Here is a 56,269-nt window from a genome sequence, read left to right on the forward strand (position 1 = left end):
CCTCGGAGGGCCGCCGCATCGCCACCCGCGTGATGCGCAAGCACCGGCTGGCCGAGTGCCTGCTGGTCGACGTGATCGGCCTGGAGTGGGAGCACGTGCACGCGGAGGCCTGCCGCTGGGAGCACGTGATGAGCGAGGCCGTCGAGCGCCGCGTCCTGGAGCTGCTGCGGCACCCGACGGAGTCGCCGTACGGGAACCCGATCCCGGGCCTGGAGGAGCTGGGCGACAAGGACGGCGCGGACCCGTTCCTGGACGAGGGCATGGTCAGCCTGAGCGAGCTGGAGAGCGGGCTCTCCGAGGCGAGTGTGGTCGTGCGGCGGATCGGCGAGCCCATCCAGAACGACGCGCAGTTGATGTACACGCTGCGGCGGGCCGGCGTGCAGCCCGGCGCGGTGGTGTCCGTGACCCCCTCGGCGGGCGGTGTGCTGGTCGGCAGCGGCGGCGAGGCCGCGGAGCTGAGCAGCGAGACCGCCTCGCACGTGTTCGTCGCCAAGCGGTAGGCGTCGCGTCCGGCGCTCCGGCGGGCGGGCGCTTCGCCGGGCCCTCGTGGTGGGAGGGACTCCGGCGCCTCCCCGTGCGCCGGAATCCCGTCCTCCCCCCCGGTTCCCCCGTTCCCCCCCGTTCCCCCTGGTCCCCGTGGAGGCCACCTGGATCCCCGAGCTGTCCGGGTGGCTCCCCGCTGCCCGTCTTCCCCGCCGGGCCGGGTCCCGCTGAAGTCCTCCCCTCGGCACGCGCCGACAATCCTTGAGCGCTGTCACTCGAAAGAGCGGTGTTGCGCGTGTGAAGAGGCTTCTCGAACAGAAATTCGATAGCGTGGGGTCCTGAGAACGTCACGCACCAGGGGGCGCCACATGGCCAGGCGTAGGGAAATCACCGGAGCGGACGGCCTTCCGCTCACCGCGTGGGAGCACGCCGGTGGGCCGGGAGCGGCCTCCGGCCCCGCCGTACTGCTGCTGCACGGGCTGATGGGCCGTGCCTCGCAGTGGGCCGGCACCGCCCGGCGGCTCGTCGGCCGCCACCGCGTCGTCGCGCTGGACCAGCGCGGGCACGGCGGCAGCCCCAAGCCCGAGGGGCCGTACACGCGGGAGGCGTACGTCGGCGACGCCGCCGCCGCGATCGAGCAGCTGGGGCTCGGCCCGGCCGTCGTCATCGGGCATTCGATGGGCGCCCTGACCGCGTGGCAGCTCGCCGCCCGCCGGCCGTCCCTGGTGGGCGCCGTGGTGCTGTGCGACATGCGCGCGGCGGCCGTCGGGGAGGCCGATCAGCGCTCCTGGGAGGACTGGTTCCGTGCCTGGCCGGTGCCCTTCGCCAGCCTGGACGCGGTGCGCCGGTGGTTCGGCGAGGAGGATCCCTGGACGGAGGGCCGCCGTCCGGCCCGCGGGGAGTTCTTCGCCGAGGTGATGGAGCAGGCCGCCGACGGCTGGCGCCCGGTGTTCGACCGGCGTCACATGCTGCGCTCCCGTGAGCCCTGGGTGCACGACGCCCACTGGGACGAACTGGCCCAGGTCGCGTGCCCCGCCCTCGTGGTGCGCGGCCTGGACGGCGACCTCGGCCGCGCGGAGGCCCAGGAGATGGTCCGTGTCCTGCCCCGGGGCGCGTACGCGGAGGTTCCCGACGCCGGGCACCTGGTCCCCTGGGACCAGCCCGAGGCCTGGTACACGGCGATCGAGGGCTTCCTCGCGGACGTCGCGGAGGCGCCGGTGTGCCGCGCGGGCTGACGCCGCGCGGCAGGGTTCAGGCGAAGACGACCGTGCGGTGTCCGTTGAGCAGCACGCGGTGCTCGCTGTGCCACTTCACGGCCCGCGCCAGGGCCTGGCACTCCACGTCCCGGCCGACGGCGACCAGTTGATCGGGCGTCAGGTCGTGGCCGACGCGTTCGACCTCCTGCTCGATGATCGGCCCCTCGTCGAGGTCCGCCGTCACGTAGTGCGCCGTGGCGCCGATGAGTTTCACGCCGCGGGCGTGGGCCTGGTGGTAGGGGCGGGCGCCCTTGAAGCTCGGCAGGAAGGAGTGGTGGATGTTGATGATCCGCCCGGACAGCTCCTTGCAGAGGTGGTCCGAGAGGACCTGCATGTAGCGGGCGAGGACGACCAGCTCCACGCCCTCCTTCTCCACCAGCGCCAGCAACTGGGTCTCGGCCTCGGCCTTGGTCTCCTTGGTCACCGGGATGTGGTGGAAGGGGATGCCGTAGGAGCCGACCAGCTCCGCGAAGTCGGTGTGGTTGGACACGACGGCGGCGATCTCGACCGGCAGCGCGCCGATGCTGGTGCGGAAGAGCAGATCGTTGAGGCAGTGGCCGTACTTGCTGACCAGCAGGACGATCCGCATCCGCTCACCGGACGGCGTGATCTGCCAGTCCATGCCGTAGGCGTCCGCGACGGCCGCGAAGCTGGCCCGCAGCTTCTCCGCTCCCACCGGGTGGTCCGACGTGAAGTGCACCCTCATGAAGAACAGTCCCGTGTCCCGGTCACCGAACTGCTGGCTGTCCTCGATGTTGCACCCGGTCATGAAGAGGTAGCTCGACACGGCGTGCACGATGCCCGGCTTGTCGGGGCAGGACAGCGTGAGGATGTACTGCTCGGACGGCTGCTGCGACTCGTCGACGGCGTTCACGGGCCTAGCCTCGCACACGCGGTGCCGGCTGATCCAAGACGTCCACGGGCCGGTCGCCGGGCAGTCCCGTCAGGCGGTGCGCATGTAGATCTTGAGCACGTCCAGGGAACGCGGCGGCGTGTCCGGGTCCTCGCCGTCCGCGGTCGCCAGGCGCACGTGCGCCTCGCGGGCCGCGCGGACCGCCTCGGCCCAGGCGTGGTGCTCCAGATACGCCGAGATCGGCGCGTCGGCGCCCACCTGGTGCAGGATCTTCAGGACCCGCAGCACGGCCACGTCGACGAGCGCGGCCTCCTGCGAGTCGCGGAAGACCGTTCCGACGTACTTCTCGGCGGACCAGTTGTCGAGCCAGGTGTCCTCGACCAGGCGGTAGACGGCGTCCGTCACGTCCCCGTAGCCGGGCCGGCCGGCCAGCCAGGTCTCCTGGTGGAAGACCGGGTCGCTGATCATGTGCAGCGCGGAGCGCACATTGGCGCGCCAGCGCCACCACGGCATGTCGTTGAGCGGCATGTCTCCCATCGTGGAGGAGCGGACACGCCGGCGGGAAGACTTCTCGGCACTCTGCACAGTGCACGATCGTACGTGCTCCAGATAGGAGCACATTATTTTCACCCTCCCGTGGCTCTGCGTTCCCTTGCGTTCACCCTGGAGTTGCGGAAGGAGCGGAATCGTCCCGTTCCATGAGTGATTGGCGTTCGCGAACGGCCGTCCCCCTCGTCAGCGCGGCGGCCGGCGTCGCTCTGCTGGTCGGCTGCGGCGTGCTCCCGGGGGGGACTGGGGGTTCGACCGGACCCATTGTCGTGATGACGTGGGCCCCACAGGGAACCAATGCGACCAACATGCCGGGTATGCCGGCCATGGCGAGTACCTTCGCCAAGTACGTCAACGCCAAGGGCGGTATCGGCGGACGTGAGCTGAAGGTCGTCAACTGCAACGAGCACAACACCTCGCTGGGCGCGCAGGATTGCGCGCAGCGTGCCGCGGACGAGGGCGCTGTCGCGGTCGTCGGTTCGTACAGCCAGTACGGCGCGGCGTTCACCTCCACGCTGGAGGCCGAGGGCATCCCCTACATCGGCGGCTACGGCGTCACGCAGGACGAGTTCGAGAGCCCGCTGTCGTACCCGATCAACGGTGGCCTGACCACGCTCATGGCCGGCAACGGCCGTCAACTGGCGGGCAAGTGCGACAAGGTGAGCCTGGTCCGCCCCGACACGGCGGCCGGCGACCTGTTCGCCCGTTTCCTCGACACGGGCCTGCAGGACGCCGGGCGCACGAAGGCGACGGACCTGCGCGCCAAGGAGGACTCCACCGACTACAACGCGATCGCCCGGCAGGCGGTCGGCGAGAACAAGGCCGGCGAGTGCGTCAGCGCGGCCCTCGGCGACAAGACCGCCGGCTTCTTCGACGCGTTCCGCCGCACCACCACCCATGACGCGCTGACCGGCAAGGACGAGAAGCCGAAGGCCCTGATCGCCTCCGTGCTCGGCAGCGTGCAGCAGTCCACGCTCGACAGCACCGGCGGCGCGAGCAGCCCGCTGGAGGGCGCGTACGTCACCGGCTGGTACCCCCCGGCCTCCGACGCGCGCTGGGCGACGATGCGCGAGGCGATCAGCAAGTACGCCTTCGGCAACAACGACATCGACCCCGACGACCCCGGCGTGCAGACCACGTGGATCGCCTACACGGCCTTCGCCGAGGTCGTCGACGAGATCGGCCGGGACGCGCCGATCACCGCCGCCACGGTGAAGCAGGCGTTCGACCAGGCGCACGGGATCTCCACCGGCGGGCTCACCCCGCCGCTGGGATGGCGCGAGCAGGACGCCGCCTCGATCATCGACCAGCCGCGCATGGTCAACGGCAAGGTGACCTACCAGAAGGTCGTCAAGGGCCAGTTGGTCGCCGTGAGCAGCGGCTTCGTCGACATGACGAAGACGCTGGAGAACGCCCCCCGCGACTGAGCGCGGGCGCCCGGACCCGGACGGCGCCGGTACCGCATCGCGAAAGCCCCGGAGCCGTGTGCTCCGGGGCTTTCGCGCGGGCCGCCGCGCCCGGTCAGATCTGGGTGTACTGGTGCTCGGTGAGGTTGTACTTCTTGGCGATGGAGTTCCACAGGCCGACGGCCGTCTTCTTGGCGTGCGTCGCGTTGCCGCTCTCGTTGTTGCCGGCGGCGGTCTGCGGAGTGTTGCGGGCCTTGCCGTGCTTGCACAGGTGCTTGCCCTGCTTCACCTGGTCGGCCCAGGCCGCGTAGTGGTTGTCGGCGGCGGCCGAGGCCGTCCACGCCTTGTTGAGGGCGTCCACCAGCTCCTGGTGACGGGGCAGCTGGTCCACGGAAAGGGTCTTCAGCCGCGCCATGAGCTCGCCGCGCTGCTTGGCCGCCGCCCGCAGGTCTGCGGCCGCCTGGTCGAGGTCGTCGCACTTGGTGATGTTCGCCACCGCGTTGATGACGGAGGTGCGGCTGCCGCCGCTCTGCCTCAGCAGCTGGTCCAGCTGCTTGGCCTGGTTCTCCGCCGCGTCCGCGCCGCCCCCGGAACCGTCGGGCGCCGTGGAGGAGGAGGGGACCTGGCTCGAGCTCGCCGCAGGGGTGCCGTCGTCGCCGCCGCTCATGAGCGCGCCGGCGGCGAGGCCGGCTATCGCGCAGCCGCCCACCACGATGCCTATGAGGGCCATCGGGGACAGCTTGCGGCTCCGCCGGGGCTCCTCGTAGCCGTCGTACGCGTCGTACGACGGGGCCGGGGGCTGCTGCTGGTACACCGGCGGCTGGTAGGCGGGCTGCGGCTGGAGGTGCTGCGGCTGTGCCGGGCTGTCCTGGCGGTACAGGTGGCCGAAGTCGTCCTGCGGCTCCGGCTGGGCCTCCTGCGGGTAGCCGTACGCCGGTGCCGCCGGGGACTGGGGTTGCGGCAGGTACTGCGCCTGCTGCGGGGACAGCTCCTCGTAGCGGGGCAGATGCTGCGTCGCGTCCGCGGCACCCGGGGCGCCGGGCCGGACGTCGAACGCCGACTGGGGCGCCGCCGGGAACGGGGGCAGCAGCTGGGTGGCGTCGGCCTGGCCCTGGAACTGCGGCAGGGGCTGTCCGGCGTCCTGCGCGGCCGGGGGCTGGGCCTGCGGGTAGGGCGGGAACATCTGCGTCGCGTCGCTGTCCGGTACGGGCGCCTGGTGCCCGTAGTAAGGGTCCTGCTGCGCCGGCTGCCGGCCCCAGGGCTGCCCGCCGGCCGGCCCGCCGCTCCACGTCGGGGGCAGCTCGGGCTCAGGTGCGCGCCCCTGCGCGGGCAGCACCACGCCCTCGTGCACCTCCGGATACGCCTCGTCACCGCGTCCGCCGTGCATCACCGCTACCTCTGCCTTCTCCGTCGACACGGAATCGTCGGCTCACGCTACCGGGTCGGCTTCGCAAGGCACCACGCCGCGGGGGGTCCACGAAGTCCCCGCCGGGTGCCTCGGCGCAGAACAAGGTGCCCGCGGTGGTGGGTTGATGTCGTTCGCATAACAATTCGGGTTCGCCCTCCGGTCGTCCGGAGGGCGAGTCCCGGTCAGGCCGCCGCCTCCTGCTCCTCCAGGCGGGCGTCGAACTCCCGGACCGCGGATTCCGCCGCGTACGGCTGGAGACGCGTCCGCAGGTCCTCCAAGTACTCCGCCCCGCGGTTGGAACGCAGCGTGGACAGCAGTTCCACGGCCTGCGCCCCGGTGTGGCAGGCCTGTTCGACCTCGCGCTGCTGCACCTGCGCCTGGGCCAGCACCAGGAGCCCGATCGCGCGTCGGCGGGCCTTCTCCGGACCCAGGGCGGACAGCGCCTCCTCGGCGCGGCGCGCGGCCTGCGGCGCCTGGTTGAGGTCGCGGTGGCAGTGCGCCAGTTCGTCGGCGAGGTAGGCCTGGTTGAAGTGGGCGATCCAGTCCGGGTCGTCCTCCGGGGCCGAGCGCTCCAGTGCCTCCACGGCCTGCCCGGCCACCGCGCCGCAGGCCCGTGCGTCGCCCATCAGGGCGTGGCCGCGTGCCTCCGCGGCGTAGAACATGGCCTGCGCGGTCGCGGTGACCTGGCCCCGGGCGCCCTCCTGTGCGGCGCGGGCGAGTTGGGCGATCTCGCGCGGATTGCCGAGCTGCGCGGCGAGGTGGCTCATCCCGGCCGCGAGCACGTAGCCCCCGTACGCCCGGTCGCCGGCCGCCTGGGCCAGCCGCAGCGCCTGGATGTAGTAGCGCTGGGCGAGTCCGGGCTGCCCGGTGTCGACCGCCATGTAGCCGGCGAGCTCCGTCAACCGCGCGACGGCGGAGAAGAGCTGACGTCCCGTCGCCTCGCGGTAGGAGCCCGCGAGGAGCCCGGAGACCACGCTGTTGAGGTAGTGCACCACCACCGGGCGCACGTGGCCGCTGCCGAACCGGTGGTCGAGCTCGTTCAGCGCCCGGGTGGTGGCCCGGACGGCCTCCACGTCGGACATGCCGACCCGCGGGCCGCCGGTGCGCGCGACCTGCGTGTCGGCGCGGGTGATCAGCCAGTCACGGCTCGGCTCGACCAGTGCGGAGGCGGCCACCGACGAGCCGGTCAGGAAGTCGCGGCGCCCCACGTCGCTGCGCCACAGCTCGCAGACCTGCTCGATCGCGCCCAGGACGGTGGGCGAGAAGTGCAGGCCGACACCGGTCGCGAGGTTCTTGCCGTTGGCCATGCCGATCTCGTCGATCGTCACGGTGCGGCCCAGCTTGCGGCCGATCGCCTCGGCGATGATCGCCGGGGCCCGGCCCCTGGGCTGCTGGCCGCGTAGCCAGCGGGCCACCGAGGTCTTGTCGTAGCGCAGGTCGAGGCCGTGCTCCGCCCCGCACATATTGACCCGGCGGGCCAATCCGGCGTTGGAGCAGCCGGCTTCCTGGATCAGTGCCTGCAGCCTTTCGTTGGGCTGACGTGCGACGAGCGGTCGTGCGGCCACGGGCTCCCCCTCATAGCTGCCGCTTGTGCGGGACCTCAAGATCCCTTGCTTGAAGATCCCTTCCCGGTACGCGCCTCTCGGATTCGCCGCAAACGCCATAATTTGCGGCGGGATGCATGCCTACACACCCAAGAGTGATTACCCGGATCATGTACGACCCTCTACCGCGCGCCCCCGCTCGTGCACCCGTGCGCCCGCCATGACCCGCGAGGTGGACGCGTCACCGCCCGTAACCCGTGCTCAGCGCCGCAGTTGTGATGGTCGTGGAAGACACCGTGGACGACACCCTCACAGCCTCCCGGCAGACCGCCGGCCAACTCCTCGACGCCGCGGTCCGTTACGCGGAGGAGCGGCACTGGGATGTGCTCCCCGGAGCCTGGCTCACCGACGGGACCGGTCCGGCCGCGGCTTACGCCGGCCGGCGCACCCCGTACTGCTCGTGCGGCGCGCCCCGCTGCCCGGCGCCCGGCGCGCACCCCCTCACGGCCGACTGGATCGGGCAGGCGAGCGGGAGCGCCGCCGCCGTGCGCCGGATGTGGCTGGCCCAGCCGGACGCCTCGATCCTGCTGCCGACCGGCCGCACCTTCGACGCCATCGACGTCCCGGAGGTCGCCGGCTGTCTCGCGCTCGCCAGGATGGAGCGGATGGAGTTGCCGCTGGGCCCGGTGATCGGCACCCCGGACCGGCGGCTGATCTTCTTTGTGCTCCCCGGCGCCGGGGCGAAGGTGCCCGACCTGCTGCGGCGGCTCGGCTGGTCGCCGTCCTCACTGGACCTGGTCGTGCGCGGCGAGGGCGACTGGATCCCGGCCCCGCCCACCCGGCTGGCGGGCGGCCAGACCGTCCAGTGGGCCCGCAAGCCCACCGCGGTCAACCGCTGGCTGCCCGACACCGGGGAACTGCTCAGCCCCCTCGCCTACGCGTGCGGGCGGACCAGGTAGCCGCCGCGCTGTCGGCGCGGCGGCATAGGCTGGGCTGATGCCGAACGAACCCGCCACGCCGCCCGCCGTGCGCGTCCAGGGACTCTGGAAGCGCTTCGGGCAGCAGATCGCTGTCGCCGGGATCGATCTGACGCTGCCCGCCGGTCACTTCGTCGGGCTCGTCGGTCCCAATGGCGCGGGCAAGACCACGACGCTGTCCATGGTCACCGGGCTGCTGCGGCCGGACGACGGCACGGTCGAGGTCGCCGGCGCCGACGTCTGGCGCGACCCGGTCGCCGTGAAGTCCCGCATCGGCGTGCTGCCGGAGGGGCTGCGGCTCTTCGAGCGGCTCACCGGGCGCGAGCTGCTCGCGTACACCGGACGGCTGCGCGGCATCCCCGGGGCCGAGACCGACCGCAGGGCGGCCCAGCTGCTCGACGTCCTGGACCTCGCCGGGTCCGCGAACAAACTGGTCGTCGACTACTCGACCGGCATGCGCAAGAAGATCGGGCTCGCCGCGGCGCTGCTGCACAACCCCGAAGTGCTCTTCCTGGACGAGCCGTTCGAGGGGGTCGACCCGGTCTCCGCCCAGGTGATCCGCGGCGTCCTGGAGCGCTACACCGCCTCGGGCGCGACCGTGGTCTTCTCCTCCCACGTCATGGAACTGGTGGAGAGCCTGTGCGACTGGGTCGCCGTGATGGCGTCCGGCCGGATCGTCGCGCAGGGACGGCTCGCGGACGTCCGCGGGCAGGCGGCGACGCTGCAGGACGCCTTCCTCACGCTCGTGGGGGCCCACGACCGCGCGGAGGGCCGCGAGCTGGACTGGCTCGGCGGAGGCGGGACCGGTGCGGCCGGGACCGGCGGGTCCGGGACCGGCAAGGCCGGCGGCCGGGGAGCGGGACGGCCGTGACGGGGACCTTCGTACGGCTCAAGCTGTCCGTCATCCGCAACGGACTGCGGCAGTCGACCGGCCGCACGGTGGGCTGGATCGTCGGCACGCTCGCCGCCCTGCTGTACGCGCTCGGCCTCGCCACCGGGCTGGTCGTCCTGCACGGCAACGACTACGCGCCGGTGGCGGCCGTCGGCGCCGGGACCGTGCTGGCCGTCGCCTGGGCGGCGATGCCGCTGTTCGTCTTCGGCGGCGACGACACCCTCGACCCCACCCGGCTCGCGATGCTGCCGCTGCGCCCCCGCCCGCTGATCGTCGCGCTGCTGGTCTCCTCCCTGGTGGGCGTCGGACCGCTGCTGACGGTGCTGGTGGCGACCGGCGCCGCGGTGGCCGTGGCCCACGGGGCGGGGTCGGTGGCGGCGGCGATCGTCGCCGTGCCCCTCGTGGTGGTGGTGTGCGTGACGCTGTCGCGGGCCGTCGCGGCCGCCAACACCCGGTTGCTCACCAGCCGCAGGGGGCGCGACCTGGCGCTGCTGAGCGGCGTGCTCGTCGCCGTCGGCGCGCAGTTGGTCAACCTCGGGGCCAACGCGCTGGCCTCCGGCAAGGGTCTGGAGCGGCTCGAGGGCGTCACCTCCGTGCTGCGCTGGCTGCCGCCCGCCTCGGCCCTCGACGCGGTGCACGCGGCCGGTACCGGGGCGTACGGGCTCGCCGTCCTCCAACTCCTGTGGACCGCGGCGGTGCTGGCCGGCGTCCTGGTCTGGTGGCACCGCAGCCTGGACCGGCTGATGACCCGTCCCGACTCCTCCACCCTCCAGGCCTCGGGGCCGGCGCGGGTGCGCACCACGCGCAGGCTGTTCCCCGAGGGACGCACCGGCACGGTCATGGAGCGCCAGTTCCGCTACGCCTGGCGCGACCCGCGCACCAAGGCCGCGTGGGCCACCGCGCTGGCCGTGGGACTGCTGCTGCCGGTGGTCTCCGCCGTGCAGCACGGCAGCGTGTACTCCGCGTGCTGGGCCGCCGGACTGCTCGGCCTGCAGATGTACAACCAGTTCGGCATGGACGGCTCCGCCTTCTGGACCGTCGCGGCGACGATCTCCTCCCGCGAGGACGCCTACGCCGAACTGCGGGCCCGCGCGCTGGCGATCGCGGTCGTGGCCGTCCCGTACGTCGCCGTGGTCACGGTCGGGGCGGCGCTGCTCCTGCACCGCCTCGACGCGGCGCCGGAGACGCTCGGGCTCTCCTTCGCGCTGCTCGGCGCGCTGATCGCCACAGGCGCGTGGGCCAGCGTCCGCTTCCCGTACTCCATGCCCCGGGAGAACCGCTTCGGCAGCTCCGCCGCCCCGGGCCAGGGCAGCCTCGTCTGGCTCAGCCTCGTCGGCGGCGCGGGCACGGGGACCGTGCTCACCCTCCCGGTGCTCGGCCTGCTGATCTGGCTGCACGTCGCGGACCGCCACGGCGCGCTGTGGCTCGTCCTGCCCGTCGGCTGCGTCTACGGCGCGCTGCTCGCGGCCGCGGGTGTGCGGGCGGCTGCGCCGCGCATGCAGGGGCGGCTGCCGGAGATTCTGGCGGCGGTCAGCAAGTAGCGCTTCGCGCGGGCGCGGGCGCGGGCGCGGGCGCGGTGCCGGTGTGGTGGGTCGCGCCCCTCGGGGGTGTCAGAGGCGGGAGAGGGAGGCGGTGGCGAGGAGGACGTCGCGGATGGCGTCGGGGTCGCCGCCGCGGCCCGCGGCGATGCGGGTGGGCGGCAGGTGGCCGGCGGCGAGCTGGCAGAAGTCGATCTGGTCGACGGCGAGCTCGGCGACGACGTTGTCAGGCGAGCCGATGGCGCCCGGGGAGTCGAGGCAGATGTACCAGTGCCCGCCGCCGGTGCCCTCGACGTGCAGGTCCAGGGTGCGGCCGGGGGCACCGGCGCGCACCAGACGCGCGGGGGAGTCCGCGAGCCCGGCCTGGCGCAGGCCCGCGAGCGCCAGCGGCAGCATGCGCGCAGCGAGGTCGATCATGCTGTTGAGGTGCGCCGGCGCGGGCGGCCCGTACTCGGGGTAGTCCAGTGCCTGGGCGATGTCCTCGGCGTGGATCCAGCACTCGAAGGCGCGGTCGATGAGGGCGTCCCGCATGGGCACCACGATGTCCGTGAAGTCGACGGGCAGGCCGCCGGTGCCGGTGCCCGCGAAGGACAGGGTGCGCACGATGTCCCGGGTCTGGGTGCGCCACTTGGTGCGCACGAAGCCGCGCGTGTGGTGGCGGCAGCGCTCTCCCGCCAGTTCGGTGCGCTCCAGGCGGGTGCGGGGCGCCCCGGGTCCGAGCGGGTCGTCGAGGCCGAGCGCGGTGGCGACGACGCCGTCCACCGAGCCGAGGTGGGCCAGCACCCCGCAGAGCGTCAGTTCGCGTTCGCCGCCCGCCCAGACCAGCCGGACCGGCAGATCCCACTCGTGCTCGCCGAGGTCGGACAGGAGCGCGTCGAGCCGTGCGGTCTCCGCGTCGTAGGGCGCGGCCCAGTGGGGGACGGGGATGCGCGCGGGGCGTCGTCCGAGGCAGCCCTCAAGGACACGGGCGCGCAGCAGCGGGTCGAGGTCGAGGGACTCCTCCTGGTGGAGGAGTTCGACGGCCCGGCGCAGCCGCAGCGCCTCGTCCGCGCACGGCGCGCACGAGGTGAGGTGCTCGTCCACGGCGACCGACTCGTCGCGCGAACAGGCGGACAGCGCCCAGGCGCCCAGGAGGGAGCGGAGCACGCGGTGGTCGTACCGGGGCTGTTCGGGCTGCATGGTCACGCTTTCCGGGAGCGGGCCGTCCTCGGCGGCACCGCGGGGCGTCGGCACACGGGGCGGGGTGGTCCCGTGCGGGGAGTTGTCGCCGTCCTCGGCGGGTCCGGTCACAGGGCACGCCCCTCGGGGGCGGGGTCCTGCATCGCGGTGGAGAGCAGCTGCAGCCCGAGCCGCAGCCGGCGGCGGGCCTCGTCGTCGGTGACGCCGAGGTCGACGGCGGCCTCGCGGTAGTCCATGCGGCGGCGGTAGGCGAGGTCGAGCGCCTGGCGCAGGGGCTCGGGCATGGAGGTCACGATGTAGTCGGCGCGGGCGGCGGTGTTCGCCTCCCTGAGCCGGGTCTCGACCTCCTCAGGGGTGCCCTCGCCGTGGTTCTCGGACAGCCGCAGGCGGTGGACGGCCTGCTTCTGCGTGAGCCCGGCGATCCAGGAGCGCAGCGAACCCCGCTTGGGGTCGTAGGCGTCCGGGTTCTCCCAGATGTAGCCGAAGACCTCGCGGGTGATCTGCGCGGCGGCCTCCTCGTCGTCCATGACGCGGTGGGCGAGGTTGTGCACGAGGGAGGCGAAGCGGTCGTACAGCTCTCCGAGGGCGGCTTCCTCGCCGCGGGCGAGGCGTTGCTGCATCTTGCGGTCCCAGCGGGTTGGTGCGGATGCCGCCATGCGTCGTCCCCCCTCTTCACCTTTGTCGCCGTCGCCCGACTCCGGTCGTCCTGCCTCGCATCGAATGTATCCGCCCGCTGCTGTCGTGTACGCCGCCTTGCGGCAAGCTTCTGCCGAAACTGATCAATTCTGGTAGTGCGTTATCCGCGTGTGACCGAAAGATTGCGAGGAAGTGGCGTGGGCAGGGCATAGGGTCAACAGAATCGGTGACGTGAGAAGGGCCAGACAGTGGCGTTGAAGGTGACGCACGACGAACGGGACGGCTGGACGATCCTGACCGTTTCCGGCGAATTGGACCTCGTGACCGCCCCCGCCGTACGGCAGCACGTGCACGACGCCGTCGCCGACGGACGGCACAGCCTCGTACTGGACCTGGCCGGTGTGGACTTCTGCGACTCCAGCGGGGTCGGCGTGCTCATCGCCGCGCGCCGCCTGATGCGCTCCTGCGCGGGGCGGCTGCGGCTGATCCTGCCCTCCGACGTGCGGGGGAACGACGCCGCACACGTCAACAAGGTGCTGGCCGCGCTGGGAGTGCGGCGGCTGTTCGAGGTGTTCCCCGACATCGAGGCCGCGACCGACGACGAGGCGGGGCCGCTGTCGGCCTGACGCGCCGGCCGCCCGCCCTCGCCGGCGCTCACGCCGGAGGTCCTACGAGTCCGCGGGAGCCGGGCCCAGTGTCGTGGTGCCGATCGCCGCGCGGTGGCCGAGCCCCGTGCGGTAGGCGTCCAGCGCGGCCTCCACGCGTCCGGCCCGCCGCAGCAGATCGCCCAGCAGCCGGCAGATGTCCGCCAGGTCCCCGGCCGCGCCCGCGCGTTCCAGCAGGGCCAGGGCGGAGACGTAGTGCTCCTCCGCGGCCTCCGGGTCGCCCCGCTCCTCGGCGAGCAGCCCCAGCAACCGGTGCGCCCCGCCCGCGTGGACCGCGCCGCGCCAGGGGCCGAGCTGGTCCAGCAGCCGGGTCAGCATCTCCTCGGCCTCGGTGGGCTTGCCGCGCCGGCGCAGCACGTCGGCGAGTTCGACCTCGACCTGCACGGTGAACAGCACCGAGCGCCCGGCCGCCAGCATGTCGCGGGCGGTGCGCAGTTCGCGCTCGGCCTGCTCCAGATCGCCGTCCTGGGAGTGGACGTAGCCGCGCATCCAGTGGCAGTGCGCCAGGTCCGTGTGCAGTTCCAGGCGCTGGAAGATCTCCTGGGCCTTGGCGAGCGAGGCCTCGGCCTCCCCGGTGCGTCCCGCGACGATCAGTGTGCGGGCGATGCTGCGGTGCATCAGCGCGACGAGGGCCGGGTCGGCCGCGTCGGGGGCGAGGTTGAGGGCCTGCTCCGCGGCGTGCGCGGCACGGGCGTAGGCACCCAGGTCGGTGTACGGGCCGATCGCCGCGACGTGCAGCATCAACAGGGCGTCGGGATCGGGCCGGCCGCTGGACGCCGCCTCCGTCTCCAGCCGTGCGATGCCCTCTTCCAGCAGGTGGGAGGCGTACCGCACCTCGCCGGCCAGCAGGTGCGAGACCGCCCGGCCGCGCAGCGCGGTGGCCCGGCGGGCCGGGGCCGCCTCGGGGTCGGCGTCGAAGAGACGCCCGGCGTTCTCGAAGTGGGCGCGGGCCTCCATGAGTTCGCCCGCGTCGAGAGCGGCCTCGCCAAGGCGCAGCCGCACCTGAGGATCGTTCAGGTCCTCGTCCAGGACATCCTGCGTTCGGTCCCGGTCGTCCTGTGCGCCCACCGTGCCCCATTCCCTCCGGATCTCTTGCGGAGGAGGGTACGCGGCTTTGCGCCGGCCATGCCTCACGCTTTCGTAAAGCACGTCCGCGGCCGGCAGATGGACGCCCTCGCGCGGCGGCCCGCGGCGCGCGGTTCCGCCCTCGCTTCCCACTCCGGTACGGGCCGGAGGTGCATCCGCGCGGGAAACGGGCAGGGGTTCGGGAGCGCGGGACGGCCCGTCGCGGACGGTGAGACGGCGCACGCGGAGCGTCCGGCCATAATGCGCCTTGCGGCATTTAGTGAGGTATGTCGGATTCGTCAGGGATAAGTGGTGACCAGTGTCGATATCGGGTTGTGTCCGAGGCGTGACTCGTCACGCCACGGAGTCGGGCGTCGCCTCGGGTACGCTCCATCGGGTGCGTGTGGTGCAGGAGCGCGACGTGAGCGGTCGAAGCGCGGCCCAAGGGCCGGGCAGGCGACCGACGTCGGGCTGTGCGTATTCGCCCCGTAATGAGCCCCGCACAGTATGCAGCACCCCTCCCTCTTCGCGCTGGAATATGCCCGAAGCGCTTGTTGGGGTGACTGTCGGTCAATCATGCTGTGTCGCGAAGGGGTCACGCTTGGTGACCTTGCCGAGGCGCGAGGCGATGAGTCCGCCGGTTCGGATGGTGTGAGCAGTGCAGATGCTCCAGGTTCAGCTAGAGGTAGGTCCCGACCCGGCCGAGGTGGGCCGGGCCCGCAGCTGGGCGCGCTCGCGTCTGGTCGGCTCCGGCATAGGGGCCGACGAGCCCGTCGCGGAGACGTTGATCCTGCTGATCTCCGAACTGGTCACCAACGCGGTGGTCCACACGGGCTGCCCCGCGGTACTGCGGATGCTCTTCCGGTCCTCCGGTGCCTCGCAGGGCCAGGAGAGCGACACCGTGCGGGTCGAGGTGGCCGACGCCAGCGACGCCCCGCCGCGACCGCGGCACGCGGACAAGGACGAGACGGGCGGACGCGGCCTGGAACTCGTGGACGGCCTGGCGGACCGCTGGGGCTGGCAGCGCGAGGGCGCGGGCAAGCAGATCTGGTGCGAGATCGACCGCTGCGCCCGGGGGCAGGCGATCGTGCCGCCGCAGGCGACCGGCGGGCTGATCGGCCGCCCGGCGTTCTGAGGACCGCAGCGGTACGTCCGCGGCTCCCCCGGAGGCGCCCCCGCCCTCTGCGCACGCAGGGGCCTCAGCCGGCCGCCGTGTCCCGGAAGGTGCGCCGGTAGGCGGTCGGCGAGACGCCGAGCGCCGCCTGCAGGTGCTGCCGCATCGAGGCCGCGGTGCCGAACCCCGCGTCGCGGGCGACCTGGTCGACCGACAGGTCGCTGGACTCCAGCAGGTGCCGGGCCCGTTCGACGCGCTGCTGCACCAGCCACTGACCGGGGCTGATCCCGACCTCCTCGCGGAACCTGCGGGTGAAGGTGCGCACGCTCATCGACTCCTTCCCGGCCAGCTCCCGCAGGGTCAGCGGGCGGTCCAGACGGCTCAGCGCCCACGCCCGCGCGGTCGCCGTCGTGGCCAGTTGCGGTTCCGGGACGGGCCGCTGGACGTACTGGGCCTGGCCGCCCTCGCGGTGCGGCGGCACGACGGTGCGCCGGGCACTGGCGTTGGCGACGGCGGAGCCGTGGTCACGGCGCAGGAGGTACAGGCACAGGTCGATGCCGGAGGCGACGCCCGCCGAGGTCAGGATGTGCCCGTTGTCGACGTACAGGACGTCCGGCTCCACCCGTACCCGGGGGTAGAGGCGCTGGAAGTGCTCGGTGCTGGACCAGTGCGTGGTGGCGCGCAGCCCGTCGAGGTAGCCGGCCGCGGCGAGGAAGTACGAGCCGGTGCAGATGGAGACCAGCCGGGCGCCCGGGCGGATGCGGGCGAAGGCCGCCGCGAGGCCGGGGGAGAGCCGGCCGTCGGAGTGGGCGCTGTCGTGCTCGTGCGCCGCCGGGACGATGACGGTGTCGGCCTCCTCCAGGATCTCCGGACCGTGGGGGACGGCGATCTCGAAGTCGGCTTCGGCGCGTACGAGGCCGGGGCCGCCCGGGGTGCAGGTGCGCACCTCGTACAGGTCCGTGCCGTCGGGGGTTCTCGCTCCGCCGAAGATGCGGTGGGGGATGCCGAGTTCGAACGGGATGACCCCGTGCTGCACCAGAACGGCGACGCGGTGCCGCTTCACCGGGGTGGTCGGCTCCGTGGCGGGTTCCGTGGCGGGCTCCGGGTCGGGTCCTGCGGCGGGTACGTCGGTCTCCAAGGGCGCGGCCATGGCCCGATCCTTCCACATCATGGCCATCCGGCCACTCGTTGCGGGCGAACCCGTGCCGGATGCTCGTCTGGTGACGCAGACTCCGGAGCTTCCCGCCCAGCCCCTGAGGGACCTCGCCCTCCCTGCCCCCCGTCCGTCGCGCGGGCCCCGTGTGCACCGCGCCTGGTACGTCGCCGTCGCCGGCTTCGTCACGCTCGTCGGCGCGGCGGGCTTCGCCTCCCTGCCCGGTCTGCTGATCGAGCCGCTGCACAGCGAGTTCGGCTGGTCGCGCGGCATGATCGGGTTCGCGGTGTCGGTGAACCTGGCGCTGTACGGCCTCACCGCGCCGTTCGCCGCCGCGCTGATGGACCGGTTCGGCATGCGCCGGGTGGTCGTCGTCGCGCTCCTCGCGATCGCCACCGGCGCGGGCCTGACCGTCTTCATGCGGCAGAGCTGGCAGTTGGTCCTGCTCTGGGGCGTGCTCGTCGGACTGGGCAGCGGCTCCATGGCGCTGGCCTTCGCCACCACCGTCACCAACCGCTGGTTCGACAAGCGCCGCGGCCTGGTCACCGGCATCCTGACGGCGGCGGGCGCGGCCGGCCAACTGGTCTTCCTGCCGGTGCTGTCCGTGATCGTCGAGCACGCGGGCTGGCGTTCCGCCACGCTCACCGTCGCCGGTGCCGCGCTGCTGGTCGCGCCCTTCGTGTGGCTGCTGCTGCGCGACCACCCGGCCGACGTCGGGCTCGCGCCCTACGGCGCGGCGCGGTTCGTGCCCAAGCCGCCCCCGGTGACCGGCGCGGCCGTCCGTGCCCTGCGGGCGCTGGCCGGGGCCGCGAAGGGCGGGCCGTTCTGGCTGCTCGCGGGCACCTTCGCGATCTGCGGGGCGTCGACGAACGGACTGGTCAAGACGCACTTCGTCCCCGCCGCCCACGACCACGGCATGCCGGTGACGGCCGCCGCGTCGCTGCTCGCCGTCATCGGTGTCTTCGACATCGCCGGTACGGTCGCCTCCGGCTGGTTCACCGACCGCTTCAGCCCACGGCGCCTGCTCGCCACCTACTACGGGCTGCGCGGACTGTCGCTGATGTTCCTGCCGGTGCTCATGGCGGGCACCGTGCGGCCGCCCATGGTGCTGTTCATCGTCTTCTACGGGCTCGACTGGGTCGCCACGGTCCCGCCGACCATCGCCCTGTGCCGTGAGTTCTACGGTGCCGACAGCGCCATCGTGTTCGGCTGGGTCCTCGCCTCCCACCAACTCGGCGCGGCCCTGGTGGCCTTCCTCGGCGGCGCGGCCCGCGACGCCTTCGGCTCCTACGACATGGTCTGGTACTCCTCCGGGGCGCTGTGCGCGATCGCCGCGCTCATGGCGCTGGTGATCCGCCGGGGCACCCCCCAGACGCCCCTGGCGGCCTCATTGGCCGCCTGAGGGACCCGCCCGGCCCCTGGGGGCGGCCGGGCGGCCGTCCCTCCCAGGCGTAGCGTGATCGTCATGGGGTGGGGGAGATCGTCCGGGAGAGTGCCCGGCAGAGAGTCCGGCAGTCCGTGGGACGACGCCGGGAGGGCGGCAGCCGTCACGGCCTACTGCGCGGTGGGGGCGGTGGCGCTGACGGTATGGACGGTCGCCGCCCCGGCAATGGAGTCGTCCTACGGACCGTCCGGGGGCGGGCTCGTCGTCTGCCTGTTCCCGGTCCTGCTCGTCGCCCTCTGGGCCGGTGGTGTGGCCGCCTCCCTGCTGCACGCCTTGCCCGCCGCCGCTCTCGGACACGCTCTGTCGCGCCGCACCGGGCTGCCCCGTGCGCTGTGCTGCCTCGCGGCCGAGGTGGCGCTCGCCGCCGTACTCGCCGCGCCGGCCCCGTCGTCGGGGCTGCCCTACCTGACGGCGTGGTGCTGGATCGCCGCGGCCGGCGCCGCCCCGGTGCTGGCCGCCTCCTTCTTCGCCGTCCGCCCGAACCCGCAGGGCAGGACCGGATGGCCGCGCCGGAAGCAGGTGGCCTTCCAGATCTCCGTCGTCGGCGTCGCGCTGGTCGGAGTCGTCTTCGCGGGCGGCCTGATGGCGTACGGGACGGGCCTGGTGAAGGAGTACGAGCCGCCGGTCCTGGACTCGGGCGCCGACTACGCGGGTACCTGGCACGACGAGTTCGACGGCGTCATCCGGTTCTCGGCCGACGGCACCTTCACCGCGCAGGGCATCCGCGAGTACGACGCGGACGCGTCGGGCCTGTACAGCCACTACGTCAGCCGTTCCGGACCCGGGACGTGGCGGTACGTCGACGAGGACGAGGGCGGGGTGCCCGGCGGCCTCACGCTGGCCTTCGGCGACGGCGGCTCCGAGATGGGCCAATGGTCGTCACGGGGTACCGAGGCCCGACCGGTGCTCTACCAGGAAGTGGGCGACCCGGATCGGGCGATCCTGTACCTGCTGAGGAAGGACCCCGCCCCGTGATCGCGGGTGCCGTGGAAGGCGGGCCGGCCGGCTGAGGGGGAGAGGGCCGGCCGGTCCGCCGGAACGGGGGTGGTGCCGGGACAGCGCCGGTGCGGACGGCGCGTTGCTATCCGTGTACGCGGTGTGCGCGGTGTGCGCGGTGTGCGCGCACGCCGTGGCGCCCACACCCCTTCGATACCCACCGTGTCGGTACGGCTACCGTCTGGCAACGGATTTGGCGATCCGTCGTGCGTCGATGGCCATTTCGCGGAGGTTGCCGCTGATCGGGTTGGTGAAGCCGGTGAAGTACAGGCCGGGCGCGTTCTTGGGGCTGCGACCGCCGTGCACCGAGGGCCGCCCGCGGTCGTCGAGCACGCCGAGGTGGCCGACCAGCGGTTCCAGGCCCCGCCGGTAGCCGGTCGCCGCGACGACGGCCTCCGGGGTGAGCCGGGTGCCGTCGGCGAGCAGGACCTCGCGGCCGTCGAAGCCCTCGACGGCGGCCACCGGTTCGACCTTGCCCGCCTGCACGGCGGCGATGAGCCCGACGTCCTGGACCGGGATGGCGCCCTCGCGCACCCGGGAGTACAGGCCGGTCCGCGGGCGCGGCATTCCGTGGGCCGACAGATCGGGCACCGAGAGCCGTTCCACGTAGGGCGCGATGCCGTCCACCAGCCGCGTCGGCAGGCGGCGCACCATGATGCCGGTGCGCTGCGCGGGCCACCCGGCCGTGGAGCGGCGCATGATGTGCGGAGGGGTGCGCACCGCCAGGCGCACCCGGGCCGCCCCGGCCTCCACCAGGTCGACGGCGATCTCGGCGCCGGTGTTGCCGACGCCCACGACGAGGACGTCCCGGCCCGCGTAGGCCGTGCCGTTGCGGTAGCCGGACGCGTGCAGCAGCTCGCCGTCGAAGGTGTCGAGGCCGGGCCAGTCCGGCAGGTGCGGGGTGTGGTTGAAGCCGGTGGCGACCACGACGCTGCGGGCGGTCAGCTTGCGGCCGCCGGTGGCCGGGAGCGCCCAGCCCGCCGCGGGGTCCTCCATGCGCTCGATGCGGGACACCTCGATCCCGGTGGCGACGTCGAGGTCGTGGAACTGCGCGTACTGCTCCAGGTAGCGCACCAGGTCGTCACGGCCCACCCAGCGGCCGTAGGACCGCGGGATGGCCAGGCCCGGCAGCGCGGACAGCCGTCTCGTGGTGTGCAGATGCAGCCGTTCGTAGTGGCCGCGCCAGGACGCCCCCACGGCGCCGGAGCGTTCGACGACCAGGGTGCGTACGCCGCGGTGCCGCAGTGAGGCCGCCACGGCCAGCCCGCCGGGCCCGGCGCCGATGACGATGGCGTCCGGTGCGGCCGCGCCCGGTATCGGGGCGACGGCGGAGGCGGAGGGGTCGGTCATGTCGTACTCCTGTGGCTGGCCGGGGGCGAGGTCACTCCGGAAGGTAGCGCGCTTCGCCGCCGGCACCTTGCCAAGGAGTACCCGTATCCGGCCAATTGGTGCACCGTCACGGGGGACTTCGGCTGTCCGGCGGGGTCGCCGGGCAGCAGCACGGACCCCCCGTCCGGCTGCCCGCGGCGGTTGGTTGAATGTGGCCGTGCAGGAACCCGTGCTGGCACCCGTCGAGTTGCAGGCCTTCGGCCTGCTGCTCAGGCCCTGGGAGGACACCCCGGGCGATTTCGCCGCGGCCCTGCGCGGTCTGAGCGACCCGGACTTCCGGCGCTGGAACTCCGCGGTCGTGCCCCGGCCGGACGAGAGCGGCGCGCGCGACTTCCTGCGCCGGCGGCGCGAGGGGTGGGGTGCGGGCGACCTCGCCTCCTTCGCGGTGACCGAGGACGGCGCCGTGCTCGGGCAGGCCGCCATCGGCATGATCGACCGGCCGATGCGTACCGCCCGCGTCAGTTACTGGCTGCTCCCCGAGGCGCGCGGCCGCGGGGTCGCCTCCCGGGCCCTGGAGACCGTCACCCGCTGGTCCTTCCGCGACCTCGGCCTCCACCGCCTGGAACTCGGCCACGCGGTCGGCAACGAGCCCTCCTGCGCCGTCGCCGGACGCTGCGGCTACCCCCTGGAGGGTGTCCTGCGCGGGGCGATGGTCGACATCTCCGGCCGGCTGCGCGACGTGCACCTGCACAGCCGCCTCGCCACGGACCGCCCGCCCGCCTCCCGGGCCTGAGGCGACCGCGGGCCCCGCGCGCCGGCGCGCCCCTCGCTCGACCGAACGGGTGCCCCCGGCGCGGCCGCACGCGGCGCTGCCGTCGCGCGATCCCCGGGGACCGCGGGGACCGCGGAGAAATGAAACGCGGGCGCCGTTCCGGCAACCTCCCCCGAGGACCGGTCGGCGCCCGCGTCAGTGCAGGCAGGACTACGTGGCAAGGACATAAAAAGGGCCGCGAGCGGCGGGAATCAGCGGGTCGGCTTCTTGCCCGTCACTCCCAGGTGCACGAGCAGTGCCAGATTCGGCTTCAACTCGGCCTGTTTGACGCCCCAGCTCTGGAAGCCCTTCTGGTGCCCGGCGACCGCCGCGAGCATGGCCACGAGGGACCCGGCGACGGCTGCCGGAGTGATGTCCTTGTCGACCCGGCCCTTGCTCTGGAGCTCCTTGACCGAATCCGAAAGGGAGTTGGTGAGGGGGTTGAGGATCTTCATGCGGATCTTGTAGAACCGCTTGTCCCCTTCGGCCGCACCCAGATCCACGACCCGCAGGATGGCGTCGTGCTTGCGCCAGAAGGAGAGGAAGCCCTCGACGAGTTCCTCCGCCGCGGTGGCCCCGGCCTTGCCGACCCAGGAGCGACCGGCCACGAGGTCCGTCAACGCGGCGCCCTCCTTGGCCATCTCCTCGGCAAGCTCGAGCACGGCGCCCTCGACGTCGGGGAAGTATTGGTAGAACGTTGCGGGGGAGGTACCCGCCATCCGGGCGACGTCGATGACCTTGACGTCCCGGTACGGCGACGTGCTGAGCATTTCGCTGAGGCAGTCGAGCAGCTTCTGCCGCGTCGCCTGACCCCGACGTCCTGCCACACGGCCGTCGACGGTGCGAACTTGTCCTGTCATGCCGTCAGTTTACGGGCTGGTGATCAGCGCGCGATTCGGTGCCTGCAAATGGGGAAGGCCATGTGTTCGATTTTTCCTCGGGCGGGGTTGAGGATCGGCCGATAACGTGTCAAGTCAGACACTCCGTCGATCCATGCGAATCACCGCGCGAATCACGACACGAATCGAGGACCAGATGGCCGGATACGCCGACGGCGTGCCCTGCTGGGCGGACGCCATGCTCAACGACCTGGAGGCGGGAAAACGCTTCTACGGCGAGCTGCTCGGCTGGAGCTTCGGGGCGACCGATCCGGAGTGGTCCTCCTACACCCAGGCGTACGGTCCGGGCGGCAAGAACGTCGCCGCGCTGTCGCCCAAGCCCGACGGCCGTATGCCGACGGTCTGGAACCTCTACCTCGCCTCGTCCGACATCCAGGACACGGCCCGCAGGATCCGCGACGCCGGCGGTCAACTCATCATGGAACCCGCGGCCGTTGGGTCCTTCGGCTCCATGCTGACCGCGGCCGACCCGACCGGGGCGGTCTTCGGGGGGTGGCAGGCCGGCACGCACCCGGGCTTCGGGACGACCGGCCAACCCGGCTCCTACATCTGGTCCGAGATCTTCACCCGTGACGCCGCGAGGACCGACGCCTTCTACGAGGAGGTCTTCGGATACCGCGGCAAGGAGATCTTCGAGAAGTCCGAGGCCGGCACCGGGGCCGCCGGGGACGCCGCGGCCACCGATTTCCGGATCTTCGTCCCCGCGGGCCGGGACGTCGCGGTCGCCAACGCCGTGCTCGGCCGCTTCCGGATGAGCGGGCGGTACCCCGACGAGATGCCCCCGCACATCCTCGTCTATTTCGCCGTCGAGGACGCCGACCGGGCCGCCGAGACCGTCGTACGGCTCGGCGGCCGCGTCACACGCGGCCCGCTGGACTCCCCTTTCGGCCGGTTTCTGCTGGTGAGCGACGACCAGGGAGCCCAGTTCGGGCTCATCGACCCCACCACGACGGTCGGCGAGAAGCCGTCCTGACAAACGGCCGATCCGCAAGCGAATCTCAGGTAATCGCGTGTCGACACCGCCCCGGGTTCGCAACTGATACTCATCCCAGGAAGAATCAGGGGACGACCCCGGGACGGGGGGAACCCACGGGGAGGTGGCAGGGCAGTGGTGCAGCAGCTGACGCAGCACGATCCGAGACGGATCGGCCCTTTCGAGGTGCTGGGCCGGCTGGGCGCGGGTGGCATGGGCCTGGTCTACCTCGCCCGCTCGGCGTCCGGTCGGCGCGTGGCGATCAAGACCGTACGCGCCGAGCTCGCCGAGGACCAGCTGTTCCGCGTGCGCTTCGCCCGTGAGGTCGAGGCCGCCCGCGCGGTGAGCGGTTTCTACACGGCCGCGGTGGTCGACGCCGACCCCAGGGCCGCCGTGCCCTGGCTGGCCACGGCGTTCGTGCCCGCGCCCTCCCTCGAGGAGATCGTCAACGAGTCCGGGCCGCTGCCCGTCCAGGCCGTGCGGTGGCTGGCGGCCGGTATCGCGGAGGCGCTGCAGTCCATCCACGGGGCGGGCCTGGTCCACCGCGACATGAAGCCGTCCAACGTGCTGGTGGTCGAGGACGGCCCGCGCGTGATCGACTTCGGCATCGCGAGCGGGGTGTCCAACACGCGGCTGACGATGACGAACGTGGCCGTGGGCACACCCGCGTACATGTCGCCGGAGCAGGCGAAGGACTCGCGCAGCGTGACCGGCGCGAGCGACGTCTTCTCGCTCGGCTCCACGCTGGTCTTCGCGGCCACCGGGCACGCGCCCTTCCACGGCGCCAACCCCGTCGAGACGGTCTTCATGCTGCTGCGGGAGGGCCCGGACCTGGCGGGGCTCCCGTCGGACCTGCGGCCGCTGATCGAGGCCTGCATGCGGATGGAGGCCGAGCGCCGGCCCAGCCCGGCGGACCTTCAGGCGCAGCTGGCGCCGCACCTGTTCTCCTCGGCGGGCGACGACACCGGCACCGCCTCCGCCTGGTTGCCGCCCGCGGCGGTGGGCCTCATAGAGGAACGGCGCAGCGGCGGCCGGGCAGGCGGTCCTGGCGGCCTCGGTGCGCCCGCGGTGCCCCCGATGCCGGCCAAGCCGCCCGCGGCCCCCGTACAGCCCCCCAGGGCCCCCGCGGAGGCTCCCGGCGGCCCGGTGCAGCTCGCGGGTTCCGCGCCGATAGGGCCCGGGATGCGGGTCGCGGAGCGCAGGAACCAGACCGCCGCGGCACCGGCGGGCGACGGACTCGGCTGGTCCGGCCGCGGCGGTGCCGCGGGCGCCCCGGCGGCCGTGCCCGGTCAGGGCCAGGGCGGCGGGGCACAGCCGCCCGCCGGACCGCACGGGGAGTGGCGCCCGTGGCGTTTCCGCATGTCCAACGATGTGTGGGGCACGCCCGTCGTCTCCGGGGGCCGGCTGTACGTCACCTCCTTCGAGGTGCACGCCCTCGACGTCGCCACCGGGCGGCGGCAGTTCAAGACCCGCGACGTGGCCTGGACGATGGCCGTCTCCGAGGGCCGCATCCACGGCTCCGACGGGCCGAGCCTGTACGCCCTGGACGCGGCCGACGGCACCGAGCGGTGGCGTACGGGGGTCGACGGCTGGATCTACTCGCTGAGGGCCGAGGCGGGCAGCGTCGTCACCGGCACGCGCGGCGGCGGCGTCCAGGTCTGGGACGCGTCGAGCGGACGGCTGCGCTGGGAGCGCGGCGGCGCGCAGACGGAGTTCGAGACCCCGGAGTCGGGGCCGAGCATCACCGGCGGCGTCGTCTACTTCCACGGCGGCGGCCGGCTGCACGCGCTGGACGTCTCGACCGGCGCCGAGCGGTGGTCGTACCCGACCGGCGACGGCGGCGCCATGCCGACCCGTCCGGTCGTCGAGGACGGCTCGGTGTTCGCGACCGCGGGCAACCGCGTGCTGGCGCTCGACGCCCGAAGCGGCGCCGAGCGGTGGCGCTTCGACGCCCCCGCGGTGATGTTCGGGCCTCCCGCGTACGTCCCGGGCCCCGGCGTCTCCGGCGGCGGCGTCTACGTCGCCGACTACCTCGGCACCGTCTACGCCCTCGACCCCGCCGACGGGCGGGACCGCTGGCGGGTCGCCACCGAGCAGCGGCAGAGCGTCGAGCCCGTGCTGGTGGCGGGGGGTTCCGTCATGCTCGGCGCGGGCAGCGCGCTCTACACGCTCGACGCGGTCTCCGGCACCCCGAAGTGGCGTTTCGCGGCGCAGGGCGAGATCGTCGGCTCGCCCGTCGTTGCCGACGGGCGCGTCCACTTCGGTTCCAAGGACCACTGCCTCTACACCGTCGACGCCGGCGGCGGGCAGTTGCGCTGGAAGCTGGAGACGGGCGGCGAGATCACCGGCTCCCCGGTCGTCGCCGACGGTGTCGTCTACGCCAGCAGCAAGGACCGTTGCGTCTACGCCCTCAACGCGGTCAAGGGCACGGAAGCGGCCACGCGTCGCGCCTGAGCCCCGTGCGGCCGCGGGCGGTTCGCCCGCCGGCCGCGCGGTGCCGCCCGGCACCCGGCCTGATGAGCGGCCGTCGCTGCCTCACACGGAAGGGGCGGGCGACGGCCGCCGTTATGCAACTTACGCCCCACACGCCACAGGCGCCACGCGGGGGGTCGTGGGACCCGTGGCCCGCTGTGCCGGTCCTGTGACCGATCCGCCCGTTACGTACGGGCGGTGAGGAGCGTTGCCCTTTCGGCTCCTCCCGGACGCGCCCGCCCTGCCCGCGGGCCCACGGACGCGTCCCGCACCGACGAAGGGACAACGTCATGGCGACACCCCGGCAGTACGAGCACGAGCAGGCCACGGCCGGCCAAGGGCGGCAGGCCCCCGTCGTGCTCCCGCAGCGGAGGGCTGCCGCCATCGACCCCACGCCCGTGATCGACGCGGGCCGCCTCGCGCGGCTCCCCCGCGGCCTCGGCGACCAACTGCGGCGTACGCACAACATCTGATGCGTTGGCGTGCCGGGGATCCGTTACACCCGAAGTGAGTTGCGCCGACGAGAAGACGTGCGTGTCCCTCCCGCCGGGCGGGAGGGACACTCGGTCACGCGGATGGTGAGACCGTGATCAGGGGGAGTGCCAGTTGTCGGGGCTCACGATCGTCTGGTGCCAGTTGTCCGGGCTGTCCGCGGCGGCGGCCGGGAGCGCCGCGACGAGGACTCCGGCCGCGACAGCGGCGAGGACGACGGCAGCCTTGCGTACGAGCTTCATGACGCCTCCGTGGGGAAGCCGGGTGCTGGTCCCGGTGGTCACATTCGTACAAGGGTGTGCGGCGGGCCGGCCCCTGAGCGCACATCGTGCGTGGGGCCAACGGGCCTGGCAAACCTATCGTGTTGGGGCCAGTGGGCCGCAAGTGCCGCGTCCGGCCGGACTCCCGGTGGCGCCCGGCGCACGACAAGGACCGACTGCGGCGCCCCCTCCACGCCGCAGTCGGTCCTGTTCCCCGTGCTGTTCCCCCCGTGACGCTCCCCCCGGTGCGTCCTGGGTCCTGTTCCCCCCGTGACGCTCCCCCCGGTGCGTCCTGGGTCCTGCTCCCCCTCGGCGGTGCTTCCCCCCGCGGCCTCCCCGGCCGTCGTGCGTCCCCCGTGTCCCCCCTGAACGGCTTGTCTCAGGAGGAGTGCCAGTTGTCGGGCTTGACGGTGCCGTCGTCCTTGGTGGTGGGCTCCTCGGTCGTCTCGTCCTCCGTGACGGGGACCTGCTGCTCCTCGTCCACCGTGCCGGTCTCGGGCGTGGCCTCGCTCATGCTGTCTCCTTCGTCCTCACGGAAACCGGTTGCTGCGAAGCCCGCCTGGCGACGACCCCCGTGCGTCACCAGGCGGGTGCTTCTCGCACTGATGGAATCGTGACAGGGTCCGATAATCAACCGATAAACGGAACTGTTGATGTCCTGTGCCGGTGGTGTTGCGTGGACGGGACGTCAGATGGCGACCGCGGACTCCGAGGGGCCGCCCAGCAGGCGCCGGACCTCGCCCGCCTCCGGGGATCCCAGGGCGGTGAAGTGCTGCAACGCGTCGTACCAGCAGGCGCGGGCCCGGTCGCTCTGGCCGATACCGGCGAGCGCCTTGCCGAGCACCGTGAGGGCGGTCGCCTGCCGCATCGTGCCGCCCACGTTCCGCAACAGGACCAGCGACTGTTCGGCGACGGAAGCGGACTGCCGGTGGGCTTTGGCGGCCAAGTGGACCTCCGCCATGCGGAAGAGGGTCATGCCCTCCCAGAACTGCTGCCGGGCGTCGCGGAAGAGCGCCAGGGCCTCGCCCAGGCGGGCGAGCGCCTCCGCGTGACGCTCGGCGGCCGCCAGCGCGATGGCCAGCGCGTACAGGCCGTTGCCCAGCCGGAAACCGGCCCCCAGTTCGCGGTAGATCGCCAGTGCCTTCTCGGCGGAGTCGATGGCCGAGGGCGTGTCCTCCAACTCGACCTGGGCACGCGAGAGGTTGCTGAGCGCGGCGGCGCCTCCCTGCCGGTTGCCGTCGGCCTCGAAGGCCGCGATCGCTGTCGCGTGGTAGTCGGCGCATTCCTGGAAGCGGCGCGTCGCCAGCGCGATCATGCCGCGCAGGTTGGGCGCGTAGCTCGCGGTGAGCAGGTCCCCGGCGGCGAGTCCGAGCACCTGGGCACGTTCCGCCTCGCGATCGGCCTCCTCGAAACGGCCCGTCAGCCAGTTGAGCTGACCGAGCAGCACGCGGGCCCTGCCCTCCACGAGCGGCTCGCCGCAGGCGCTCGACGTGGCGACGAGGGCGCGCGTGGACTGCTCGAATTGGCGCGCGTAGATGCCGGACTCCATCAGGTCCTGGGCGGTGAAGAGCAGGTCCACGGCCCGCCGCATCGGACCCTCGCAGCCACCGCCCGCGGCCTGCTGGACGGTGGCGAGCAGGCTGGGCGCCTCGTCGAAGAGCCAGTCGAGGCCCTCCTGGCGGGACGCGAAGACCAGGCCGGGGCGGCCGACCGGGCTGAGGTGGTCCAGGACGCGGTCGCCGGGGTTCTCCAGCTCGTACGTGCGGGCGGCCGAGGCGAGGTAGAAGTCGAGCAGCCGGGACAGGGCCGCGCAGCGGGCGTCGTCGCCCTCGTGGCGTTCGGCGCAGTCGCGGGCGTACAGGCGCAGGAGGTCGTGGAAGCGGTAGCGGGCGGGCCCGGCGGACTTGATGAGACTGATGTCGACCAGGGCCTCGAGCAGTTCCTCCGCGTCGTAGACGTCCATGTCGAGGACGGCCGCCCCCGCGTCCAGGGAGATGTCCGGGCCGTCGGCGAGGGCCAGCAGGCGGAAGGCGCGGGCCTGTTGCGGGGTGAGCTGGCCGTAGCCGAGTTCGAAGGTGGCCTTGACGGCGAGGTCGCCGGCCTTGAGTTCGTCCAGGCGGCGGCGTTCGTCGCTGAGCTTGCGGGCGAGGAAGGCGACCGTCCAGGTACGCCGGGTGGCCAGGCGGGACGCGGCGATGCGGATGGCGAGCGGCAGGAAGCCGCAGGCGCCGACGACGTCGAGGGCGGCCTGGCGTTCGCCGGCGACGCGCTCCTCGCCCACGATGCGGGTGAAGAGCTGCAGCGCCTCCTCGGGGCTCATGACGTCGAGGTCGACCAGATGCGCCCCCGCCAGGTCGACCATCCGGGCCCGGCTGGTGATCAGCGCGGCGCAGCCGGGCGTGCCGGGCAGCAGGTGGCGGATCTGGGCGGCGTCGTGGGCGTTGTCCAGCAGGGCCAGCACGCGCCGGCCGGCGAGCGTGGAGCGGTAGAGCGCGGCCCGGTCGGCCAGGGACTCGGGGATGGCGGCGTCGGTGACGCCGAGCGAGCGCAGGAAGGACGCGAGCACCGTCTCCGGCTCGGTGGGGCGGGGGCCGGTGCCCTGCAGGTCGACGTAGAGCTGCCCGTCGGGGAAGACCCCCGCGACGGCGTGCGCGACGTGGACGGCGAGCGTGGTCTTGCCGACGCCGCCGATGCCGGCGACGGCCGAGACCGCCATGACGCCGCCCTCGGCGGAGGCGCCGGCCAGACGGTCGCCGAGTTCGCGGACGAAGGCGGCGCGACCGGTGAAGTCCGCGACGGTGGCGGGAAGCTGTGCCGGGCGCACCGGCTCGGCGGCCGACTCGGCCTGCGGCACGGGCGGCGGCAGCAGCGCGGGGTCGGCCTCCAGGATGCGCTGGTGGAGGTCGGTGAGCTCGGTGCCGGGATCGACGCCCAGCTCGTCGTCGAGCAGTCTTCGGGTGTCGGCGAAGACGCCCAGCGCCTCGGCCTGCCGCCCACCGCGGTACAGCGCCAGCATCAGCAGGGCGCGCGGCCGCTCGCGCAGCGGGTGCTCCGCGGACAGCACGGTCAGCTCGGAGACGGCCTCGGCGTGGCAGCCCGCCTGGAGGTCCAGGTCCAGGCAGGTCTCGGTGATCTGCAGCCGCCATTCCAGCAGCCGGATGCGCTGGGTCTCGGCGTACGGGCCGGGCAGCCCCGCCAGCGGCTCGCCGTCGAACAGGGCCAGGGCCGAGCGCAGTTCGGCGCGCGCCGCGGCCGGGTCGCCGGCGCCGCGGGCCTTCTCCGCGGCGGAGCAGTGCTGTTCGGCGCGGAAGAGGTCGAAGTCGTCGCCGGGGCGCAGGAGATAGCCGCCGTCGACGGTGGCCAGGGCGTCCGCGCCGAGGGCCTTGCGGAGCCGGAAGGCGTAACTGCGCAGCGCGGCCAGGGCGGTGGGCGGGGGCTCCTCGCCCCACAGGGCGTCCACCAGTTCCTGCGCCGTCGCGGTGCGGCCGCCGCGCAGCAGCAACGCGCCGAGGAGCGCCCTTTGCTGGGGCGGCCCGGCGGGGACGGGCTGTCCGCCGCGCCAGGCCCGCACCGGGCCGAGGACCGCGAAGCGCAGCGCTCCGCCGGGGTCCGTACCGCTTCCCATGCCTGCCCCCAGGTACCGACTGCCGTTCGCGAACAGCGCGTATATCGATCGTTCATCGCGAACCGGAACAGTGTCCGCAGACGACAGTTCCGGTCTTTCGGATCTGCCGACTGTGCCAGTTTGCCGTGCCAACCTGTTCGCGGTCACCTATGGGTGACTTTCGGGGGGCGCGCTCCGAGGGGTAACGGGGAATGTTCGCCGTCTTTTCGCATGTTCTGTACTCATATGCCGTTGGCGTGGCCGACGTTCGTCACAGGGAGGTGAAGGGCCGCCGATGTGCTCACGATGCGGACGGGAGGCGGTGAGCGGTGCCCGGGCCCGGATCGGTGGCCCCGTGGTGAGCGTGTACCGCCTGCCGGGCCCCGCGCTGCGCCGCCGCGCGCTGCGGCAGCCGGACGGCCGCCCCTACGTCCCGTACGACTGCGACTTCGCCGGCCTCGACCGGCGCGCCCGCGCGGTCGCCGCGGGCCTGGGCCGCCTGCTGCCGCCCGGCAGCCGCGTGCTGCTGGACTACCCCCAGGGTGTGGATCTGGCGGGCGCCTTCTACGGCTGCCTGTACGCGGGCATGGCCGCGGTGCCGCTGGTCGCGGGCGGCCCGGACGGGCCGGGGACCGTCGCCGAGGCCGTCGAGCGGTGCCGTCCCGCGGCGGTGCTCACGGGGGCCGACGCGTGGACCGCCCTGGCGGTCGACCGCACCCGCACCCAGGTCGTCGAGGCCGACGGCCGCCGCATGGCGGGGGAGCCGGTGCCGCGCCTGGCGGAGGAATGGCGGCCGGTGGGGGTGCTGCGCACCGCGCCCGCGTACGAGCGGTACGTCGCCGACGGGCTCGGCGGGGGACGGATGGAGCCCGCGCTGCGCCACGGCGACCTCGCGGACGTCGCGGGCGAGCTGACCGCCGCGGCCGGCACGGGCACCTCGGAGGACGGTCTCGGCTGGATCGCCTCCGTCCACGGCGTGGAGGACGCGGTCTGGCGCATGCTGCTGCCCGTGCATGCCCTCCGCCGCCCCAGGCCGCTCGGCCCCGCCTGACCCCGGGAGCGCGCCGCCCCGCTCCACCGCAGCCGTCCTGGCCGTGGCGCGGGGCGGTGGGCGGCGAGCCGCCGGCGTCGTCGGTGGCACCGCTGTCGCCGGCCCGCATGGAGGAGTTCGCCCGCTGTTCGCCCGGCGGTCAAGACGTGCCCGGCGGTCGCCTGATGGGCTGGTCTCCCGCACAGTGGGAGGAGCGCGGACGATGGGTCTGATCAACGAGTTGTGGCTGGCCGGCAAGGTCCCGGCCCGCGACGGGCTGTACCGGGCGGACGGCACGGTGCTCGGCGTGGACATCGACGGCCCGCGGCTGTCGGCGTTCCGGATCGGCGAGCCCTTCGACGTGGCGGCGCTGCTGGCAGGCGAGCCGGGGCTCGCCACATCGGTCGATCCCCACCCGGCGGGCACCGCCGAACTCCCGGACGGCACGGGGTACGTGTGCTGCGGCGACGGCACGCACTGCTCGGAGGGCTTCTTCGCCCGGCTGGACTCCGACGGCAACCTGGTGTGGGTCGTCGCGCTCGGTCAGTCCAAGCCCTTCGTCCGGGCCGAGGCCAGGGGGACGCACGCCACCTTCACCAACAGCCTGGGCCACGCCCTCACCGTGGACCTCACGGCCCCGGCGTTCGCCACGCGTTGACGCCGAGGCGGGTGCCTGCCACGTCCCGGAAGAGCCGTTCGCCCCGTCTTCGCACCAGTGCGGGATTCCGGCCACCCAAACGCCAACCGCGGCTAACGGGAGGGAAATCGACGGTTCCCTTCCGGCCGCTACCGTGCGGGCGCATGACGGTGCGGAAGGCGCGGCGGCGACCTCGATCGATCTCCAGGGCCCTCCCCCGTCCCCTGCCGGGATGGCGGACCGTCCGGGGCCGGGTGGCGGTCGTCCTCGCCGTTCCCACCTGCCTGCTGCTCGCCTTCGTCGGCCTCGCCGTCGAACTGCGCGCCGAGGACTACAGCGACGCCCGCGCCACCCGTTCCGAGATCGAACTGTCGCTGCGGCTGCGGTCCCTGGTCCACCAGCTGCAGCTGGAACGCGGCCTGACCAACGGCCTGCTGGGCGGTGAGACCCGGTACGGCAGGCAACTCGCCGCCACGCGCGAGCTCGTCGACGTCCAGCTGCACGACCTGCGCGACCAGCCCGCCGTCGAGGACGTGATCCAGACGCGACTGGGCCGGCTCGCCGGAACGCGCGCCGACGTGGACTCCGACATCGCCGGGCGGGACGCGACGATCACCTTCTACACCTACGCCGTCACGGGCCTGAACGCCGTCGACCCGGCGGCCGGGACCGCCACCCGCGGCGACCGGCAGCTGCGCGACGGCGTCGCCGCGCTCGAGGCGCTGGCCCAGGCCAAGGAGGCGCTCGCCAACGAGCGCAGCTCGCTCAACGGCGTCTTCGCCTACGGCGCGTTCCGCCGCGCCGAGTACCTGGAGTTCATCCAGGAGCGCGCCGAGCGCCTGGCCGCGATCGGCCGCTTCCGCCAGGTCGCCACCCCGGACCAGCGGCTCCTGCTGGACCAGGCCTTCGGCACCACCGCCGCCAACGACACCTTCACCTACGAGCAGCTGGCCGAGCGCGGCGTCGACGGCTCGCGCCTGAACGTGGACTCCCGGGCGTGGTGGAAGGGCACCGGCATCCTCAACGACGCGCTGTACTCGGTGCAGCGCCAGGTCGGCGCCGACGTGACGTCCCGCACCCGGACGCTCAGCGACGAGGCGGCCGCCTCGCTGACCCTCTACGCCGTCATGGGTGTGCTCATCCTCGGCATCGTCAGCGCCGCCGCCGCGCTCGCCTCCCGTTCGATCACCCGCCCCCTGGCCGCCCTGGCCGGCGCGGCGGACGACATCGCCCGCCGGCGGCTGCCCGAGGCGGTCCTGCGCATCCAGCAGGCCCGTTCCACGGGCGCCCCCCCGCCGGAACCCGCCGAACCCGCGGGTGTGCTGGTGCGGCACGGCGCGGCCGAGATCGCCGAGGTGGCCACCGCCCTCGGCAACGTCGAGCGCACCGCCCTCGACCTCGCCGCGGAACAGGCGCGGCTGCGCGCCAACACCACCGAGTCGCTGGCCAACCTGGGCCGCCGCAACCAGGGCCTCATCCGCCGCCAGCTGGGCCTGATCACCAAGCTGGAGAGCCGGGAGCTCGACCCGGACGAACTCGCCGAGCTCTTCGAACTGGACCACCTGGCCACCCGCATGCGCCGCAACGCCGAGAGCCTGCTGGTCCTCACCGGCCAGCACACCGCCCGGCCCGTCGCCCGCCCGGCGACCGCGCTGGAGGCCGTCCGGTCCGCCGTCGCCCAGGTCGAGCAGTACCGGCGGGTGATGGTCGCGCAGGTCGAGCCGGGCAGCCTGCGCGGCCATGTGGTCACCGACGTCGCCCACCTGCTGGCCGAACTCATCGAGAACGGGCTGACCTTCTCCCCGCCCGAGGAGTCCGTCGACGTGCACGGCTGGCGCGACGAGGCGGCGGGGGACTACTGCTTCGCCGTCGTCGACCACGGGGTCGGCATGAGCGCCGCCGACCTCCAGCGGTCCAACGCGCTGCTCGTCGACAGCGGGGACGAGATCTTCCTGTCGGCCCCGACCCGCTTCCTCGGCCACCATGTCGTGGGCCGGCTCGCCCGCCGCCAGAACATCGAGGTGCGTCTCTTCGACACGCCCGAAGGGGGCGTCTCCGCCCTGGTGGTCCTGCCCCCCGGACTGCTCGCCCCCGACGAGCAGGAGCCGCCGCCCCCGGCACCCAAGCCCGGGATCTCGGTACTGCTCAACGCCTTCCGGGCCGGGGTCGCCCGCGCCGAGACCGGTTCCCCCTCCGCACCCGCCTACGCGGCCGCCCCCCGTCCGGCCCCGTACAGAACCCCAGAAGGAACGCCATCGTGACCACCGCCGTCCAGAACTTCGGCTGGCTCGTATCCGACTTCGTACGGACCACCGACGGTGTCACCGACGCCGTCGCGGTCTCCTCCGACGGCCTGCTGATGGCGGCCTCCGAGCGTCTGACCCGCGACCGCGCGGACCACTTGGCCGCCGTCGTCTCGGGCATCACCTCGCTCGCCCAGAACGCGGCCTCCACGCACGGTTTCCACGGCATGAAGCTGGTCATGATCGAGATGCTGGGCGGCTTCATGATGGTCGGCCGCATCCGTGACGGCAGCTGCCTCGGCGTCCTCGCCGCCGAGGGCTGCGACGTCGGCCTCGTCGGCTACGAGATGTCCGTGCTGGCCGACCGCGCCGGGGAACTGCTCACCCCCGCCCTGGTCACCGAGCTCCGCAACGCCCCGGTCGGCGCCGCCGGCTGACCCCGGGCCGTGCGCGCGTCCGTCGAACCAGCCGGGCGGCGGCTTTCCCGCGCCCCCCGAAGGGCCTAGGGTCGGCCCACACACGGGAGGTGCGACGACGCCATGCGGATCGCCACGACGATCTTCCTGACCGACCATTCCGTCCCCGCCGTCCGGCTCGCCCGGGAGCTGGAGGAGCGCGGCTTCGACGGGCTGTACCTGCCGGAGCACACCCACATCCCGGTCAGCCGGCGCACCCCGGCGCCGATGGGCGAACCCCTGCCGCCGGAGTACGGCCGCACGCTGGACCCCTTCGTGGGGCTCGCCGCGGCCGCGGCCGTCACCGAGCGGCTGCGGCTCGGCACCGGGATCACCCTGGTCGCCCAACACGACCCCATCGTGCTGGCCAAGCAGGTCGCGAGCCTGGACTTCCTGTCCCGCGGACGGTTCACCCTCGGTGTCGGCTTCGGCTGGAACGTGGAGGAGGCCGCGGACCACGGCGTGGACTGGCCCCGCCGCCGCGACCTGGTACGCGACCGGATGGCCGCGATGCGGGCCCTGTGGGCGCCCGAACCCACCGCCTACCAGGGCGCGTACACGAGCGTCGAGGCGAGCCACGCGTGGCCCAAGCCGGTCTCCGGCCCCCGCCCGCGCACCCTGGTCGGGGGCGCCGCCGGGCCCGTGCTCTTCCGGCACATCACCGAGTACGCGGACGGCTGGCTGCCCATCGGCGGTGGCGGGCTCAAGGAGACCCTGCCGGAGCTGCGCCGCGCCTGGGCGGAAGCGGGCCGCGACCCGGCCGGTCCCCAGGTCGTGCCGTACGCCGTCCGCCCGAACCCCGGAAAGCTCGCCCACTACCGCGATCTGGGCCTGGCGGAGGTCGTGCTGCAGCTGCCCTCCGCGGGGACCGCGGACGTACTGCGCACGCTGGACGACTACGCGCGCTATCTGTGAGCCTCAGAGCACGTCGGCCAGTTCCTGCAGCAGCCGCCGCTTGGTGCGCGCCCCGACCGCGGACCACACCGGTTCGCCGTCGCGGAAGACCATCAGCGTCGGCACCGACAGCACGCCGTAGGCGCTCTGTGCCCACGGGTTGTGGTCCACGTCCAGCTGGACGACCTTCAGCCGTCCCTCCTCCTCCCGGGCGAGCTCGCGCAGCACGGGCTCGATCTGACGGCACGGCGGGCACCAGTCGGCGCCGAACTCCACGAGCACCGGCACGCCGGCGCCCAGCACCTCGGCGGCGAACGTCGCGTCGGACGCCTCGGCCAGGTGGCCGGGGTCCCGGTCCGGTCCCGGTCCCGGCCCCGTTCCCGGTTCTGCGTCCGTTCCGGTCGTGGTCATCAGGTACTCCCCTCGCAGGTGAACTGGCAGCGCGGTTCGGGAGCCGTCGCCGACTCGGCCCGGGCCAGCTGCTCGGCGATCCGGTCCCGCGCCTCGGTGAGCCGGGCGAGTCCGTCGTCCAGCTCCGCGAGCTTGCGCCGGTAGGCCTCCAGGGACGCCGGGCACGAGTCCCCCTCGGGATGGCCGGCCCGCAGACAGTCCACGAAGGGGCGGGTGTCCTCCAGTTCGAAGCCGAAGTCCCGCAGGAGCTGGATCTGCCGCAGCAGTCTCAGGTCCGCCTCGTCGTAGGCCCGGTAGCCGTTGCCGGCCCGCCGGGCCCGCAGCAGTCCGAGCGATTCGTAGTACCGCAGGGCGCGCGGGGTGGTGCCGGCCCGTTCGGCGAGTTCTCCGATCCGCATGCCCCGACGGTAGACCCTGACGCCGACGTCAAGGCCAGCGCGGAAATTCCCGTCCGGCGGCAATCGCCCCGGTGATCTACGTGACAGCGCCCACTGACGGAGGGCGCACCTATGCTCGGAGAATGACGCACACCCCGCCCACCGCCAACAGCATGCGCCGTGCGCTCAAGCGTGCCCGTGACGGCGTCGCACTCGACACCGCCGAGGCCGCGGTGCTCCTCCAGGCCCGGGGGGACGACCTGGCCGATCTGATGGAGAGCGCCGCCCGGGTGCGGGACGCGGGGCTGGAGGCGGCGGGGCGTCCCGGCGTCATCACGTATTCCAAAAGTGTGTTCATCCCGTTGACGCGGCTGTGCCGGGACAAGTGCCACTACTGCACCTTCGTCACGGTGCCCGGCAAGCTGCGCCGCGCCGGCCACGGGATGTTCATGTCCCCGGACGAGGTGCTGGACATCGCCCGCCGCGGCGCCGAACTCGGCTGCAAGGAAGCCCTGATCACCCTCGGGGACAAGCCCGAGGACCGCTGGCCCGAAGCGCGCGAGTGGCTGGACGCGCACGGCTACGACGACACCCTGGCCTACGTCCGCGCCATGTCGATCCGGATCCTGGAGGAGACCGGACTGCTGCCGCACCTCAATCCCGGGGTCATGAGCTGGACGGACTTCCAGCGGCTCAAGCCGGTCGCGCCGTCGATGGGCATGATGCTGGAGACCACGGCGACCCGGTTGTGGTCCGAGCCGGGCGGGCCGCACTACGGCTCGCCCGACAAGGAGCCGGCGGTGCGGCTGCGGGTGCTGGAGGACGCGGGGCGCAGCTCGGTGCCGTTCACCAGCGGGCTGCTGATCGGGATCGGCGAGACGTACGAGGAGCGCGCGGAGTCGCTCTTCGCGCTGCGCCGGGTCGCGCGCTCGTACCACGGCATCCAGGAGCTGATCATCCAGAACTTCCGCGCCAAGCCGGACACGGCGATGCGCGGGATGCCGGACGCGGAACTGGACGACCTGGTCGCCACGGTCGCGGTCGCCCGGCACATCATGGGGCCGGCCGCGTGCCTGCAGGCGCCGCCGAACCTGGTGGACGCGGAGTACGCGCGGCTGATCGGGGCCGGCATCGACGACTGGGGCGGGGTCTCCCCGCTCACGCCTGACCACGTCAACCCCGAGCGCCCCTGGCCGCGGATCGACGAGCTCGCCGAGCATTCGGCGGCGGCCGGCTTCGCGCTGCGGGAACGCCTGTGCGTCTACCCGGAGTTCGTCACCCGCGGCGAGCCGTGGCTGGACCCGCGGCTGCTGCCGCACGTCCGGGCGCTGGCCGATCCGGAGACCGGACTGGCCCGTGAGGACGCGGTGGTGCAGGGCCGTCCGTGGCAGGAGCCCGACGAGGCCTTCACCGCCACCGGCCGCACCGACCTGCACCGCACCATCGACACCGAGGGCCGCACCGGCGACCGCCGCGACGACTTCGACGAGGTGTACGGCGACTGGGAGGCGCTGCGCGAGCAGGCCGCCCCGGGATTCGTCCCGGACCGCATCGAGGCCGATGTCCGCACCGCGCTCTCCGTCGCCGCCGACGACCCGACCAAGCTCACCGACGCCGAGGCGCTGGCGTTGTTCCATGCCGATGGTGCGGCGTTGGACGCGCTGGCGCGGATCGCGGACGACGTGCGGCGGGACACCGTGGGCGACGAGGTGACCTATGTGGTCACCCGGAACATCAACTTCACCAACGTCTGCTACACCGGCTGCCGTTTCTGCGCCTTCGCGCAGCGCCGTACCGACGCGGACGCCTACACCCTGTCGCTGTCGCAGGTCGCCGACCGGGCCGAGCAGGCCTGGCAGGTCGGCGCGACCGAGGTGTGCATGCAGGGCGGTATCCACCCGGACCTGCCGGGCACCGCCTACTTCGACATCGCCCGCGCGGTCAAGGAGCGCGTGCCGGGCATGCACGTGCACGCCTTCTCGCCGATGGAGGTGGTCAACGGCGCCACCCGCACCGGGATGTCGATCCCCGAGTGGCTGGCCGCGGCCAAGGACGCCGGTCTGGACTCCATCCCCGGCACCGCCGCGGAGATCCTCGACGACGAGGTCCGCTGGATCCTGACCAAGGGCAAACTGCCCACCGCCACCTGGATCGAGGTCGTCAAGGCCGCACACGCCCTGGGACTTCGCTCCTCGTCGACCATGATGTACGGGCACGTCGACCAGCCCCACCACTGGCTCGCCCACCTGCGGCTGCTCGCCCGGATCCAGCAGGAGACCGGCGGCTTCACCGAGTTCGTCACCCTGCCCTTCATCCACACCAACGCCCCGGTCTACCTGGCCGGCATCGCCCGCCCCGGCCCCACCGCACGCGACAACCGCGCCGTCACCGCGATGGCCCGCCTGCTGCTCCACCCGCACATCACCAACATCCAGACCAGCTGGGTCAAACTCGGCGCCGACGGCGCCGCCGAGATGCTCCGCTCCGGCGCCAACGACCTGGGCGGCACCCTGATGGAGGAGACCATCTCCCGCATGGCCGGCTCCAGCTACGGCTCCTACCGCTCCATCCGCGACCTGGTCGCCATCGCCGAGGCCGCCGGCCGCCCCGCCCGCCAGCGCACCACCACCTACGGCCAGGTCCCCGCCGAACGCATCACCACCGGCCTCGCCTCCGACGGCCACCTCCCCGAACTCCTGCCGGTTCTGGAGGACTGACTCCCCCCGGACGTCCGGCATGTGCCCGGAACGCCGCCGCGAGTGACCGACCACATTCCTTCCGTGGTCGGGAACCGACCGTTCGTGGTCGATTACAGTGCTGGCGGCGAACGGCGAAGGAGGCAGTGGCATGGGCGGGGCCGTATGGGGGCGCGTCGAGCAGCAGGACTTCCGCAGCCGGGTCCGCGGGTGCCTGCTCGGGGGCGCGATGGGCGACGCGCTCGGCGCGGGGATCGAGTTCGACTCCCTTGCCGCCATCCGGGAGGCGCACGGCGAGAAGGGCGTCACGGACTACGTCCCCGCCTACGGCCGGCGCGGCGCGATCACCGACGACACCCAGATGACCCTCTTCACCGCCGAGGGGCTGATCCGCGCCCAGGTGCGCCGCGACACCGGCACCTGGCACCCGCCCACGGACATCCACCGGGCGTACCGGCGGTGGGCCGCCACCCAGAGCGACTGGGGCCCCGACGAACGCCGCAAGGACATCGGGTGGCTGGCCCGCGAGGAATGGCTCTACTCCCGCCGCGCACCCGGCCGGGCCTGTCTCACCGGCCTCGGCGACGACCGGATGGGCACCCTGGACCAGCCGAAGAACCCCACCTCCAAGGGCTGCGGCACCGTGATGCGCTCCGCGCCCTTCGGGCTGCTCGTCGGCTGGGAGCCGCAGCTCGTCCTGCAACTCGCGCTCGAATGCGCCGCGCAGACCCACGGCCACCCCACCGGGGTCCTGGCGGCGGGCGCCTTCGCGGTGATCGTCCACGGGCTGGCCCGCGGCGAGGCCCTGGACGGCGCGGTGCAGCAGGCACTCGCCCTCATCGCGCGGCGCCCGGGGCACCAGGAGACCTCCGCCGCCCTGCAGGCCGCGCTGGGCGCGGTACGCCAGGGCCTGCCCGACGCCGCGCGGGTGGAGGCCCTCGGCGAGGGCTGGACCGCCGAGGAGGCCCTCGCCATCGGTGTCTACTGCGCGCTGGTGGCCGAGGACATCCGGCACGGCCTGCTGCTCGCGGTCAACCACTCAGGCGACAGCGACTCCACGGGATCGATCTGCGGCAACCTGCTGGGTGTCCAGCACGGTGAGACCGCCCTGCCGCCGGCCTGGCTCGCCGAGCTGGAGGGCCGGGGCACGATCCTCCAGCTCGCGGACGACTTCGCCATGGAGATGACGCAGTCCCCGGCCCTGCACGGGCCGGGGGGCGTCTCGGCGGCGTGGCTGGAGCGCTACCCCGCCGCCTGAGCCCGGCGGAGGACCGGCCGGGCAGCCCGGCAGCCCGGCAGCCCGGCGTCAGGCCGTGGCCGGTGTCTCGGGCACGGCCTGGGCGGCCGCGCCGTCCCCGTCGTCGCCGTCGGAGTTGATCCGGGCCAGGACGGCGTCCCGCTCCGGGGTGTCCTCGGGCCTGACGAAGCCGATGAGCACGTACAGGACGAGCGAGACGGCCAGCGGCGTCACGATCTGGATCTGCAACTGGACGCCGTCGAGGCCGTAGTTGGTCAGCCAGAAGGCGAACAGCCCCGCCGCCCACGACACCAGGGCCGCGGTCGGGCCGGACTTGCGGAACGGCCGCAGCAGACCCAGCATGAACGGGATGGCGATCGGGCCCATCAGACCCGCCACCCACTTGATGACGACCGTGATGATGTCCTTGAAGGCCGGCGAGTTGACCTGGGTGGCCACCGCCATCGACAGGGCGAGGAAGGCCACGGTGGTGACCCGGGCGGCGACCAGCCCGGCCCGATCGCTCCAGGAACGCGCAGCCTTGGACAGCACGGGCGCGATGTCGCGGGTGAAGACGGCGGCGATCGCGTTGGCGTCGGAGGAGCACATGGCCATCGTGTGCGAGAAGAAGCCGACGACGACCAGGCCCAGCAGGCCGTGCGGCAGCAACTGCTCGGTCAGCAGCGCGTAGGAGTCGGAGGCGTCCGGCTTCTGCGCCTGCACCAGCAGCGGGGCGACCCACATCGGGAAGAACAGCACGAGCGGCCAGACGAACCACAGCAGCGCCGACAACCGGGCCGAGCGCGTGGCCTCGCGGGCGTTGGCGGTGGCCATGTAGCGCTGGGCCTGGTTCCACATGCCGCCGTTGTACTCGAAGGTCTTGATGAACAGGTACGCCAGCAGGAACGTCAGCGTGTACGGGCCGGCCGTCGGGGCGGTGTGGTTGTCCGGCAGCTTGTCCCACACGGTCCACAGTCCGCTGATGCCGCCGATCTTCCCCAGCACCGCGATCAGCATCGCCAGCCCCGCGAGCAACTGGATGACGAACTGCCCGAGCTCGGTGAGGGCGTCGGCCCACAGGCCGCCGACGGTGCAGTAGACGGCGGTGACGGCGCCGGTGATGAGGATGCCCTGGTTGAGGGAGACGCCGGTGAAGACCGACAGCAAGGTGGCGATGGCCGCCCACTTCGCGCCGACGTCCACGATCTTCAGCAGGACACCGGAGACGGCGAGCGCCTGCTGCGTGGGCACGTTGTAGCGGTTCTTCAGGTACTCCAGCGGGGAGGCCACATGGAGCCGGGAGCGCAGCCGGTTGAGCCGCGGCGCGAAGAGGCTCGCGCCGATGGCGATGCCGATGGCGATCGGGAAGGACCACGTCACGTACGAGGTGACGCCGTAGGTGTACGCGATGCCGGCGTAGCCGGTGAACATGACCGCGCTGTAGCCGGACATGTGGTGCGAGATGCCGGACAGCCACCACGGCATCCGGCCGCCGGCGGTGAAGAAGTCGCCGACGTTGTCGACACGTTTGTGGGACCACAGGCCGATGACGACCATCACGCCGAAGTACGCGACCAGTACGGCCCAGTCGAGACTGTTCATGCCTTGTTGCCCCCTTCAGGGGTCCGCCTTGTGAACGGGTGCGTACTTCGCCGGTACGTCCGTCGCGGGGCGGCGCCCCAGATTGAACCGCGCGGTAGGGGCATGGTCAAGACCAGTCGCGTTCAAGAATATGAACCACGATCAGATGGCAGAATTGTTTTACTTGTTCTTGACCTTACTTGACGTTGTCGTGAACACGCCCGGCGGCTCACGATGGGCGGGTACTTCGCCGGAACGACCCGTTGTCCTCCCCCGATGCCGGCGCATCGCTCTGCCCGCGTCCACCGGCGGGCCGCGGCCTCCTCCCGGGGAGGGGGGGTCGGCGGGGGCGGGCATGGGAGGTCCGGGGCAGCAGTGAGCCCCCTCGGCCAGGACGGCGTGCCGGTCGAGAGGGCCCGTGCGGGTACTGCGTGGTGCTCAGTCCAGGTCGAAGGCTCCGCGGCTGACGTCCGTGACGAACGCCGACCAGGCATCGGGGGAGAAGCCGAGGGTAGGGCCGTCGGGGTCCTTGGAGTCGCGGACGTCGACGGCGGACAGGTGGCGGGACGCGACCTCGACGCAGGCCCCGTTCCCTTGGGAGCGGGAGGACTTGACCCACGCCTTGGTGTTTCCGAGCTGAATAGCCATGATCGCTCCGAGCTTTCTCATTCGTGCAGCTCTGACGTGATCGAAGCTACTCGCCAACATCACCTGCCACAGCCGCCGTTAGCTCCAACGGGTGGCATATTCCAAGTTCACCTTCCGCCTCGCGGTGGCGCGGGTGTACGCTCCGGGGCCGCTGGTGCGCGAGGGTGGGTTGGGCCTGTGTCCCTCGCGCCCGCCCCCGGCCTGACGCACCGTCAGCGCGCGTACTCCTTGGCCGCGTCCGCGATGAACAGGCGGCTCGCCTCGGCGCTCAGCGCCTGCGCCCTCAGGTGCTCGTACATGACGCTGTAGCCGTGCACGTCGGTCGGCTTCTCCAGGTAGAGGTCGCTGGTGACGCCCTCGATGTAGACCACGCTGGAGTCGGTCGCGTCGGCGAACTCCAGGATCGCGAAGTTCCCGGACATGCCCGGGTGCGCGCCGGCCTCGTAGGGCAGCACCTGCACGGTCACGTGCGCCTGGGTGCTCATCTGGGCCAGGTACTCCAGCTGTTCGCGCATCACGTCCCTGCTGCCGACGACGCGGCGCAGCGCGGACTCGTCCATGACGACCCAGAAGCGCAGCGGGATGTCCGGGTCCGTGACGCGTTCCTGCCGGCGCAGCCGGATCTCGATCCGCTTCTCGATCTGCTCGGGGGTGGCTTCCGGGAGGGTGCCCTCGATGACCGCCGAGGCGTAGTTCCGGGTCTGCAGCAGGCCGGGCACCACCAGGGAGTCGTACACCCGCAGCGACTCGGCCTCGGTCTCCAGGCCGATGTAGACGCTGTAGGGGACGTCGCCGAAGGCGTGCCACCAGCCCTGCTGGCGGGACTCGCGGGCCATGTTCATCAGCGAGTCGACCAGGCGGGCGTCGTCGACCCCGTACACGCCGCACAGGTCGCGGACGTCGCGCTGGCTGATGCTGCGACGGCCGTTCTCCAGGCGGCTGATCTTGGACTGCGAGACGAGCAGCCGGGCCGCCACCTCCTCGGCCGTCATCCCTTTCTGTTCGCGCAACTTGCGCAGTTCCGACCCGAGTCGGCGACGCCTGACGGTGGGATTGACGTTGGCGGCCACGGGATGCGCACCTCCGGTTGCGAGCGGCTGCTGTTCTGCGCTGAGTTCCGCGCTGACGTGTACTGCTGGTCAGCAGACTGCCACTATCGGTCATCCCACCGCTGGGAAATGGTCGTATGCTGCGCTCTTCAAAAGAGCCGACAAACGGCAACGGCACGCGGGCCGGAGGACCGGGCGAACCGGTTCCCCGCCCCGCGTGCCGTTGGCGCGCTGGCTGTGCTGTCGTCGGTGCCGGGGCCCTGACCCCGGCACCGCGGGTTCAGCGGGCGCCCGCCCGCACCATGCCGTGGCCCGTCGCCCGGTCCGGTGCGGGGCGCCCCTGGGCCGGGGCGCGTTTGGGCGGTGCGGCGGCGCCGTTCTGCACGTCCATCACGGCGTGCGCGACGAGGCCGCCCATGGGGTCGTACCGGATCAGGTCACGCAGACGCGATCGCGAGGACCGGCCCTCGTTGCCCGGGTACAGATGCTTGCCGAGGCCCACGGCATGGGCGATCGCGGCGAGGGCGGCGGTCCGCGGGTCCGGTGGCACACCGGTGCGGATCGCGCTGTCCAGCCGGGCCCTGATCTCCCGGCTGACCTCGCTGTCGGTCGCCTGATAGCGCGTGGTCGGCAGCACCCCGCACATCTGACCCGGTACGGCATGCACCATGCCGCACCGCTCCAGGTGCGCGAGATACGTCTGGCGCAGCCCCAGGCGGGGCCCGCCGATCCAGTGGACGGCGCGCACCGGGCTGCCGCGTCGGCGCAGCAGTTCGAGCGCGGAGTCCAGGGTCGGATCTCCTGTCGGCCGTGGGTGCACCACGGCGATACGATCCCCGTCAGGGGCTATTCGTCCTGCGAGGGCCAGCTCCACTAGCTGGGCCCCGGCAAGACCGAGGTCAAGAGACTGCGGCTGCGCCGTGGTACCCGTGGCCGGGTCCAGGGCGAGCAGCAACAGCTCCTCCGGAAGTGTTCTGCGGCTCCTGCCCATCCATGCCTCCCCGCGTGGATGAATGACAGGGTGACGCCTCTCACACCGGCCTGTCGAGAGCGCCTTGCCCGTTCGTGCGGGAACCGACTCATATGTCGTTTGCGTCTTGGACCGGGGCGGCGCCGTCGTGGGGACGGCCGAGGCGCCCCGTCGGCGGGTCCCTCTGAGGCTGATCGGCCGGGGCCTGGAAACTGGTGTAAGGGTGAGCGGGGCGCCGCGGCGGCGCTCCGCACGACGTGTGGAGGAGGTCTGCGTGGCGGGCGAGTCCCCCGGCAGGGCGGATCAGCAGAAGTCGTCGGGGGAGGCGACCGGGCGCGGGGCGGTGGATCCGAGGCTCGCCGTCCTCCGAGGGGGGCCGGCGGAAACGTCTCCGGACGCCCCGGAGCACGCGCCGGAGCCGCCCGCGGCGGACCGGGCGGACACGGAGGCGGAACCCGAGCGGCGTAGTTCCGGTACGCCGGACGGCGGAGCGGCTGTGGACGATGTCGCGGAGGCGACTGCGCAGGACACGGAGGAGGCCTCCCCGGCGGACGACGGTGAGGGGCCCGCGGAATCCCGTACCGACGCCGCAGGCGCGTCGGGCGCCCCCGCGGCCGTGCCCGAGGATGCCCGGTCCGGGCAGGACCGCCGGGAGGACACGACCGCCCCCGGCGCCGAGCCGGCCGACGGCCCCGAGGACGCCCCTGAGGACGCCGGTGCGGCAGCGGAGGCCGCCGACGGCCCCGAGGGGCCGGACGACGCTCCGGAGGACGCCACAGCGGCGTCTGAGGAGCCCGCCGACGCGGCGGGCGACACCGACGGCTCCGCCGGCGCGGACGCGGACGACACCGACGCGACCGACGCGGGCGACGACGACGTAGCGGACGAGACCGACGCGGACGAGGCCGACGCGCCCGCTGCCGGAGCGGACCGCGAGGGCACCGGCGACGAGCCCGCGGCCGCGGAGGACGACGAGGCCCCCGCCGGGGACGACTCCGGGGACACCGGCCAGGCGACGGCCCCCGCCGCGGACGACGGCCCCGAGGACGGCTCCCAGGACGCCCCGCGCCGTGTCAACGGCGGAGGGGGCGCGTTCGGGGGCCCCGGTGGTGGTCCGCGGACCGGCGAGGGCACCATGACGCTCCGCGCGCCGCGCGCGGACGGCGCGGACGCGCCGCCCCGGGAGGGAACGCTCACCCTCAGGGCGCCCGGCGCCCCGGCCGCCCCGGCCGCCGCGCCGGAGAAGGACCGGGCGCGCGACGCCGGCGACGCCGGCAAGGCCGTCGTACGCCCCTCCGCCGCCGCTCCCGTCGCGACGCCGGCCCGGCCCGGCGGAACGTTTGTCCCCCTGGTCGGCGACGAACGTCCGGCCGAGGACCTGGGCTCGCGTACGAAGCAGATGCCGCTGCCGCTGCCGCTGCCGCCCGAGCCGGACGAACCGCTCAAGCTGCTGGCGGAGCTGACCAACACCCCGCCGCCGGCCGAGACCCCGCTGCGCACCACCGTGCGCCGGGTGAAGATCTGGACCCCGGTGGTGCTGCTGCTGGCGGTGGTCTTCGTCCTGGTGCAGGCGCTGCGCCCGCTGCCCGCGCCGGCGCTGACGCTGACGGCGAAGTCCTCGTACACCTTCGAGGGCGACGAGCTCTCGCTGCCGTGGCCCGCGCAGGGCCAGGCGGTCGTGGAGGCCGAGGGCCTGGGCCGGCTGGGCGCGTTCGGGCAGGAGAAGCCCGTGCCGATCGCCAGCGTCGCGAAGGTCATGACGACCTACGTGATCCTGCGCGACCACGCCATCAAGAAGGGCGGCGAGGGCGAGACGGTCCCGGTCGACGAGAAGGCCGAGCAGCAGTTCGTCAGCGGCCAGGCGGAGCAGGAGTCCGTGGTCAAGGTGACCGCCGGGCAGAAGCTCAGCGAGTACGAGGCGCTGGAGGCGGTCATGCTGCCGTCGGCGAACAACGTCGCCCGCCTGCTGGCCCGCTGGGACGCTGGGTCTGAGGCGGCGTTCGTGAAGAAGATGAACGCCACCGCCAAGCAGCTCGGCATGCGGAACACCCACTACACCGACCCCAGCGGTCTGGAGGCGACCACCGTCAGCACGGCGAGCGACCAGGTGAAACTGGGCCACGCCGCCATGAAGGACCCGGTGTTCGCGGAGATCGCCACCAAGATCCAGTACACGGACATCAACGGCGACGTCCAGAAGAACTACAACCAGCTCGCCGGCTACAACCACGTCGTCGGCATCAAGACCGGCACCAGCACCAAGGCCGGTGGCAACCTGCTCTTCGCGGCGGTCCGTGAGATCGGCGGCACGAAGCAGCTGATCATCGGGGCGATGCTGGGGCAGCACAAGGCGCCCATCATCGACACGGTGCTCGACCGCAGCAGCACCCTGCTGCAGGCCGCGCTGGACACCCTCACCTCGGACACCGTGATCAAGAAGGGTGACGTCGTCGGCTACATCGACGACGGCCTCGGCGGCCGGACGCGCGTCGTGGCCGCCAAGGACGTCACCGCGATCGGCTGGACCGGGCTGAAGGTCGACATCTCCGTGGTCGGCGCCAAGACCGGCATTCCGCACAAGGCGCCGGCCGGAACCGCGATCGGCACCCTCACCGTCGGCAACGGCGACAGCAGCATCAAGGTCCCGGTCACGCTCGGACGCGACCTGACCGAGCCGTCCTTCGGTTCGAGGCTCACCCGCCTCGGCTGACCGGGCTCCCCGCGCAGGCGGGCCGGCCGGACCGCTACACGTGGTCCAGCCGGCCCGCCTTCGCCTCATCCACCAGTGAGCGGAACTGGTCGGAACTCATCCGCACGCGCTGCCCGAAGTCGTCGGTCAGGACGACCCTCTGCTCGGGCGGCGCGCTCTCGTCCACGTACAGCGTGGGGCAGCCGCAATCGCAGTTGCCGCAGAACACCGCCACTTGTTCCATCGGTCCACCTCCAGCGTCATTTCCGTGTACCGGGCGTCAGGAGCGGCATACCCAGGGTGACGGCGGTTCAGGCGGACAACTCGCGTTCCAGTGGTGTCCGGAAGCGGGGGGTGACGCGTGTGCCGCCCAGCCAGCCGCTCAGCCGGGCCGCCTCCTCCCCGACCGCCGCGGCCGCCTCGCGGCCGGGGTCGGTGAACAGGCGGTGCACGACGGTGCCGTCCGCGCGCTGGGCCCATCCGCCGACGACCCGGCCGTTCCACCACACCGTGGGGCCGATGTTGCCCGAGCGGTCGAAGAGCGCCGCACGGTCCGCGGGGTCCTCGGGCAGGTACCAGTCGCGCCCCCGCCAGCCCATCGGCGTCGGGTCGAGCGCGGGCAGCAGCGCCGCCCACGGCCCGGGGTCCGGCTCCGGCCCGGTGTCCTGCGGCAGGACGTAGCCGGTGCCCTCCGCCAGTCCGACCGGCTCGGCGCCGATCGCCTTCAGCGCCGCGCGGACCTCGGTGAGCGTCCACCCGGTCCACCACTTCAGATCGGCCTCGGTGCCCGGCCCGTAGGCCGCCAGCCAGCGCCGCGCCAGCTCCGCCCGCGCCTCGCCGGCCGGTGTCCGCGGCGGGACCGCGCCGGCGGCCCAGCGGTACTGACTGCTCGTCCAGCCGCCCAGCGGGCGCCGCCGTACGATCCGGCCCTCGGCGGCGAGCACCCGAAGGACCCGGCTCGACACGTTCTGCGTGGCCTCGTACGGCTTGCCGCGGGCCACCACCACCTGTTCGCGCAGACGCGGGACCCGTTCGGCCAGCTCCGCGGCGGTGGCCTCCGTGCCCCCGGCGAGTGCGGTCAGGACGGCCTCCTCGACCTCCGCCAGCCACCGTTCGTCCCAGCCGCCGCCCTCGGCGAGGAAGGTCAGCAGTTTCCGGCGTTCGGCGGCGGCGATCGCGTGGGCCGCCGCCTCGTGGACCACCGGTCGTGCGGCGGCCGTGACCACGAACATCGTCCGGCGCATCGCGAGCAGCCGGATCAGGCTGCGTTCCTCGTAGAGGGCGTGATCGATCGCCGCCGGGTCCGGGACGCGCATCCGCGCCGCGGCGGACAGGTAGACCGTGGCCGGGTCCGTACCGTGCAGGGCGACGAGCGACTCCGTGGCCTCCTCCGGCCGTTCCGAGCGCCCCCCGGCGGTCAGCCGCTGCCGCGCGGCCATCCGGTGCCGCCGCTCCCGCGCCCCGATGTCGCGCCGTGCGCCCATGGCTCACCCCCGTCGTGGTCCGGCGGCGCCCGGCCGGGCGCCGCGACCTCATCGTGGCACGGGCCACCGACAGCGCCCCCGGTGCCATGTGACGCGGATCACATCGCCCTCGCCGGAAGTTCCCGCCCAACCCGCGTAAGACGCGGGGCCGTTGGCGCTCTCATCCGCGACGGAAGGCACACCGGACCGCGGCACGGCACCCCCGGAGGACCCAGCCATGCTCACCGACATCGACCACATCGTCCAGGCCCGCCTGCACACCCCGGAGTCCGGGCCGGAGGGCCACGAGATCACGGCGACCCTGCGCTACCACCGCGACGACCCGCTCGCGGCGCGAGTGGCCTTCCCGGCCTCGGTGTCGCTCGACGGCGCCGAGGTGACCTGGGTCTTCGGCCGCGGCCTGCTGACCACGGGGCTGTACGAGCCGGCCGGCGAGGGGGACGTCCACGTCCGCCCCGCCGGCCCCGACCGCACGGTGCTGGAGTTCCGCGCCCACCAGGGCGTCGCCCTGGTGGAGGTCGCCACCACCGACCTGCGGATCTTCCTGGCCCGCGTCTACGAGGCCGTTCCGCCCGGCCACGAGTTCCGCGGCGTCGACATGGACGCCGTGGTCGCCTTCCTCCTCGGGGAGGAGTGAGGCGGCCACGGCGCGGGTGCGGGGCGGCCGGGTTCAGTCCGCGAGGGACCGGAAGCCGCGCAGCCGCAGGGAGTTGCCCACGACGAACACCGACGAGAAGGCCATCGCGGCGCCCGCGATCATCGGGTTGAGCAGGCCCGCGGCGGCCAGCGGCAGTGCCGCCACGTTGTAGCCGAAGGCCCAGAAGAGATTGCCCTTGATCGTGCCCAGGGTGCGGCGCGACAGCCTGATGGCGTCCGCGGCGACCCGCAGGTCGCCCCGGACCAGGGTCAGGTCGCTCGCCTCGATGGCGGCGTCCGTTCCCGTGCCCATGGCCAGCCCCAGGTCCGCCTGGGCCAGGGCGGCCGCGTCGTTGACGCCGTCGCCCACCATGGCGACCGAGCGGCCCTGCGCCTGGAGCCGCCGGACGACGGCGACCTTCTCCTCCGGCATGACCCCGGCGACGACGTCGGCCGCGTCGATGCCGACCTCGGCGGCCACCGACCGGGCGACGGCCTCGTGGTCCCCGGTCAGCAGCACCGGGGTGAGTCCGAGTCCGCGCAGCATGGCCACGGCCCGGGCGCTGGTCGGCTTCACCGCGTCCGCGACGACCAGCAGGGCGCGCGGCCGTCCGTCCCAGGAGACGGTCACCACGGTGCCGCCCAGCGCCTCGGCCTCCGCCTTGGCGAGGACCAGCTTCTCCGGCAGCGGTGCGGGCGGCGCCTGGCGGCCGACGGTGACGGCGCGGCCGTCCACGGTGCCCTGGACACCGAGCCCGGGCAGCGCCCGGAAGTCCGCCACGTCGGGCAGGTCGCCGGCGCGCTCCAGGGCGGCCGTGGCGACGGCCCGCGCGATGGGGTGCTCCGAGGCGTGCTCCAGGGCGCCGGCCAGCCGCAGGACCTCCTTCTCCCGCTCGCCGTCGGCAGTGTGCACGCCGGTGAGGGTCATGACACCGGTGGTGACCGTTCCGGTCTTGTCGAGCACGATGGTGTCGACCCGGCGGGTGGTCTCCAGCACCTCGGGCCCCTTGATCAGGATGCCGAGCTGCGCGCCGCGTCCCGTGCCGACCATCAGGGCGGTCGGCGTGGCCAGCCCCAGCGCGCACGGGCACGCGATGATCAGGACGGCGACGGCCGCGGTGAACGCCGCGACGGGGCCCTCGCCCAGCGCCAGCCAGACGCCGAGGGCGCCCAGGGCCAGCAGGATCACGACGGGCACGAAGACCGCGGAGATGCGGTCGGCCAGCCGCTGGGCGGCGGCCTTGCCGTTCTGGGCGTCCTCCACGAGCCGCGCCATGTGCGCGAGCCGGGTGTCCGCGCCGACCCGGACGGCCTCCACGACCAGCCGGCCGCCGGCGTTGACGGTCGCGCCGGTGACGGTGTCCCCGGGACCGACCTCGGCGGGCACCGACTCACCGGTGAGCAGGGCCGCGTCGACGGCCGACGTCCCCTCCCGTACGACGCCGTCGGTGGCGATCTTCTCGCCGGGACGGACCACGAACAGGTCGCCCACCGCGAGGTCCGCGGTCGCGATCCGCGCCTCGCGCCCGTCGCGCAGCACGGCGACGTCCTTGGCGCCCAGCTCCATCAGGGCGCGCAGCGCGGCGCCCGCACGGCGTTTGGAGCGCGCTTCGAAGAAACGCCCGGCCAGGATGAAGGCGGTGACGCCGGCGGCGACCTCCAGGTAGAGGTTGGCGGAGCCCTCGCCGCGGGCGACGGTCAGCTCGAAGGGGTGCTTCATGCCGGGCATCCCGGCCTCGCCGAAGAACAGCGCCCACACCGACCAGCCGAAGGCGGCGAGCGTGCCCAGCGAGATCAGCGTGTCCATGGTGGTGGCGCCGTGCCGCAGATTGGTCCAGGCGGCCCGGTGGAAGGGCCAGGCGGCGTACGTGACGACCGGCGCGGCCAGCGTCAGCGAGAGCCACTGCCAGTTGGTGAACTGCAGGGCCGGGACCATCGCCATGGCGATCACGGGCACGGCCAGGGCGACGGCGGTCACGAGGCGCTGCCGCAGGGTGGTGAGCTCGTCGGGCGCGGACGGCGCGGACGGCGCGGACGGCGCGGAGGGGTCGGCCGCGGCGTCGCCGGGCGACGCGGCGCGGGCCGGCGGCGCGGGCAGGGCCGCGGTGTAGCCGGTGGCCTCCACGGTGGCGATCAGGTCCGTCACGCCGATGCCGTCGCCGAACGCGACCTTGGCCTTCTCGGTGGCGTAGTTGACGGTGGCCGTGACGCCGTCCATCCGGTTGAGCTTCTTCTCCACCCGTGCGGCGCAGGAGGCGCAGGTCATCCCGCCGATCTCGAGTTCGAGCTCGGTGACCGCGGCCGCGGCGGCCGGCGGGAGGACCTGCGGGCGATCCGCGGGAGTCATGCCCTGCCGACCAGCTCGTAGCCCGCCTCGTCGACGGCGGCGCGGACCGCGTCGTCGTCCAGCGGGGCCGCGGAGACGACCGTGAGCAGACCGGTCTTGGCGTCCACCTCGATCCCGGTCACGCCGGGGAGGGCGGAGACCTCCTTGCTGACCGCGGACTCGCAGTGACCGCAGCTCATTCCGGAGACGCTGTAGGTGACAGACATGGATTCTCCTTGTGCGTAAGTGCGTGTTCCGGTGTGCGGCGAGGATCGCGCCGTCGCCCACCTGATGACCCCATTATACCCCCTAGGGGTATGAGTGACGTGAAGCGCGGGCTGGCGTGCGTCCGGGCGTCCGGGCCGGCGGCGGCCGGCCGCGGCGAAGGGTGCCGGGCGGCCGGACCTGCGGCCGCGCGATGTCCGCCCGGGGCGATCACGCATGCGGTGCCATGGCGCGTGATTCCTGCGCGAAGCATTGATGCGACGCTCGATTCCGCTGTAGCCTCACCGGGGTCGCGTCATCGGCCGCACAGGAGGCAGCGCCCATGTCCATCGACCGCACCCGGCTGCGCGCGCTGCTGGCCCGCGAGACCGCCGACGCCGTCGCCCGCAACCCGAAGTCGCGTGCCGCCTACGAAGCGGCCGACCACCTCTTCGGGCGGGTGCCGATGACGTGGATGAACAAGAACGCCGGTGCCTTCCCCCGCTACCTCGCCGGGGCCCGCGGGGCCCGCGTCACCGACATCGACGGCCATGAGTACGTCGACTTCTGCCTCGGCGACACCGGCGCCATGGCCGGGCACTCCCCGGAGCCCGTCGCCGCCGCCGTCGAGCGCCGCTTCCGCGAGCAGGGCGGTGCCACCGCGATGCTGCCCACCGAGGACGCCGAATGGGTCGGCGCCGAACTCGCCCGCCGCTTCGGCCTGCCGCGCTGGTCGTTCTCGCTCACCGCCACCGACGCCAACCGGTGGGCCATCCGGCTCGCCCGGGCGGTCACCGGCCGGAGGAAGATCCTCTTCCACAGCTACTGCTACCACGGCAGCGTCGACGAGTCGCTGATCGTCACCGGCCCCGGCGGACGCGGCGGCGTCAGCCGCCCCGGCAACGTCGGCGCGCCCTGCGACGTCACCGCGACCAGCCGCGTCGCGGAGTTCAACGACCTGGAGGGCCTGGAGCGCGAACTCGCCCACGGGGACGTCGCCGCCGTCCTGATGGAGCCCGCGCTCACCAACATCGGCATCGTGCTGCCCGAGCCCGGCTACCTCGACGGGGTCCGCGCGATCACCCGCCGGCACGGCGTCCTGCTGATCAACGACGAGACGCACACCTTCTCCGCGGGTCCCGGCGGCGCCACCGCCGCCTGGGGCCTCGCCCCGGACATCCTCACCATCGGCAAGGCCATTGCGGGAGGCGTCCCCGCCGGCGCCTACGGCCTGTCCGCCGAGCTCGCCGACCGGCTCCTCGGCCGGGGCGACCTCGACCTCGTCGACATGGGCGGCGTCGGCGGCACGCTCGCGGGCAACGCCCTGTCCGTGGCCGCCATGCGCGCCACCCTCGAACACGTCCTCACCGACGCGGCGTTCGAGCGGATGGCCGCTCTCGCCGCCCGCTTCGCGGACGGGGTCGCCGACGCCGTCGTCAAGCACGGCCTACCCTGGTCCGTCAGCACCCTCGGCGCCCGCACGGAGTACCGCTTCGCCTCGCCCGCCCCGCGCACCGGCACCGCGTCCGCGGCCGTCGCCGACCCCGCTCTGGAGGACTTCCTGCACCTGTGGACGGCCAACCGGGGCGTGCTCATGACGCCGTTCCACAACATGGCCCTGATGTGCCCGGCCACCACCGCCGCCGACGTCGACACCCACACCGCCCTCTTCGCCGACGCGCTGGCGGAACTGGCAGGCTGACCCCGTGGACGACATCGACCGCGCGATCCTCCGCGAACTCCAGACCGACGGCCGCATCCCCTACGCCGACCTCGGCCCCAAGGTCGGGCTCTCCCCGTCCGCGGCGCGCCAGCGGCTGCAGCGGCTCGTCGAAGGAAAGGTCGTGCAGGTCGTCGGCGTCACCGACCCGATGGCGATGGGCGGGCAGGCCATGGCGCTGCTCGGCCTGCGCGTCGACGGCGACCCTCGGGCGGTCGCCGACACGCTGTCCGCCCGCGACGAGGTCGTCTACGCCGTGCTGACCGCCGGGCCCTACGCCCTGTTCGCCGAGGTCGTCTGTCCCGGCCCGCCCGAGCTGCTGGACTTCGTCAACGACGTCGTACGGCCCCTCGACGGCGTGGTGGGCGTCGACACCTTCCCCTACTTCGGCATCCACACCCACCGCTTCCTGTGGGACGTGGGCTGACGCCGGCCGGTCAGCCCTTCGGCACGACCCGCAGCGCGCGGTACTCGTATCCGTCCTGGAGGAAGCCCGGGGCCTCCCACTCCAGTACCACCGGCTGACCCGCCGACAGCGTCCGGAAGCCGGCCATCTCGATGTCGCTGTAGTGCGCGAAGCAGCCCCCGGGGGTCTCGGCGCAGTCCAGCACGCCCCAGCCCTCTTCGTCGCTCCACTCGCGTACGGTCGCGTTCGCCATACAGCCGAGCGTAAGCGCCCGCGCGGTACCCGGCCCGCGCTGTTCACCCGCACCGCCGCGGCACCGCCCCGGACGTGACGGAGCCCGGGGGCGCATCCAGCCCCCGGGCTCCGGGGATACCGCCCGATTGCGCACACCGGCGGCGGCCAAGAGCCGCGGATCATGGTGAGGCCCCGCGTGCTCCGCCTGTGCGCCACCGCGCCGCGGAGAGGCGCAGAGGGGACGTGAACCCCCAACTGCCACCCCTGGACCGGCTTCGACGTCCAGTGTCGGCTTGCGCTCTCTTGGGGCTACCCGAACAGGTGGCCGAGGACGGCGTCGCCCACGCGCCGGTCCGTGACCTCCGCGCCGTTGGCCTCCTCGCGGGCGAACTTGACGGCCTGCGCCGGGATGTCCTCGTAGTCCACCTCGACCTGCGCCGGGTGCCTCTCGGTGGCCTCCGCATTCCCGTGGAGCGGGGCACCTTCCTGGTGCGGATCGTGCGCACCGGCTCGGTCTTCCGGCAGTCCGCGGACGGGGCCGGGTGCCAGGACCCCGCGGTGTCGGGCACCGGGAGCTTGCGCACGAAGGTGTGCAGGTCCGTCAACTGCTTCTCCGGGAGGAGCGGATACTGCGCCGGCACCTGCGCCGGCACCACGAGGCGGTCCACCACCGCATCCGCGCCGCGGCGGATGCGGAAGGCGCAGAGCCGGACGTCAGGCCGCGGACGACAGGTCCTGCTCGGCCCAGATGGTCTTGCCGTTGTCCTCGTAGCGCGTCCCCCAGTGCCGGGTGAGCGAGGCGACGATGAACAGACCGCGGCCGTTCTCGTCCTGGAGCCGGGCGTGCCGCAGGTGCGGGGCGGTGTCGGCGGCGTCGGACACCTCGACGGTGAGGTTGAGGTCGAGGATCAGGCGCAGCCTGATGGGCCCGACGGCATGGCGGACGACGTTCGTGGCGAGCTCGCTGACGACCAGGTCCGTGACGGGGACGTGCTCCTCCAGCCCCCAGTGCGCCAGCCGTTCCCGTGCCGCCTCCCGGGCCTGCGGGACCGAGGCGGCCTCGGCCGGGAAGGTCCAGGTGGCGATGCGGTCCGGGTCGATGCCGCGCAGCCTGGCCACCAGCAGTGCCGCCCCGTCCTGCGGGGTGCCGCGCAGCAGCCGGTACGCGACCGCGTCGCAGATCTCCATCGGCGCGGTCGTGGGGTCGGACACCACGTCGCACAGCCGGCTGAGCCGCTCGCCGGCCTCGGCCGGGTACCGGTTGGCGACGCTGTCCGAGTACAGCGTCAGCAGGCTGCCGTCGCGCAGCTCGGTGGTCACCATCTCGTGCGGGGCGCCGCGCCCCAGCGGTGCCCCGCGCGGCACCTCGAGCGTGCTGACGGCGCCCCCCGGGGTGGTCAGCAGGGGCCCGTCGTGCCCCGCGGAGGCGGCCGAGCACTGCCGGGTGATCGGGTCGTACGTCACGTACAGGCAGGACGCGGTGAACGGCGCCCGCCCGTGGTGCAGGGTGGCCGGGTCCGCCTCCTGCTCGCGGGCCAGGTTCTGGGCCACGTCGTCCAGGTGGGTGATCAGCTCGTCGGGCGGCAGGTCCATCGCGGCGAGGGTGGAGGCGGCGGTGCGCAGCCGTCCCATCGCGACCGACGCGTGCAGGCCCTCCCCGGGCACGTAGCCGATGACCAGCCCCACCCGGCAACTGGACAGCGGGAGCACGTCGAACCAGTGGGCGCCGTACCGGCCCGGCAGGTAGCAGTGCGCGGGCTCCACCGCCGCGACCTTCGGTGGTGTGCGCGGCAGCAGGCTGCGCTGGAGGGCCGTCGCGATCGTGTGCTCGCGGGTGAAGCGGCGGGCGTTGTCGAGGCAGAGCGCGGTGCACGCGGCGAGCTGCGTGGCCAGCGCCAGGTCCTCGTCGTCGAAGGCGCCCGGGTGCGAGCCGTTCCGGTAGAAGCTGGCCAGGCCCATCACCAGCCCGTGCACGGTCAGCGGCGTCACGATGAGCGAGCGCATCCCGCTCTGGGCGATGAACTCCGCCCGCACCCGGTCGTGGAGCAGCCACCCGCCCTCCTGCGGGAGCACGCCGACCAGCCGCGGCTGCATGTCGTTGAGTGCCTGCGTGTACGGGGTCGGGAACGCGAAGTAACTGGCGCCGCCCATCGGGTAGGCCCCGACGTGCCCCTCCCGGGCCTTGAACCCGGCCCGCCGCATCGGCAGCGTGGTGGCGATCGGGCCCATGGGGGCGTCCCCGCTGAGCACCGACTCCAGCAGATCGACGGCGACGGCGTCGGCGAAGCCGGGAACGGCCACGTCGGCGAGCTCCTGGGCGGTCCGCAGCGCGTCCAGGGTGCTG

Annotated in this window: 50 protein-coding genes and 1 pseudogene (2 of these 51 cut by a window edge); 25 read left to right on the top strand and 26 right to left on the bottom strand. The window is 73.3% G+C overall.

Annotation, left to right across the window (positions count from 1 at the left end):
- Together PV364_RS27335 and PV364_RS27340 are read left to right on the top strand one after the other, a co-directional pair.
- Window positions 1-500: the 3' portion of a metal-dependent transcriptional regulator gene (locus PV364_RS27335; protein WP_319662995.1), read on the top strand. It extends 193 nt beyond the left edge of the window; only the last 500 of its 693 coding nucleotides appear in the window; its start codon lies off the left edge, out of view; the stop codon is at window positions 498-500.
- A gap of 351 nt (window positions 501-851) precedes the next feature.
- Entirely contained in the window at window positions 852-1,718 is an 867-nt protein-coding gene (locus tag PV364_RS27340) for an alpha/beta hydrolase (RefSeq protein WP_319662996.1), read from the top strand.
- A gap of 16 nt (window positions 1,719-1,734) precedes the next feature.
- Here PV364_RS27340 and purU read toward each other — a convergent pair whose 3' ends face one another.
- Window positions 1,735-2,613, bottom strand: a complete 879-nt coding sequence (gene purU / locus PV364_RS27345; RefSeq protein WP_319662997.1) for a formyltetrahydrofolate deformylase — start codon at window positions 2,611-2,613, stop codon at window positions 1,735-1,737.
- Between the two features lie 69 nt (window positions 2,614-2,682).
- On the bottom strand, window positions 2,683-3,129 hold the full coding sequence (locus tag PV364_RS27350) for an SCO4402 family protein (protein WP_319662998.1): 447 nt from the start codon (window positions 3,127-3,129) through the stop codon (window positions 2,683-2,685).
- A 161-nt stretch (window positions 3,130-3,290) separates the two neighbouring features.
- On the opposite strand from PV364_RS27350, the gene PV364_RS27355 reads away from it, so the two are divergent.
- Window positions 3,291-4,568: an ABC transporter substrate-binding protein gene (locus PV364_RS27355; RefSeq protein WP_319662999.1), complete on the top strand. Its 1,278-nt coding sequence runs from the start codon at window positions 3,291-3,293 to the stop codon at window positions 4,566-4,568.
- 94 nt (window positions 4,569-4,662) lie between these two features.
- Here the strand turns inward: PV364_RS27355 and PV364_RS27360 are convergent, their stop codons facing one another.
- Window positions 4,663-5,934, bottom strand: a complete 1,272-nt coding sequence (locus tag PV364_RS27360) for a hypothetical protein (RefSeq protein ID WP_319663000.1) — start codon at window positions 5,932-5,934, stop codon at window positions 4,663-4,665.
- A 203-nt stretch (window positions 5,935-6,137) separates the two neighbouring features.
- Complete coding sequence (locus tag PV364_RS27365) at window positions 6,138-7,520, bottom strand: transcriptional regulator (protein WP_319663001.1); 1,383 nt, start codon at window positions 7,518-7,520, stop codon at window positions 6,138-6,140.
- Between the two features lie 257 nt (window positions 7,521-7,777).
- Here PV364_RS27365 and PV364_RS27370 point away from each other — a divergent pair, with 257 nt between their 5' ends.
- The 3 genes from PV364_RS27370 to PV364_RS27380 are packed head-to-tail and all read left to right on the top strand — an operon-like array spanning window position 7,778 to window position 10,909.
- Window positions 7,778-8,458, top strand: a complete 681-nt coding sequence (locus PV364_RS27370; RefSeq protein WP_319663002.1) for a bifunctional DNA primase/polymerase — start codon at window positions 7,778-7,780, stop codon at window positions 8,456-8,458.
- Between the two features lie 37 nt (window positions 8,459-8,495).
- Window positions 8,496-9,347, top strand: a complete 852-nt coding sequence (locus tag PV364_RS27375; protein ID WP_319663003.1) for an ABC transporter ATP-binding protein — start codon at window positions 8,496-8,498, stop codon at window positions 9,345-9,347.
- Entirely contained in the window at window positions 9,344-10,909 is a 1,566-nt protein-coding gene (locus PV364_RS27380) for a transporter (RefSeq protein WP_319663004.1), read from the top strand. The genes PV364_RS27375 and PV364_RS27380 overlap by 4 nt, the downstream gene beginning before the upstream one ends.
- Before the next feature lie 69 nt (window positions 10,910-10,978).
- On the opposite strand, the gene PV364_RS27385 is transcribed toward PV364_RS27380, so the two are convergent.
- Together PV364_RS27385 and PV364_RS27390 are read right to left on the bottom strand one after the other, a co-directional pair.
- Complete coding sequence (locus tag PV364_RS27385) at window positions 10,979-12,196, bottom strand: zf-HC2 domain-containing protein (RefSeq protein ID WP_319663005.1); 1,218 nt, start codon at window positions 12,194-12,196, stop codon at window positions 10,979-10,981.
- On the bottom strand, window positions 12,193-12,741 hold the full coding sequence (locus PV364_RS27390; RefSeq protein WP_319663006.1) for a sigma-70 family RNA polymerase sigma factor: 549 nt from the start codon (window positions 12,739-12,741) through the stop codon (window positions 12,193-12,195). Before PV364_RS27390 ends, PV364_RS27385 begins: the two co-directional genes overlap by 4 nt.
- A gap of 228 nt (window positions 12,742-12,969) precedes the next feature.
- Between PV364_RS27390 and PV364_RS27395 the strand changes: the two genes are divergently transcribed.
- Window positions 12,970-13,347, top strand: coding sequence for an STAS domain-containing protein (locus PV364_RS27395; RefSeq protein ID WP_319663007.1), 378 nt, complete (start codon window positions 12,970-12,972; stop codon window positions 13,345-13,347).
- A gap of 42 nt (window positions 13,348-13,389) precedes the next feature.
- On the opposite strand, the gene PV364_RS27400 is transcribed toward PV364_RS27395, so the two are convergent.
- Window positions 13,390-14,535 (bottom strand): tetratricopeptide repeat protein, encoded by a 1,146-nt coding sequence (locus tag PV364_RS27400; protein ID WP_401973327.1) that lies wholly within the window; start codon window positions 14,533-14,535, stop codon window positions 13,390-13,392.
- Between the two features lie 574 nt (window positions 14,536-15,109).
- Between PV364_RS27400 and PV364_RS27405 the strand changes: the two genes are divergently transcribed.
- Window positions 15,110-15,586, top strand: a complete 477-nt coding sequence (locus PV364_RS27405) for an ATP-binding protein (protein WP_319663009.1) — start codon at window positions 15,110-15,112, stop codon at window positions 15,584-15,586.
- A 64-nt stretch (window positions 15,587-15,650) separates the two neighbouring features.
- Here the strand turns inward: PV364_RS27405 and PV364_RS27410 are convergent, their stop codons facing one another.
- Complete coding sequence (locus PV364_RS27410; protein ID WP_319663010.1) at window positions 15,651-16,715, bottom strand: GlxA family transcriptional regulator; 1,065 nt, start codon at window positions 16,713-16,715, stop codon at window positions 15,651-15,653.
- A gap of 70 nt (window positions 16,716-16,785) precedes the next feature.
- Here PV364_RS27410 and PV364_RS27415 point away from each other — a divergent pair, with 70 nt between their 5' ends.
- Window positions 16,786-18,120 (top strand): MFS transporter, encoded by a 1,335-nt coding sequence (locus PV364_RS27415; RefSeq protein WP_319663011.1) that lies wholly within the window; start codon window positions 16,786-16,788, stop codon window positions 18,118-18,120.
- Between the two features lie 90 nt (window positions 18,121-18,210).
- Window positions 18,211-19,137 (top strand): hypothetical protein, encoded by a 927-nt coding sequence (locus PV364_RS27420; RefSeq protein WP_319663012.1) that lies wholly within the window; start codon window positions 18,211-18,213, stop codon window positions 19,135-19,137.
- Between the two features lie 195 nt (window positions 19,138-19,332).
- On the opposite strand, the gene PV364_RS27425 is transcribed toward PV364_RS27420, so the two are convergent.
- The gene (locus tag PV364_RS27425; protein ID WP_319663013.1) at window positions 19,333-20,508 is read right to left on the bottom strand and encodes an NAD(P)/FAD-dependent oxidoreductase; all 1,176 of its coding nucleotides are present in this window, start codon (window positions 20,506-20,508) and stop codon (window positions 19,333-19,335) included.
- A 196-nt stretch (window positions 20,509-20,704) separates the two neighbouring features.
- Between PV364_RS27425 and PV364_RS27430 the strand changes: the two genes are divergently transcribed.
- Window positions 20,705-21,280 carry a GNAT family protein gene (locus tag PV364_RS27430; protein WP_319663014.1) on the top strand — a complete coding sequence of 192 codons (576 nt, stop codon included), beginning with the start codon at window positions 20,705-20,707 and terminating at the stop codon, window positions 21,278-21,280.
- Window positions 21,281-21,510: 230 nt separating this feature from the next.
- Here PV364_RS27430 and PV364_RS27435 read toward each other — a convergent pair whose 3' ends face one another.
- Complete coding sequence (locus tag PV364_RS27435) at window positions 21,511-22,158, bottom strand: TetR/AcrR family transcriptional regulator (RefSeq protein ID WP_319663015.1); 648 nt, start codon at window positions 22,156-22,158, stop codon at window positions 21,511-21,513.
- 133 nt (window positions 22,159-22,291) lie between these two features.
- Here PV364_RS27435 and PV364_RS27440 point away from each other — a divergent pair, with 133 nt between their 5' ends.
- The 3 genes from PV364_RS27440 to PV364_RS27450 all read left to right on the top strand — a co-directional run bounded on the left by PV364_RS27440 (window position 22,292) and on the right by PV364_RS27450 (window position 26,115).
- Window positions 22,292-23,170: a VOC family protein gene (locus PV364_RS27440; RefSeq protein WP_319663016.1), complete on the top strand. Its 879-nt coding sequence runs from the start codon at window positions 22,292-22,294 to the stop codon at window positions 23,168-23,170.
- A gap of 135 nt (window positions 23,171-23,305) precedes the next feature.
- Entirely contained in the window at window positions 23,306-25,624 is a 2,319-nt protein-coding gene (locus PV364_RS27445) for a serine/threonine-protein kinase (RefSeq protein WP_319663017.1), read from the top strand.
- A gap of 308 nt (window positions 25,625-25,932) precedes the next feature.
- Entirely contained in the window at window positions 25,933-26,115 is a 183-nt protein-coding gene (locus tag PV364_RS27450; protein ID WP_319663018.1) for a hypothetical protein, read from the top strand.
- A gap of 117 nt (window positions 26,116-26,232) precedes the next feature.
- Here the strand turns inward: PV364_RS27450 and PV364_RS27455 are convergent, their stop codons facing one another.
- The 3 genes from PV364_RS27455 to PV364_RS27465 all read right to left on the bottom strand — a co-directional run bounded on the left by PV364_RS27455 (window position 26,233) and on the right by PV364_RS27465 (window position 30,019).
- A complete protein-coding gene (locus PV364_RS27455; protein WP_319663019.1) occupies window positions 26,233-26,376 on the bottom strand; it encodes a hypothetical protein in 144 nt (47 codons plus the stop codon).
- Between the two features lie 397 nt (window positions 26,377-26,773).
- Window positions 26,774-26,908 carry a hypothetical protein gene (locus PV364_RS27460; protein WP_319663020.1) on the bottom strand — a complete coding sequence of 45 codons (135 nt, stop codon included), beginning with the start codon at window positions 26,906-26,908 and terminating at the stop codon, window positions 26,774-26,776.
- A 174-nt stretch (window positions 26,909-27,082) separates the two neighbouring features.
- A complete protein-coding gene (locus PV364_RS27465) occupies window positions 27,083-30,019 on the bottom strand; it encodes an AfsR/SARP family transcriptional regulator (RefSeq protein WP_319663021.1) in 2,937 nt (978 codons plus the stop codon).
- A 337-nt stretch (window positions 30,020-30,356) separates the two neighbouring features.
- Between PV364_RS27465 and PV364_RS27470 the strand changes: the two genes are divergently transcribed.
- The 5 genes from PV364_RS27470 (at window position 30,357) to PV364_RS27490 (ending at window position 35,278) form a co-directional block, all read left to right on the top strand.
- Complete coding sequence (locus PV364_RS27470) at window positions 30,357-31,049, top strand: AMP-binding protein (protein ID WP_319663022.1); 693 nt, start codon at window positions 30,357-30,359, stop codon at window positions 31,047-31,049.
- A gap of 202 nt (window positions 31,050-31,251) precedes the next feature.
- On the top strand, window positions 31,252-31,686 hold the full coding sequence (locus PV364_RS27475; protein WP_319663023.1) for a hypothetical protein: 435 nt from the start codon (window positions 31,252-31,254) through the stop codon (window positions 31,684-31,686).
- A gap of 143 nt (window positions 31,687-31,829) precedes the next feature.
- Window positions 31,830-33,926 carry a nitrate- and nitrite sensing domain-containing protein gene (locus PV364_RS27480; protein WP_319663024.1) on the top strand — a complete coding sequence of 699 codons (2,097 nt, stop codon included), beginning with the start codon at window positions 31,830-31,832 and terminating at the stop codon, window positions 33,924-33,926.
- The gene (locus PV364_RS27485; protein WP_319663025.1) at window positions 33,923-34,345 is read left to right on the top strand and encodes a roadblock/LC7 domain-containing protein; all 423 of its coding nucleotides are present in this window, start codon (window positions 33,923-33,925) and stop codon (window positions 34,343-34,345) included. Before PV364_RS27480 ends, PV364_RS27485 begins: the two co-directional genes overlap by 4 nt.
- A gap of 102 nt (window positions 34,346-34,447) precedes the next feature.
- On the top strand, window positions 34,448-35,278 hold the full coding sequence (locus PV364_RS27490; RefSeq protein ID WP_319663026.1) for an LLM class F420-dependent oxidoreductase: 831 nt from the start codon (window positions 34,448-34,450) through the stop codon (window positions 35,276-35,278).
- A gap of 3 nt (window positions 35,279-35,281) precedes the next feature.
- Here the strand turns inward: PV364_RS27490 and PV364_RS27495 are convergent, their stop codons facing one another.
- Both PV364_RS27495 and PV364_RS27500 read right to left on the bottom strand, forming a co-directional pair.
- Entirely contained in the window at window positions 35,282-35,668 is a 387-nt protein-coding gene (locus tag PV364_RS27495) for a thioredoxin family protein (RefSeq protein ID WP_415924612.1), read from the bottom strand.
- Window positions 35,668-36,066, bottom strand: coding sequence for a MerR family transcriptional regulator (locus PV364_RS27500; protein ID WP_319663027.1), 399 nt, complete (start codon window positions 36,064-36,066; stop codon window positions 35,668-35,670). The genes PV364_RS27495 and PV364_RS27500 overlap by 1 nt, the downstream gene beginning before the upstream one ends.
- 122 nt (window positions 36,067-36,188) lie before the next feature.
- On the opposite strand from PV364_RS27500, the gene PV364_RS27505 reads away from it, so the two are divergent.
- Window positions 36,189-38,762, top strand: coding sequence for a bifunctional FO biosynthesis protein CofGH (locus tag PV364_RS27505; protein ID WP_319663028.1), 2,574 nt, complete (start codon window positions 36,189-36,191; stop codon window positions 38,760-38,762).
- A 130-nt stretch (window positions 38,763-38,892) separates the two neighbouring features.
- Window positions 38,893-39,999: an ADP-ribosylglycohydrolase family protein gene (locus tag PV364_RS27510; protein ID WP_319663029.1), complete on the top strand. Its 1,107-nt coding sequence runs from the start codon at window positions 38,893-38,895 to the stop codon at window positions 39,997-39,999.
- 48 nt (window positions 40,000-40,047) lie between these two features.
- On the opposite strand, the gene PV364_RS27515 is transcribed toward PV364_RS27510, so the two are convergent.
- The 4 genes from PV364_RS27515 to PV364_RS27530 all read right to left on the bottom strand — a co-directional run bounded on the left by PV364_RS27515 (window position 40,048) and on the right by PV364_RS27530 (window position 44,247).
- A complete protein-coding gene (locus PV364_RS27515) occupies window positions 40,048-41,580 on the bottom strand; it encodes a sodium:solute symporter family protein (RefSeq protein WP_319663030.1) in 1,533 nt (510 codons plus the stop codon).
- A 417-nt stretch (window positions 41,581-41,997) separates the two neighbouring features.
- Window positions 41,998-42,207, bottom strand: a complete 210-nt coding sequence (locus PV364_RS27520) for a DUF397 domain-containing protein (RefSeq protein WP_319663031.1) — start codon at window positions 42,205-42,207, stop codon at window positions 41,998-42,000.
- Between the two features lie 212 nt (window positions 42,208-42,419).
- The gene (locus tag PV364_RS27525; protein WP_319663032.1) at window positions 42,420-43,277 is read right to left on the bottom strand and encodes a helix-turn-helix domain-containing protein; all 858 of its coding nucleotides are present in this window, start codon (window positions 43,275-43,277) and stop codon (window positions 42,420-42,422) included.
- Between the two features lie 259 nt (window positions 43,278-43,536).
- Entirely contained in the window at window positions 43,537-44,247 is a 711-nt protein-coding gene (locus tag PV364_RS27530) for a GOLPH3/VPS74 family protein (protein ID WP_319663033.1), read from the bottom strand.
- 475 nt (window positions 44,248-44,722) lie between these two features.
- On the opposite strand from PV364_RS27530, the gene PV364_RS27535 reads away from it, so the two are divergent.
- The gene (locus PV364_RS27535) at window positions 44,723-46,936 is read left to right on the top strand and encodes a D-alanyl-D-alanine carboxypeptidase (RefSeq protein ID WP_319663034.1); all 2,214 of its coding nucleotides are present in this window, start codon (window positions 44,723-44,725) and stop codon (window positions 46,934-46,936) included.
- A 34-nt stretch (window positions 46,937-46,970) separates the two neighbouring features.
- Here the strand turns inward: PV364_RS27535 and PV364_RS27540 are convergent, their stop codons facing one another.
- Together PV364_RS27540 and PV364_RS27545 are read right to left on the bottom strand one after the other, a co-directional pair.
- On the bottom strand, window positions 46,971-47,159 hold the full coding sequence (locus PV364_RS27540) for a hypothetical protein (protein WP_319663035.1): 189 nt from the start codon (window positions 47,157-47,159) through the stop codon (window positions 46,971-46,973).
- 67 nt (window positions 47,160-47,226) lie between these two features.
- Window positions 47,227-48,399 carry a winged helix DNA-binding domain-containing protein gene (locus PV364_RS27545; RefSeq protein WP_319663036.1) on the bottom strand — a complete coding sequence of 391 codons (1,173 nt, stop codon included), beginning with the start codon at window positions 48,397-48,399 and terminating at the stop codon, window positions 47,227-47,229.
- Window positions 48,400-48,616: 217 nt separating this feature from the next.
- On the opposite strand from PV364_RS27545, the gene PV364_RS27550 reads away from it, so the two are divergent.
- Window positions 48,617-49,036 (top strand): SsgA family sporulation/cell division regulator, encoded by a 420-nt coding sequence (locus PV364_RS27550; RefSeq protein ID WP_319663037.1) that lies wholly within the window; start codon window positions 48,617-48,619, stop codon window positions 49,034-49,036.
- A gap of 33 nt (window positions 49,037-49,069) precedes the next feature.
- Here the strand turns inward: PV364_RS27550 and PV364_RS27555 are convergent, their stop codons facing one another.
- Both PV364_RS27555 and PV364_RS27560 read right to left on the bottom strand, forming a co-directional pair.
- The gene (locus PV364_RS27555; RefSeq protein ID WP_319663038.1) at window positions 49,070-51,382 is read right to left on the bottom strand and encodes a heavy metal translocating P-type ATPase; all 2,313 of its coding nucleotides are present in this window, start codon (window positions 51,380-51,382) and stop codon (window positions 49,070-49,072) included.
- Entirely contained in the window at window positions 51,379-51,588 is a 210-nt protein-coding gene (locus tag PV364_RS27560; protein WP_319663039.1) for a heavy-metal-associated domain-containing protein, read from the bottom strand. Before PV364_RS27560 ends, PV364_RS27555 begins: the two co-directional genes overlap by 4 nt.
- A gap of 320 nt (window positions 51,589-51,908) precedes the next feature.
- On the opposite strand from PV364_RS27560, the gene PV364_RS27565 reads away from it, so the two are divergent.
- Together PV364_RS27565 and PV364_RS27570 are read left to right on the top strand one after the other, a co-directional pair.
- A complete protein-coding gene (locus PV364_RS27565; protein ID WP_319663040.1) occupies window positions 51,909-53,267 on the top strand; it encodes a transaminase in 1,359 nt (452 codons plus the stop codon).
- A 4-nt stretch (window positions 53,268-53,271) separates the two neighbouring features.
- A complete protein-coding gene (locus tag PV364_RS27570) occupies window positions 53,272-53,712 on the top strand; it encodes an Lrp/AsnC family transcriptional regulator (protein ID WP_319663041.1) in 441 nt (146 codons plus the stop codon).
- A gap of 10 nt (window positions 53,713-53,722) precedes the next feature.
- Here PV364_RS27570 and PV364_RS27575 read toward each other — a convergent pair whose 3' ends face one another.
- The 3 genes and pseudogenes from PV364_RS27575 to PV364_RS27585 form a co-directional block, all read right to left on the bottom strand.
- Window positions 53,723-53,944, bottom strand: coding sequence for a cold-shock protein (locus tag PV364_RS27575; RefSeq protein ID WP_319663042.1), 222 nt, complete (start codon window positions 53,942-53,944; stop codon window positions 53,723-53,725).
- A 290-nt stretch (window positions 53,945-54,234) separates the two neighbouring features.
- Window positions 54,235-54,605 (bottom strand): annotated as a pseudogene (locus tag PV364_RS27580) (hypothetical protein); the annotation flags it as partial.
- A gap of 34 nt (window positions 54,606-54,639) precedes the next feature.
- On the bottom strand, window positions 54,640-56,269 hold the 3' portion of the coding sequence (locus PV364_RS27585; protein WP_319663043.1) for a SpoIIE family protein phosphatase. Its footprint extends 431 nt past the window's final position; only the last 1,630 of its 2,061 coding nucleotides appear in the window; its start codon lies off the right edge, out of view — the gene reads right to left on this strand; the stop codon is at window positions 54,640-54,642.

The organism is Streptomyces sp. MI02-7b (assembly GCF_033793585.1).
Lineage (GTDB): Bacteria > Actinomycetota > Actinomycetes > Streptomycetales > Streptomycetaceae > Actinacidiphila.

Excerpts from the sequence above, each read along its gene's own strand:
- PV364_RS27340 (WP_319662996.1), top strand. The coding sequence starts at position 852 with ATGGCCAGGCGTAGGGAAATCACCGGAGCGGACGGCCTTCCGCTCACC.
- PV364_RS27350 (WP_319662998.1), bottom strand. The coding sequence starts at position 3,129 with ATGGGAGACATGCCGCTCAACGACATGCCGTGGTGGCGCTGGCGCGCC.
- PV364_RS27355 (WP_319662999.1), top strand. The coding sequence starts at position 3,291 with ATGAGTGATTGGCGTTCGCGAACGGCCGTCCCCCTCGTCAGCGCGGCG.
- PV364_RS27360 (WP_319663000.1), bottom strand. The coding sequence starts at position 5,934 with ATGCACGGCGGACGCGGTGACGAGGCGTATCCGGAGGTGCACGAGGGC.
- PV364_RS27370 (WP_319663002.1), top strand. The coding sequence starts at position 7,778 with ATGGTCGTGGAAGACACCGTGGACGACACCCTCACAGCCTCCCGGCAG.
- PV364_RS27375 (WP_319663003.1), top strand. The coding sequence starts at position 8,496 with ATGCCGAACGAACCCGCCACGCCGCCCGCCGTGCGCGTCCAGGGACTC.
- PV364_RS27390 (WP_319663006.1), bottom strand. The coding sequence starts at position 12,741 with ATGGCGGCATCCGCACCAACCCGCTGGGACCGCAAGATGCAGCAACGC.
- PV364_RS27410 (WP_319663010.1), bottom strand. The coding sequence starts at position 16,715 with ATGGCCGCGCCCTTGGAGACCGACGTACCCGCCGCAGGACCCGACCCG.
- PV364_RS27425 (WP_319663013.1), bottom strand. The coding sequence starts at position 20,508 with ATGACCGACCCCTCCGCCTCCGCCGTCGCCCCGATACCGGGCGCGGCC.
- PV364_RS27435 (WP_319663015.1), bottom strand. The coding sequence starts at position 22,158 with ATGACAGGACAAGTTCGCACCGTCGACGGCCGTGTGGCAGGACGTCGG.
- PV364_RS27440 (WP_319663016.1), top strand. The coding sequence starts at position 22,292 with ATGCGAATCACCGCGCGAATCACGACACGAATCGAGGACCAGATGGCC.
- PV364_RS27450 (WP_319663018.1), top strand. The coding sequence starts at position 25,933 with ATGGCGACACCCCGGCAGTACGAGCACGAGCAGGCCACGGCCGGCCAA.
- PV364_RS27455 (WP_319663019.1), bottom strand. The coding sequence starts at position 26,376 with ATGAAGCTCGTACGCAAGGCTGCCGTCGTCCTCGCCGCTGTCGCGGCC.
- PV364_RS27460 (WP_319663020.1), bottom strand. The coding sequence starts at position 26,908 with ATGAGCGAGGCCACGCCCGAGACCGGCACGGTGGACGAGGAGCAGCAG.
- PV364_RS27465 (WP_319663021.1), bottom strand. The coding sequence starts at position 30,019 with ATGGGAAGCGGTACGGACCCCGGCGGAGCGCTGCGCTTCGCGGTCCTC.
- PV364_RS27475 (WP_319663023.1), top strand. The coding sequence starts at position 31,252 with ATGGGTCTGATCAACGAGTTGTGGCTGGCCGGCAAGGTCCCGGCCCGC.
- PV364_RS27480 (WP_319663024.1), top strand. The coding sequence starts at position 31,830 with ATGACGGTGCGGAAGGCGCGGCGGCGACCTCGATCGATCTCCAGGGCC.
- PV364_RS27490 (WP_319663026.1), top strand. The coding sequence starts at position 34,448 with ATGCGGATCGCCACGACGATCTTCCTGACCGACCATTCCGTCCCCGCC.
- PV364_RS27495 (WP_415924612.1), bottom strand. The coding sequence starts at position 35,668 with ATGACCACGACCGGAACGGACGCAGAACCGGGAACGGGGCCGGGACCG.
- PV364_RS27500 (WP_319663027.1), bottom strand. The coding sequence starts at position 36,066 with ATGCGGATCGGAGAACTCGCCGAACGGGCCGGCACCACCCCGCGCGCC.
- PV364_RS27505 (WP_319663028.1), top strand. The coding sequence starts at position 36,189 with ATGACGCACACCCCGCCCACCGCCAACAGCATGCGCCGTGCGCTCAAG.
- PV364_RS27510 (WP_319663029.1), top strand. The coding sequence starts at position 38,893 with ATGGGCGGGGCCGTATGGGGGCGCGTCGAGCAGCAGGACTTCCGCAGC.
- PV364_RS27515 (WP_319663030.1), bottom strand. The coding sequence starts at position 41,580 with ATGAACAGTCTCGACTGGGCCGTACTGGTCGCGTACTTCGGCGTGATG.
- PV364_RS27520 (WP_319663031.1), bottom strand. The coding sequence starts at position 42,207 with ATGGCTATTCAGCTCGGAAACACCAAGGCGTGGGTCAAGTCCTCCCGC.
- PV364_RS27530 (WP_319663033.1), bottom strand. The coding sequence starts at position 44,247 with ATGGGCAGGAGCCGCAGAACACTTCCGGAGGAGCTGTTGCTGCTCGCC.
- PV364_RS27540 (WP_319663035.1), bottom strand. The coding sequence starts at position 47,159 with ATGGAACAAGTGGCGGTGTTCTGCGGCAACTGCGATTGCGGCTGCCCC.
- PV364_RS27545 (WP_319663036.1), bottom strand. The coding sequence starts at position 48,399 with ATGGGCGCACGGCGCGACATCGGGGCGCGGGAGCGGCGGCACCGGATG.
- PV364_RS27550 (WP_319663037.1), top strand. The coding sequence starts at position 48,617 with ATGCTCACCGACATCGACCACATCGTCCAGGCCCGCCTGCACACCCCG.
- PV364_RS27555 (WP_319663038.1), bottom strand. The coding sequence starts at position 51,382 with ATGACTCCCGCGGATCGCCCGCAGGTCCTCCCGCCGGCCGCCGCGGCC.
- PV364_RS27560 (WP_319663039.1), bottom strand. The coding sequence starts at position 51,588 with ATGTCTGTCACCTACAGCGTCTCCGGAATGAGCTGCGGTCACTGCGAG.
- PV364_RS27565 (WP_319663040.1), top strand. The coding sequence starts at position 51,909 with ATGTCCATCGACCGCACCCGGCTGCGCGCGCTGCTGGCCCGCGAGACC.
- PV364_RS27575 (WP_319663042.1), bottom strand. The coding sequence starts at position 53,944 with ATGGCGAACGCGACCGTACGCGAGTGGAGCGACGAAGAGGGCTGGGGC.